Here is a 56,412-nt window from a genome sequence, read left to right as displayed (position 1 = left end):
TAGTCCTGATGATTGAAGGGGGGTTGACCCCCTCCAATCATCCCACAATTCCCCTCACCGCCAACCGGGGAGGTGTGGCGGGAGTACCCTTGTGGATGTCTAGATGGATGAGAGCAAAGTTAAGAAAATATATAGTAAAAATAGATTCTGGTACCGTAAATTAAATCAATTCAGTGTATGATTACACAAATAATTAATTGGGGATGAGATTAGACTCTTCCACTTATGCTTGACATCAGTAAGTAGTAATACCAAAAAAATTTTCATCAAGATTCAGCTTCATTGAAGATAATTAGGTATGTGGATAGTGAGTGAGGAAGCAAAAATCGATGCGGATAATGCGGAGAACTGTAATTCAGGCAGGTAAACTGTGGCATATACTGCCAATAAATGAACAGTTGAGGGCAAAATTCGATTTATTAAGAACTCTTGTACGCCGGGACTTGGAGGCGAGATATAAAGGTTCTATTCTAGGAAATTTGTGGCCTTTGCTCAATCAGCTATCACAGTTACTGATTTACACTTATGTGTTTTCGATTGTGCTAAGGGTAAAGCTAAATATTACAGGTTTGCCAGAAAATAATTTCGTTTTTGGTTTGTGGCTATTTGCAGGTTTGCTTCCTTGGATTGCTTTTTCTGGGGGACTTATGCAATCTGCTAGTTCAGTAGTAAATCAGCCGAATTTAGTTAAGAAAGTAGTCTTCCCCCTGGCTTTACTACCATTAATACCAATTTTATCAACGCTCATTGAAAGTTCCTTTGGTTTAATGGCGTTGATTTTTTTTGTAGCAATTACCTCTCATACTTTACATCCTACGTTAGCTCTATTACCCTTAATCTGGATCACACAGTTAATGTTAACGACGGGATTGGGTTATTTAACTGCTGGACTCACCGTATTTTTGCGCGATATACCACAAAGCTTAGTAGTTATTCTCAACCTTTGGTTATATTTAACACCAATTGTTTATCCAGCGACAGCTATTCCCGAAGAATGGCGAAATTGGGTATTTTGGTTAAATCCCATGACGGCGATCGCGGAAGTTTATCGTGATCTGATTTTAGTTGGGGAGGTAAGGCATTGGGGAGAGTGGGGCGTAGCATCGGCGATCGCTGCGATCGTACTATGTTTCGGATTTCTGGTTTATAAAAGATTGCGTCCAGCTTTTGCTGATGTATTATAAGTAACGTTTATTTAAAAGCTTTGGGGAGTGACATTAAAAACATGGGAGAAGATTGGGCAATTTCTCTCAAAAATGTATCGAAATGCTTTAAGCGATATCCTCGGCCGGTAGATCGCTTGAAAGAAACTTTTTTACCTGGAAAAAGCACAGTAGATACATTTTGGGCGCTTAAGAATATCAACTTGGAAATTCCTAAGGGACAAACAGTAGGAGTTGTGGGACAAAACGGTTCCGGGAAAAGTACATTACTCCAAATTATTGCTGGGACACTAACTCCAACACTGGGAGAACTTCAAGTCAATGGTAGAGTAGGCGCGTTACTAGAATTAGGTAGTGGATTTAACCCAGAGTTTACAGGAAGACAAAATGTATTTTTTTACGGTAGATTGTTAGGTTTAAGTCAACAAGAAATTGAACAGCGTTTTGACGACATTGCTGGATTCGCAGAAATTGGTGATTTTATTGAACAACCTGTTAAAACCTATTCAAGCGGAATGTTTGTTAGACTAGCTTTCTCTGTAGTCGCACAAGTAAATGCAGATATATTGATTATAGATGAAGCACTAAGTGTAGGAGATATGTACTTTCAAAAAAAGTGCATTGAAAAAATGAAATCTTTAAAAAAACAAACAAGTATTTTGTACGTTAGTCATTCAATTACCAGCGTGCGTAATTTTTGTGATAGGGCGATTTGGATTAAGGAAGGTGAAGTTGAAAAAGATGGCGAATGTTCATTTGTTTGTGAAGCTTATGAAGATAGTTTTATACAGCGTCAAGCACAAAATGATGCGATAAATAAACAAAATGAAACTAACAAAATAACCAAGAATATAGATAACCAAGAGCAAGAAGTAGTTATAAGAGAAGTTACAACTAATAAGTCTACTTATTTAAGCGGTGAAGATATTACAATCACCTTAAATTTGGATTTTATTAAACCAATTCAATATTACGGTGTTGGTATACTGATTCGCAATGAAGCAGGAGATTTAGTTACGCTTTTCAATACAGTTAGAGATGATGTAGTAATTGAAAAACCTCATGAAGTCATCAAATTATGTATTCCTAACAATAATTTTACGAGAGGTACATATTTTATTTTTGCTTCCATAGTAGATGACCATATTTTATATCCTTATGACAAACTAGATTTTTCAGCCAATTTTTTTGTTGATGTCAAGAAAAATAATATTGGTATTCCCGTAGCAGAAGGTTACTTTAGAGCAGATCATAATTGGATATTTTAAATAAATTAAGCAGATTATATATTTTATGAATATGCCTAAAATTTTACTAACAAACCATCACCTCATTAATTATGCAGGCTCAGAACTTGTAACCCTCGATTTAGCGACTGAGTTCCAACAAAAAGGATGGGATGTAGTTGTTGCTACTTTTAGACTTGGTGGTGCGATCAAAGAAGATTTTAAAGAACGTGATATTGAAGTTGTTAACGTTTTACACCAGTCTTTATCACAAACTGAATTTGATTTAGTCTGGAGTCATCATTACCCAGTTTTGATTAAGTGCTTAGTTGAAGATGGGATTAAAACAAAATCTTTAATAATTAGTAGTTTGTCACCATACGAACCTTTAGAGGCTATTCCTTTTTTGCACTCTCAGGCTGACTTGATATTATGTAATTCAGAAGAAACGAAAAAAGAAATTATTAAAGAAACAAGTTATATTAATTTTGATAAATCTAAACTATTTGTTTTCAAAAATTCCGTACCTTCAAATTGGTTTGATATCAATCTGAGTAAAAAGAATACGGGATTAAGTAAAATAGCAATTATTTCTAATCATCCACCACAAGAAATTTTAGATACAATAGATATTTTGAAATCTAGAGAAATAGAGGTTGATTTAATAGGAATATCAGCGAATGCTAAACTAGTTAATATAGATTTACTGAGTTTATATGATGCAGTTATAACCATTGGGCGCACAGTGCAACACAGCATGGCCCTGGGAATACCTGCATTCTGTTATGACCATTTTGGTGGTCCCGGTTGGTTAACACCGGAGAACTTCCAAATAGCTGAGTGGTTTAACTATTCCGGTAGATGTTGCTACCAAAAGTTGACTAGCGAACAAATAGTGGACAAATTAATTAATGAATTTGTTGAAAGTAAAAAAAATGTAAGCTTTTTCCAGAGCTATGCAATCAATAATTATTCATTAACAAAAAATATTGATACTGTTCTGACTTATGTAACTGGTAGGGGAGAAGAAGACTATATTTCCTTTAATTCTGAAACAGTGATTGGAAAAGTCGGAAAAGTTTATCGACATATACTAGGTGAACGAGAAAATTTACAGCACGAATTAGAGCGATCGCATTCTCAAATCCAGCAAACACAAGTAGAATTAGAGCGATCGCACTCTCAACTCCAGCAAACACAAACAGAATTAGAGCGATCGCACTCTCAACTACAACATCTGCAAAAAGAAGTAGATTTTCTCCAAATCGCCCTACGTATCCAGTTTTGGAATAATCCGTTCATAAAAATTATTACACAACCATTTAAATTCCACGAAATCTCTCCCACTGGATATTTACAAGGTTACTTAGAAGCCCCAATTCTGCAAGAAAGCAGTGTTAATACTTTATTAGTCTCAGGTTGGCTATTTAGCACAGGAGTCAAAATCCAATCTCTAGTTTTAGTAAAACACGACTTATCTGAAGAGGAAATTCAATACGAACTTTCTCGTCCTGATGTATCACAAGCGTATCCAGACATAGAAAATGCAGGTTCATCCGGTTTTACACATACTCTTATTTTAGATAACCAATATTCCTTATATACAGATATTCAAATTTGGGCAATATTGGAAACAGGAGAAAGAATCTGCTGTTTTGCTAGACGAGTTAATTTTTTACACCTCAAAATGAATTCTAGAATTAAATTTTTCAAAAATCTATTAGAAAAAAATATCGCTAAATTATCTAGCTTTAATGAAATATCTCCCAATGGATATCTGCAAGGTTATTTAGAAGCACCAAGCCCTCAAGAAAGTAGTATTAATGGTACTTTGTTCATATCGGGTTGGCTATTCAGCACAGAAGCCAAAATTCAATCTCTGGTTGTGCTAAAAGACAACTCGTCAGAAGAGCAAATTGAATACGGACTGTCCCGTTCAGATGTATCTTTAGCATATCCAGATGTAGAAAACGCAGTTTCATCGGGTTTTACACATAATTTAATTTTAAATAACCAAAATTCTCGCCATATCAATATTCAAATTTGGGCAATATTGGAAACAGGAGAAAGAATCTGTTGCTTCACCAGACGTGTTAAATTTAAACCTGAAAGTCGAGAAAGAAAACTTGATAGACAAAGAAATAAAGTAAATCTCTTTTTATTTGTGCGTGGTGTAGTAACTAAGGCCATTACTGCCTACAAACAAGGCAGATTACCCTTGGCTCCAACTTTATGGATTTATTATCTGCGGCGTTATTATAGGCAGAGTCAGTATCTTCAAAACTATCAGAATATAGGTATACAATACTCAGGCATAATTCACCCTTGGCAAATACAAGACCCTTATCAAAGATGGCTGCAAACTAATGCTTTATCATCCAATCTTTTAACCAGGATGAAAGAGGATGCAGAAAAATTAGCCCCACAAGGAGTAAAGATCAGCGTTGTTGTACCCGTTTATAATACTCCTGAGAATTTTCTCACAGAAATGATTGACTCGGTAAGAAGTCAAATATACACAAATTGGGAATTGTGTATAGCTGATGATGCCTCTACCAAAGCTCATGTCCGAGAGATTTTACAGCAAATCATGGCAGAGGATTCACGAATAAAAGTAGTTTTTCGTCCCAACAATGGACACATTGTAGAAGCTACTAATTCAGCTTTGGAAATAGCTACAGGTGATTTCATTGCATTGTTGGATCATGATGACACTTTATCTTGTGATGCACTATTACACGTCGCCGAATGCGTAAACCAGCACCCTGAAGTTGACTGGATTTATACAGACGAAGATAAAATTAACGAATCTGGATACCATTTTGACCCACAAATGAAGGGTGCGTGGAGTCCTGAAATGGCTATCACTCACAACTTTACCCACCATCTCACAGTTATCCGCAAAACTTTAATTGATCAAGTAGGCGGAATGCGAAAAGGATTTCAAGGGGCGCAGGATTTAGACTTATTTTTGCGTGTGAGTGAAAAGACAACTCCAGATAAAATTCATCACATCCCTCATGTATGTTATCACTGGCGAACCCATGCCGGCAGTACAGCCTCACATGGTACTCAAAAGCAATACGTATTTGATAGCGCCTACAATGCTATAGAAGCAGCAATTCAACGCAGAGGTTTAAAAGCCACAACATTTCTACCCCCAATAGCAAAACAATATGGCTTATGTTTGCATCAACTCAAATGGGATGATTCCCTAATAGCAGAAAATCCAGTTACAATTGTTATCCCGACAAAAGATAGAGTAGACCTATTAAAGAAATGCGTTTCTAGTCTAGAAAAAACTGTAAACAAACGTTTTGTCAAATTATTAATAATAGACGACGGCTCTACAGAACAAGCAACTCACAAATACTTTGATAAATTACAACAAAATGGAATACTAGAGTGTCGAGTTATTAACTCTGAACGAAAAATAGATGTCTTCAATTATGCCCGATTAATGAATTTGGCTTGTGAACATATCGATACACCTTATGTACTTCACCTCAATAACGATATACAAGCGTTAGAGCCTGGTTGGTTAGAAGACATGGTTGGTTGGATGTCCATAGACGGCGTAGGCGTTGTAGGAGCTAAACTTTTATATCCTGACCAAACTATTCAACACGCTGGAGTGGTAGTTGGTCCACACAATGGACTAGCTGATCATTTATTTCACCATTTGCATAAGGAAGAAGTCGGATATATCTGTTTACCTCATGCAGCACGCAACGTTTCAGCCGTCACAGGCGCTTGTCTGTTAACTTCAACTAATTTATATCGTGAACTTGGTGGCTTTGATGAAGAAAATTTTGCCGTCGAGTATAACGACGTTGATTATTGCTTACGAGTGTTGCAATCTGGAAAACGTGTTGTCTATTCACCTCAATCTATCCTGATACACGAGACTAGCGCATCTAGAGGTAAAAGTTATAACCCTCAAGAACATATTGATTTTCTTGAAAAGTATCAAAATTTTGTAGATCCATTCTTTAGTAGAAAATTAGATATAAATTCTATGGTCATGGCTATTAATCCTTATAGTTATAGTCATTTAGATAGAATATCAACAGCCAAAATCCTCTTTATTACTCACAATCTAAATCTAGAAGGAGCGCCATTAATTGTTTATAATTATGCTCGCTATTTTGCGAGTCAAGGCAGTTGTGAGATATGCGTGATATCTTCCAAAGATGGCATTCTGCGGCAAAAATATGAGGAATTAAATATTCCCGTAAAAATTATTCAAGAAACATTACCTTTACATAACGAAAGTTTAGAAAAATATCGTCAACGTCTCCGAGAATTTGGGGAAAATCTCAATTTGGCATCTTATGATCTAGTAGTATGTAATACTTTACTTAGCTTTTGGGGAATAGAAATGGCAAGATTTTTTAAATCCCCAACTATCTGGCATATTCATGAAAGTCAAAATATAGATATGAGCATTGATAGTTTCTTTAGTCACGCATCTAAAGAAATTATTCAGAAAATATTGCCAGATTGCTTCACGAATGCCACTAGAGTAGTTTTTCAGGCTGAAGCTACACGGAGAATTTTTCATCAATTCGATACTAAAGGCAATTTTCGGACTATTTCAGGCGGAATTGATTTAGAAAAAATTAAAGATTTTCGCAACACTCACAGCAAATATCAATTACGAGAAAAATATGGCATAAACCAAGAGCATCTGGTAATTTCCATAGTGGGTACTACTTGTCAACGCAAAGGTCAACATATCTTTATCGAAGCTATTAAAGAACTAGAAAAACTTTGTGGAGACAAATTTGCTAATATATCTTGCCTCATTGTTGGTGCTAGAAAAGATAGCTATCTAGATTTATTAAATCGTCAAATACAAACATTAGAGCTAAAAAACATTACTATTCAGTTTGAAACGCAAGATGTTTATGATTTTTACGCTTTGAGCGATATTTTTGTCTGTGCATCTTTTGAAGAATCTTTTCCCAGAGTATTGTTAGAAGCGATGGCATTTGAATTGAAAATTATCAGTACTGATGTATTTGGTATTCCAGAAATAATTGAGGATGGGGGTCAAGGTTATTTAGTACAACCAGGAAACCCCAAAGCCTTGGCTGTGGCAATTTATCAATCTATAGTTGAACCAACTGTATCAGAGCGTATGGCCAAAAATGGCTACGCCAGACTACATCGAATGTTTGATAACAAAAATCTTTTACAACAGCATTGGTTACTAGCAAAAGAAGTTATTTTGAGTCAGCCTTATACAAAGTAACAATTAGAAAAGATTATCCTACCTTTGAACAATGGAAGCGATTGAACTCAATTAGTAAGTCAACCTTAGAGTGTAGTTGGTATTTCCATCATCATAATAAGGTTTCACTAAAGTAAAGTAAGTACCTGCTCCCAGTGTTCTGTTAATAGTAGCAGCACTATAACTAAAGCCTGAACTGTAATAGTCTATATCTGGGCTATCAAAAACACCATTATTATTTGTGTCTTGAAACAGGTAGACATCAACACCCTCAGTTAATCCATTAATTGTGACATTTACATTGCTAGTATTACCCAAAGTGAAGCGATAGTAGTCGTGGGAGTCAGCAATACCAACAAAATCTGTGAAACTTTGACCAGAACTAATCCCAAGAGCAGTGGCTAGTGTATTACCAGGGTCTCTTGGTGTTGTCACACTGCTAGGAGTCGTTGTTAATCTTAGAGTGTAATTGGTATTGCCATCACTATAGTAAGGTTTCACTAAGAGTAAGTAACTACCTGCGCCGAGTGTTTTGTTGAGAGTAGCAGCACTATAACTAAAGCCTGAACTGTAGTAGTCCATATCTGGGCTATCAAAAACACCATTATTGTTTGTGTCTTGAAATAGATAGACATAGACACCTTCACTCAACCCATTAACTGTGACATTCACATTATTGGTACTACCAAGAGTGAAACGATAGTAGTCTTGGGAGTCAGCAATGCCAACAAAATCTGTGAAGCTTTGACCAGAACTAATCCCAAGAGCAGTGGCTAGTGTATTACCAGGGTCTCTTGGTGTTGTCACACTGCTAGGAGTCGTTGTCAATCTTAGAGTGTAATTGGTATTGCCATCACTATAGTAAGGTTTCACTAAGAGGAAGTAACTACCTGCGCCGAGTGTTTTGTTGAGAGTAGCCGCACTATAACTAAAGCCTGAACTGTAGTAGTCCATATCTGGGCTATCAAAAACACCATTATTGTTCGTGTCTCGAAATAGATAGACATAGACACCTTCACTTAACCCATTAACTGTGACGTTTACATTATTAGTACTACCAAGAGTGAAACGATAGTAGTCTTGGGAGTCAGCAATGCCAACAAAATCTGTGAAGCTTTGACCAGGGCTAATACCCAAAGCAGTGGCTAGTGTGTTACCAGGGTCTCTTGGTGTGGTTACCGTAGAGGGAGTTGTAGTTAGTCTCAGAGTGTAATTAGTATTGCCATCGTTATAATAAGGTTTCACTAAGAGGAAGTAACTACCTGCGCCAAGTGTTTTGTTGAGAGTAGCAGCACTATAACTAAAGCCTGAACTGTAATAGTCTATATCTGGGTTATCAAAAACACCATTATTGTTGGTGTCTTGAAATAGATATACATAGATACCCTGAGTCACTTCATTGACAGTAATATTTACTGTACTTGTGTAAGCTAATTGAAATTGATAGAAGTCATTAGTATCATTAATGCCGACAAAATTTCTATAGACATTACTGTGTACACTTCTAGGAAAACTTAGATTGAAAGCACTCGCAAGAGTATTACCAGGGTCACTATTTAAAGTGATGGGAGTATTACCTATGCGTCCTTCACGATATCCGTAAGTATTGAAGTGCTGGAATGCTTGTAGATGATTAAATCCTAACCTTACTAGGTCAGTATTAGCATTCAAATAATACTTAACGCTGAAAACTTGTGCTGATGTTCTTCCTTCGCTTAATCCATGTCTTTGGAAATGTTGAAATAGCTGTAAATTACTCAGCCTTGCAGCCATTAAATCAGAATTGGCACTGCGGTAATGATTAGTATCATAAGCAATAGAAAATTTAGTACCATCAGTAATACCATAACTTGCTAAATGTTGTAACGCACCGATTCTGTTAGTTTCAGAAACAGCCGTTATGTTTGAACTCATTCCTATATACAAATTCAGATCAACGAAGGGGGAAAATTTCCGACCCTCATTGATGCCATAGAGTCTCATGTGTTGCAATGATGAAACTCTATTACCACCGTAGAAATTCTTAATATCAGTATTATTGTCTAAGTAATAGTTGATATCGACAAAAGGAGAAAATTTTCGACCTTCAGAAACTCCGTGATTTCTAAGATGTTGTAAACTTTGTTCCCGATCACCTCGATAAGCTTGGTTGATATCAGGATTTATGGATAAGTAAAAATCTACATCCACAAAAGGAGAAAACTTGCGTCCTTCAGCAACTCCATAGTTTTGTAAGTGTTCAAGTAATTGCTGATTTCTGGTTAATCCTCCTGTTTCTAGGTCTATGTTGCTTGCACGATAGAAATTTAAATCTACAAAGACGGAAAAAGCTCTGCCTTCATTTAAACCAGATGCTTGAAAATGGGAAAGAAGTTGATTGTCAGTTGTCAAACCTACACTTGCCAAATCTGGATTAGCTTGGCGATAAAAGTTTACGTCAAAGAAATTTACTGCCATAATCACCCTGAATTTTCAAAAAATAATCGGACTATTGACAGTTTACTTTTGGCTTGATGTATTTTTTCTTAGTAAGAATACTGGTTTTATATAAATATTGTATTTATAAAGCAAACACAAAGTAACGTCATGATTTAAAATTACATAAGATTGCCATAAATAGATTTCAAAAATTATTCGGATTTCAGAAAAATATTCATTTGCTAAAGATAAGTCGGGAAATATTCAGGTTAATATCTACTTTTTATAAACTTGCTCATATTCAGGGATTTTTTTCAGGAGATGACAAAAGCCTCGATATTGGTATGATGACTTGTAGCTAGTGGCAAATCTTGAAAACATACTTTGCTGAGGCTAGTATTTGAAAAAACATACCGAATACTGAAATTTTTTCTGCCAATACCAATCAGTAAAATCAACACTCGTGAAACTTATATCCACTGAAATTTCTGATGTTTATCTTATTGAACCGCAAGTCTTTACTGACTCACGCGGCTTTTTCTTTGAATCGTACAATCAGCAAAAGTTTACAGACGAACTGGGTATTACTGCTGACTTTGTTCAAGACAACCATTCTGCGTCCCAAAAAAACGTTCTACGTGGACTGCACTATCAAATCATTCAACCCCAAGGTAAACTAGTCCGCGTTGTCGTCGGTACTATCTTTGACGTAGCTGTAGACATTAGAAAAAGTTCCCCGACCTTTGGACAATGGATAGGTTACGAACTTAGTGCCGAGAACAAACGCCAATTGTGGATACCAGCAGGCTTTGCTCATGGTTTTCTCGTAATTTCCCAAGTTGCCGAGGTTATTTACAAAACTACAGATTACTATGCGCCTGGAGGCGATCGCACTATTCTATGGAATGATCCAGATTTAGCTATAGATTGGCCGATAAAGGAGCCACCAATTTTATCAGCTAAAGATACTAACGGTCAGCCATTGAAAAGCGCACAAATATATGAATGAATCAATCTTACTGCTGGGTAGCAATGGTCAAGTAGGTCAAGAACTCCAACAAATCCTTGCGCCCAAGCACAAAATCATTGCACTTGCACGCCCTGAAATAGACTTGACTCAACCCGATAGTCTGCGTCAAATCATCAGAGAAATCCAACCACAGATAATCATTAACGCCGCCGCTTACACTGCTGTAGACAAAGCCGAAACCGAATCAGAACTAGCCACAATCGTTAATGCTACAGCACCCCAAATTATTGCTGAAGAAAGCCAAAAACTCGGCTCATTCTTAATTCACATTTCCACAGATTACGTTTTTGACGGTCAGCAAAGTCACCCATACCAAGAAAGTGATACCACTAACCCCTTAAGTATTTATGGTAAAACCAAACTAGCGGGAGAAATAGCAATTCAGCAAATCCATTCTCAGCACATCATCCTCCGCACAGCTTGGGTTTATGGAACCTATGGTAAAAATAACTTTGTCAAAACCATGCTGCGACTGGGTGCAGAACGCCTAGAAATGCGTGTAGTCGCAGACCAAATCGGTACTCCGACTTGGGCGCAAGACATTGCTGACGTAATAGCTCAGATGATACCCCAGTTAAGACCAGAGATTGCTGGCACTTACCATTACACCAACAGTGGTGTTACTAGTTGGTATGACTTTGCTGTTGCTATTTTTGAAGAGTCCCAACAGCTAGGCTTTCCCCTCACAGTTCAACACGTTATCCCCATTACCACCACACAATATCTCACCTTAGCCACCCGCCCAGCTTATACTGTTCTTGCTTGTGCGAAAATATCACAAGTTCTCGGAACTTATCCCCCCCATTGGCGACAAAGACTGAGGCTAATGCTCAAAGACTGGCTGTCTAATTCTTCCCTAAAATGAAAGCATTGATTCTTTCCGGTGGTAAAGGTACACGTCTACGTCCACTCACCTACACAGGTGCAAAACAACTTGTACCAGTGGCAAATAAACCTATTCTGTGGTATGGCATTGAAGAAATGGTCGCGGCTGGCGTGACTGATATTGGTATCATTATCAGCCCAGAAACAGGGGCAGAAGTACAAAGTAAAACCGGAGATGGCAAACTTTTTGGTGCTAACATCACCTATATTTTACAAGACCAGCCAGCCGGATTGGCTCATGCCGTCACCGTCGCCCGTCCCTTTTTACAAGATTCGCCTTTTGTTATGTATTTAGGTGATAACCTAATTCAACAAGGTGACTTAAGTAACTTTTTAGAAAAATTTATTCAACAACAACCAGATGCGTTAATTCTCTTACGTGAAGTTGTAAATCCTACCGCTTTTGGTGTGGCTAAAGTAGATGATATGGGGCGGGTATTACAATTGATTGAAAAACCCAAAGTCCCACCATCAAATCTAGCCTTGGTGGGTGTTTATTTCTTTTCTCCTGTTATCCATGATGCTATTTCTCGTATCCAGCCATCACAGCGAGGCGAGTTAGAAATTACCGATGCGATTCAATGTTTAATTGATGAGCAAAAACAAGTTTTAGCCTGCAATCTCTATGGTTGGTGGTTAGACACCGGGAAAAAAGATGATTTACTAGAAGCTAACCGTCTAATTCTTGATACCTATTTAAAAACATCTAATTTAGGCGAAATTGATGCTAAGAGTCAGATTATTGGAAGAGTGCAAATTGGTACTAATTCTCAGATTATCAATTGTACGATTCGTGGCCCAGTGATTATTGGCAACGATTGTTATCTAGAAAATTGCTTCATTGGCCCTTATAGTAGCATTGCTAATAATGCAACCCTCATTGATACTGATTTAGAACACAGTGTAATTTTAGAAGGTGCTAAAATTGCCGGAATTGATCAAAGAATCATTGATAGTGTAATTGGGCAACGCGCACAATTGACAATTGCCCCCCGTCGTCCAAAAGCTTTACGTTTTTTGATTGGTGATGATTGTCAAATTGAACTGATATAAATTGCCATCAAACTGATATTTAAAATTTGGCTTATCTTTGATAATTATGATTAATTAAAAAATGAAATATTAGTCATAAGATATAGTTTTTGATGTACAAAAAATATATTTTTATATTTAATAGGTTGACAATTTTAAAAAAAACGAAAGTTACCACTAATGATAACAAATAATCAGTCAACTATTTTAGTATCCATTATTTTAGTTAACTACAATGGCGCTGATGTTTTGCCAGATTGCTTATATTCAATAGAAAAATTTATTCCAAAAGATGATTGTGAAGTTATTTTAGTAGATAATAACTCTCAAGATAATAGTCTTGATTTTGTTAGCCAAAATTTTCCTGATATCACAATCATCAAATTGCAAAAAAACTGTGGTTTTGGAGCAGGAAATAATGCTGGTGCAAAAGTAGCTAGGGGTAAGTTTTTATTTTTATTAAATACTGATACAGTACTTACAAGTAATATTTTTCCACCTATTATTGATTTAATAGAAAATAGTTTAAATGTAGGAATTATTGGAACTAAATTGCTTTTTCCCGATAAAAGCTTTCAAATTTCTTTCGCATACAAAGTTGGCATTAAAGGTGAGTATAAGACGAGTAGACTATATAAATCAATTCAAGAGAAATCTCAATTAATTCGCTTAGAAACAAATTTTCAGGAAAATAAAGAAGTCGATTTTGTTACGGGAGCAGCTTTTTTTATCCGCACAGATTTATTTAAATCATTAGGTGGTTTCGACGAAAAATTTTTTATGTATTTTGAAGATTCAGACTTATGTCAACGGGTGCAGAATCAGGGCTACAAAATCTTATATACACCCAATGTATCTTTAATTCATATCAGAGGACATTCTATGAAAAAAAACACTAATGCAATGGCTGTGGAATATAGACGTAGTCAACTTTATTTTTATCAAAAACACCGTCCTTTGTGGGAAAGATTGGTTTTAAAATTTTATCTTTTCATTAAGTTTGTATATGAATTTGCAAAAACAAGAAATTCTTATAGTCTAGAAATTTTGAAATTATTGATTACATAGGCATAAAGATTCAAGTTTTATAATCATGAGTTTATTTTTGAAAATAGTGCTATGTTTTTTACCAGCTAAGTTAATTAATTTTATATTGTGTAATAAGTGAGTAGACACAATTAAATATAAAATAATGTTTTGTTTGTAGTGAGCAATTTATTGCTTTCTTACTAGATTTTAAAGGGCTATTCGCATAGCGTTCCCGTAGGGTAGCCCTTACTAAGAACTTTTATTTTATTAAGATTTTCTACTTATAATTTGATTAATTCTTGTCGATTTACTTATCTTTGTATCAACAGTTGTCGATACATGAAATAATTAATCGTAATTTTTATGGAAATAAAAAATAACTGAGCTATGTCTTTACTGGTAAACTTATCTTTTGCTCCTTCAAAGCCTACAGGCTGGTTGACTTATAGTTTGAATTTATTGCCACAGATTCAATCTTTAGATGTTAATGTTCTTAGCCCAAATAAAATTAACAACATAAAAGTTTATCAATCTCCAAGTAATATTACAACAGAATTTGGTATTAGAGGGCATTTTAACAGATTGATGTGGGTTCAATTTAAATTACCTAATTTATATCGACAGTTAAAATCACAGTTATTATTTTCCCCTATTCCTGAGATTCCTTTATTTTCTCAATGTCGTAGTATTCTTACTATCCATGATTTAATTCCTTTAAGATTTCCGCAAGAATTTTCTGCGGCACAAATTTTATATTGTCGTCATTATATACCTGCTGTTATTAAGCAATCAGAACACATTATTTGTGATTCGTTAAGTACTGCTAATGATATTAGGAATTTTCTAGGGATTTCCAAAGATAAAATAACTGTAATTCCCTTAGCTATTGACAAGAAAAATTTTCGTTTTTTAGATTTGCCGAGAAAGAATTATTTCTTGTATTATGGACGGCATAATTTTTATAAAAATTTAAATCGACTAATTACAGCTTTTGCTGCGTTACCAAATCAGGATTATGAACTATGGTTAGCAGGGCCGAGTGATGCACGTTATACACCAAGTTTGCAAGTACAAATTGCGGAGTTAGGGATAAGTAATCGAGTGAAGTTCCTAGACTATGTTCCTTATAGTGAATTACCTATCATTATTAATCAAGCGATCGCTCTTGTCTTCCCCAGTCTCTGGGAGGGTTTTGGTCTTCCTGTCTTAGAAGCAATGGCTTGCGGTACTCCTGTAATCAGCTCTAACCTATCATCCTTACCTGAAGTGGCTGGCGATGCAGCTATCCTCATCAATCCTTATAACACCGCAGAAATCACCGACGCCATGCAGATGGTAGCTACTGATGTAGAATTGCGATCGCAACTTTCCATCAAAGGTATCGCTAGAGCAAATCAGTTTAGTTGGGAAAAAACAGGACAAGCCACAGTGCAAGTCTTATCCCGTTATCTATAAATGTCAACGTACAGAAATCTGGAAAAATATTCAATTCGTAATTCATAATTATGAATTACGAATTACGAATTACGAATTATTAGGGAACACCAAAAAATAAATTATTCCAAATTGACGGTTAGTAGGGTGCGTCAGTATGAATAATTTCTTAGTACAGCTAAGTTTTCTCGCACTGACGCACCCTACCTACTTGGATATTTTTTTATCTGGAAGTCCCTTAAGGTGTTCCCACTGCCCCAGAGTAGATTAAACCCCGTTGCAAATCCATAGTCAGAATTGCCCCATCACGAATTACTTGAGTCGCTTTCTTTACACCCACAATCACCGGCACACCAAGGCGTAAACCAATGACGGCTGCATGACTAGTAAGACTTTCATCCTCAGTAATAATCCCACCGGCTTTGCGAATAGCATCTACATAATCAGCGCCGGTATGAGAAGCAACCAAAATATCGCCGGGATTAAAATTACTGGTATCCATACCTGTATGAGCTACCCTAGCACGACCACTAATTGAACCTTGTCCCAGTCCAATACCTTGGCCGAGTATAGCTGTTACCACTTCAACCTTAATTAAGTCTGTCGAACCGGAAACCCCTTGGAGTGTTCCAGCTGTCATCACCACCAAATCACCCTCAAACAGTAAACTATGTTCCTGAGCCACATTAATGGCGGCTTGGAAAGTTTGACCGGCGGAAGGTAACTCTAGGACTAGTAAAGGCTTAACTCCCCAAACCATCTGTAGTTGTCGCGCTACATTAACGTGGGGTGTCACTGCCAAAATTGGCGTGTGGGGACGAAATTTAGAGACGTTGCGAGCTGTCGCCCCTGTTTGGGTTAAGGTCATAATTGCTGCTGCTCCTAACTGTTCAGCAATTTGACCTACAGCTTGGCTAATGGCGTTGGGAATAGAACGGCGATTATCTCGCAGTTGCCGTAATTTGGCACTATTATCTTCTTCTTGTTCAATGCGTTCAGCAATGCGTGCCATTGTTGCCACTGCTTCTACTGGGTAGCTACCTACAGCAGTTTCATTGGAAAGCATCACCGCATCTGTACCATCTAAAATCGCATTAGCTACGTCTGACACTTCCGCGCGAGTGGGACGGGGGTTACTCACCATGCTGTCTAACATTTGGGTAGCAGTGATGATGGGAATTCCCAAGCGGTTGGCTGTAGCAATTAACCGTTTTTGCAGTACAGGAACATCTTCGGCTGGTAATTCTACCCCTAAGTCGCCTCTAGCAACCATTACACCATCACATAAGGCGAGAACAGCTTCCATTTGTTCAATCGCTTCATGCTTTTCAATCTTGGCAACTACTGGGACTTGCTTACCTGTGCTGGAAATCAGCTCTTTGATTTCGATAATGTCCTGTGGGTTACGGACAAAAGATAATGCTACCCAGTCTACACCCTGGTCTAGACCGAACATTAGATCCTCGCGGTCTTTGTCGGTCATGGCTTTAATTGAAAGGTAAACTCCAGGGAAGTTTACGCCTTTGTTGTTGGATAACTTACCTGCAACGGTGACACAACAATTTAAGTCACCTTTCTCGCGGTTGATATCCTCCACCACCATTTCTACACGGCCATCATCGAGGAGGATTTTTGCCCCAACAGGGACTTCATCTGCCAAATAATCGTAGGTAACGCAGCTAATTTCTTGGCAACCCACAACGGGGCGATTTGTCAAGGTGAAGCGATCGCCTTTAGCTAAAACTATAGACCCGTTTTCAAACTTTCCCAAGCGAATTTTTGGCCCTTGCAAGTCTTGGAGAATTGCCACTGGCTGATTTAGTTCAAAAGCGGTTTGCCGAATCAGGCGGATACTACGCTGATGGTCGGCATGAGAGCCGTGGGAGAAGTTGAGCCGCAGCGTTGTTGCACCCGCTTCAATAATTGCCTTTAGCATTTCTGGGCTGCTAGTGGCGGGGCCAATTGTGGCGACAATTTTTGTCCGGCGTACAGAATCTCTTAGTTGCATAGGGGCTGATTCTAGGGAGCTATTTAGTGAGTCATAGTAAGTTGAGGGGCGTTTGATTTGCAGTCACTGCTATATCAGTGACTCAAACGTCACCAGAGGTAGCAGAACTGTGGCACAGAGTAGATATCGTACACCAATCTGTGTTCCATCCTCCCTCAAACAGAGATTTTTACATCAAGATTATTCATTATGCGGATAGCACACCCTAATCAGCAAAGACTGGAGTCCTGACTGGAATCATAGCGTTATTCATCTACTAATCGGTAAGGAAGTAGATAAATCTTGCTATACAAAAGCTTATAAAACTTTATTATTCACTAATCTTTGTCGTATATTCGTAGTGATTTGATCAAAAAGGAGATAGTAATGCTCACATTGGAGGCACAGCAGACACTGAAAATCCCACCAAAGGAATTTTTAGCGCCTCCTGGTGATTTTAATCCCACGATGCTGTTATTCCTTTCATCTGTGGCGATGTTGGTGTTGTCAAACTTTGGTTACTGGCTTTGGCAATGGCCACATTGGCTGTGCTTTGCCATTAACACCTTGGCTTTGCATTGTGCTGGGACAGTAATTCATGATGCTTGTCATCAATCTGCCCACCGCAATCGCCTAATTAATGCCATGTTAGGTCATGGTAGCGCCTTGATATTGGCTTTTGCCTTTCCTGTGTTCACGCGGGTGCATTTGCAGCACCACGCCCATGTAAACCACCCCAAAGATGACCCAGATCATTACGTCTCTACAGGCGGGCCACTGTGGTTAATTGCGGTAAGGTTTTTGTATCACGAAGTATTTTTCTTTCAACGTAAGTTGTGGCGGAAGAATGAACTACTGGAATGGTTTATCAGTCGCTTAATTGTGGTGACAATTGTTTATATTTCTGTTCAGTACCATTTCTTGGGTTACATTCTCAATTTTTGGTTCATCCCGGCGTTTATTGTGGGTATAGCTTTAGGGTTATTTTTTGATTATCTACCTCATCGTCCTTTTGCGGAACGCGATCGCTGGAAAAATGCCCGCGTCTACCCAGGAAAATTGCTCAACATCTTGATTATGGGGCAGAATTACCACCTAATTCATCATTTATGGCCTTCTATTCCCTGGTATAACTATCAGCCTGCATATTATGTAATGAAGCCACTGTTAGATGAGAAAGGCTGTTATCAAACTTCAGGATTGTTGCAGAAAAAAGACTTTTTTGAGTTTGTTTATGACATCTTCTTAGGGATTAGATTTCATCGCTACGAAGAAGAAAAAGTTCCCAGCAAAAATATAGAGGCATAGCGATCGCTACATTTTATGCTCACCTCTGCCTATCTCCAACTCAGCCACGTTCTGCAAACATTGGCTGAGATTCCAGCAGATGAAATTCAAAAGTTAACCCGGACTTTTTACCCACTAACACTAATCGCTGGAAACTTTTTCATTCAGGCGGGTGATATTCCCTGTCAAATTGGATTTGTTGTTTCTGGTCTCTTACGTCTCTACTACGTAAATCCAACAGGTACAGACTTAACAAAATCATTTTGCCCAGAAAACCATTTTGTAGCTGCCTACAGTGCTTTGATTTTAAAAAGTACTGCCCAATTTTCTATTGAAGCTTTAGAAGACTCATTATTATTAGTCGCCGACTATAGCCAGTTCACCCAATTATGTGCAGAACATCCATGCTGGCAGACAATTAATCATAAATTTGTTGAGGCATTGTTTATCAAAAAAGAAAAACGCGAGGCAGAGTTACTTATAGATGATGCCACGACCAGATATCAAAAGTTTTTGGCGGAATATCCCAATTTAGATAAAAGAATAAAGCAATATCACATTGCTTCTTATCTAGGGATTTCACCTGTGTCTCTCAGCCGAATTCGGAAAAATTTTCAGCCTGATTAACATAGGTTAATGACTTCACCAGCGCTCCAGATTACATCTAAAGAAGATGTTCTGAAATGCGCGTACTGAACTGGCAATGGTGAAGACAACATTACATCCGGCTAATAGAAAGAAATCCACAATCTCAACCAAGGGCAACACAGTTTTAATTACTGGAGGTGCATCGGGAATCGGCTTGGCACTGGCGCAAAAATTTCTGCAAGCGCAAAATACAGTAATTATTACTGGACGCAATGCAGATAAATTAGCTGAAGTAAAGAGATTATGGCCTGAGATTATCACTGAAGTTGCTGATTTAAGAGATTTGAATGCTCTGCAACAGCTAGTCAATCGTTACCCAAATGTGAATATTCTAATTAACAATGCAGGCATTCAATACAACTATGAATTTGTGAATCCAGAGATAGCAATAGAGTTAATTGAGACAGAATTACATACCAATTTGATTGCGCCATTGCAATTGATTAAACTGATGTTGCCCCATCTCCAGAAAAAGCCTGCTGCGGCTATTATCAATGTTTCCTCCGGCTTGGGATTAGTTCCTAAAGAAACTGCGCCTGTCTACTGCGCCAGTAAAGCTGGTCTACATATTGCTACCAAAGCCTTGCGGTGGCAACTGGAAATTACATCTATTAAAGTGTTTGAAATTATTGCGCCTTTAGTTGATACACCCATGACTCAAGGTCGGGGTAAGGGAAAAATATCACCTAAAGCTCTAGTGGATGAATTTTGGCATGATTTTACACGCGATGGCTACGCCTGCCGCAGGCATCGCTACGAAATGCGAATCGGTAAAACTAAACTGCTGTTTTTCCTCCAGCGCTGGTTTCCCCAAATAGCTGAGAAAATTCTTCGACCTGGAATTTAGCTAAATCAGGCAGCAGCCCGTTTTTCCAATAACCGAGTTAAAATTTTGACTCTACTACTGACTGTGAAGCTTGTAGCGCCTGGGGAAAACTCCAGTCAGGACGTAATTTTTTAGCTTCGCGCAAATAAATGTGATGAACTGGAACGGAGGTAGGTAAATAGGCGTGAATTAAGAAGCGGATGCAGCGCTGTAAACTACCTTCAACGTGCATTTGCTGCACATCTAACATAGCTACATTATCCCAACCCGGTCGGGGTCTGGCGATCGCTGCTGGAAAAATCCGATCTAAATCCCGCGTCACCGAAAACGTCACACTAATCATGTCTTGTGGCTGGAGTTGATTTCGCCTTTCCAGTTCGTCTAGCAGTTCACTCACCGCTTCTCGAATTGCTTCCACGGTATTTTCTGAAACGGTTGTTGCTCCACGAATTGCACGCAATCGCCACTCCACGCCAAAGTCCTCCTTAATTAGTTCAGTTGTTAGTTGTCAGTTGTCAGTTGTCAGTTGTCACTTCTTACTTTTACCACTGACCAATGACTACTGACTATTGACAATTTAAGGTCTATATAACCACAGTGGTAAACCACTGGTTGACATTTCAAATTCTAGCCAGTCCATACTTGCACTCAGTCTTGAGTAACCCTTACGGTTTCCTGGTAAAACTCGACTTAATAAAGGCTTCCGTTCTTCTAGGGTATAGCAAGGTGTCTTCTCAGGATCAAGACCAACTAATTCTGCTGTCCAGCGACGGGCTTCTTCTTCTGTTCCTAATCGGTCTACAATTCCTAAGTCTAGAGCTTGCTGTCCAGTAAAAATCCGCCCATCAGCAAAACTTTTCACTTTTTCTACCGCTAAAGACCTTCCTTCTGCTACTGTTTGGACAAACTGCTGATAACTTGTGTCAATCAACTCCTGTAATATTTCTTGTTCTGGTTCGGTGAGTTCTCGGTCAAATGCCAAGATGTCTTTGTAAGGGCCGGACTTAATCACTTTGAAGGAAACGCCAACTTTATCTAACAAGCGTTCTAAGTTGTTCCCCCGCAGAATTACACCAATGCTACCTGTAATAGTTCCAGGATTAGCCATGATGTGTTCAGCGCCCATACCGATGTAGACACCGCCAGAAGCAGAGATATTCCCAAAACTCGCAACTATTTTGATTTTTTCTCGTAAACGCTTCAAGGCGCTGTAGATTTCTTGAGAATCACCGACTGTACCGCCAGGGCTGTCAATGCGTAGTAGTAATGCAGGAAACTTTCTTTCTTCAATAGTTTTTAAAGCTTCCAGAACCCGTTTGCGAGTTGCACCAGCGATCGCACCTGTAATCTCAATGCGAGCAATTTGTTTACGAAACCTTGACTTAAAAGGCCAAACCATGAGCAAATAAAAACCTCGTAATAATCTAAATATAAATTGTCTAGTGGTCAGATGTCTTAACTCTGCTCTATGAAAAAAAGAGTAACCATGAAAATATTCGGAATTTTCAGAAATTTTTTAGGTTTTATCTGACAAAAATTTCACTATCTGTAGTTTCGGTAGGCAATATCCACCAAAACCATAATAGGGTGAGCATTACCCACCCTACTTATATTTCAAGGATCAACTATGAATTCTCTATAAACTTAATGAATAGTAATCTAGTATTATAAATATTTATTCAATTTAAAATCTACAATATTTTTCAGACGTGAAAGTAATAGTGAAATTTACCTTCATCACCCTTTGAGACATAACCATTGCTTTTTGATGAATTAGGAATCCAACCTTAAAATTTGATATCGGTAGTAAACGTAAGTATCAAATAGCGCCCCAACAAAACTGCAAGTCAGACCAATCACTAAAACTCCCTGTAAAGCAGAACCGCTACCAAAAATTATCAGGAAGTTAAATATGCCATTAGCAATTACCTCAGTTAAGCCTTGCAAAAGGGGAACATAGCCACCTAAAGATAAAGACAACAGAACACCACCGATTAAGCATAGGGGAGCGACAAAGCTAAAAATAATCGTTAGCACTAGGGAACGGAGAAAATTGGTAAAAATATTCATTTCAGACAAGCTCCAAGACTAAAATGAACCATAGCCGAACAGCTATGTGTCCTCTTCCTACAATACGTGCGATCGCTCCCCAATAGACAAGTTGTCAAAAATCTTAAGTTTTCATTAAATTAAGGAGTTACTTGTTACACAAGTGGCTAAAACTCTAAAAAAGATAAAAATCTCGAAAAGCCTTGTCAAATAAAGCTCATATTTCAAAGTATCGCCGCATAACTACGTTTAACGTGTTTATGCAAAGCTATATTTCCTGAGAAAATCGTTAAGTAAAATTAATATTTCCAGAGAGACAAGGAGACAATAGAGCAGAAAGCGGAGGAAAATCACTAATGACTATTGTCAGAACACGAACAACCTCATAGAGCTGCTTCTCGTAAAAGTATAATCCCATCCATACTTAAGTAATGATCATTGACTATTGACCATTGACCATTGACTATTGACTAATGATTAATGACTAATGACTAATGACCATATCCAAATCCAGCTTAGGAACATGGAGTCAGCGATTGCTGGCGGCGATTTTTCTGGGTGGACAAGCCATAGTTCACCTACTGAAGGGTAAAATCCACTGGCGCAACACTACAGAACAAATGGCAGCAGTAGGGCCAGATTCTTTATTTATTGCCCTATTAACAGCAGTTTTTGTAGGTGCAGTATTTACTATTCAGGTAGCACGGGAGTTTATTAATTTTGGCGCGGGGAATCTCGTCGGCGGAGTATTAGCAGTAGCATTGACACGGGAACTATCACCAGTATTGACAGCCGTCATATTAGCGGGACGTGTCGGTTCTGCTTTTGCCGCAGAAATCGGCACAATGCGGGTAACAGAACAAATCGATGCCATGTTGATGTTAAAAACCGACCCAATTGACTATTTAGTTATTCCCCGTCTGCTGGCTTGTTTTCTGATGCTACCAATTTTAACCCTCTTATCTTTAGTTACAGGGATGTTAGGGGGATTAATCATTGCCACAAATATGTATGGAATCTCCGACACAGTATTTTTAGATTCTGCCCGTAACCTGCTGGGTATCTGGGATATTTTTAGCACCATGATTAAGGCCTGCTGCTTTGGAGTGCTAATTGCCATCATTGGTTGTAGTTGGGGTTTGACAACCACCGGCGGAGCTAAAGGAGTAGGACAATCAACCACAACTGCCGTTGTTACAGCCCTACTAATTATCTTTATTAGCAACTTTTTCTTGTCTTGGGTAATGTTTCAAGGAACTGGTGGTGCATTGCCGCAAGGAATATAGGACTAGGGAGCAGAGACGCAGGGGAGAATAACTTGTGACTATTGACTATTAACTAAGAGTTCAAACCCATAACTCCTAAAATAAGAGAAGTGTCTACTCAAGTAGGATGGGAAACTGTGACCAGTTCAATTGCGCCTAACTCCGCAGCAACTGTGGAACTTAAACCTAGTTACAATATCCCTGTAGTTTTAGTGATTGCGGCTATTCCACTACTGTTTTTACAACCTTGGGTGGGAATTGTGTTTGCATTTTTGGGATTATTTCTTTTATTTCAAACAGTCAGCTTACGTGTGCAATTTACCGCCACTGACTTTGACCTTTACAGAGGTGATAAACTTCTTCGCCGCTTTCCCTACCAAGAATGGCAAAACTGGCGAATTTTTTGGGATAGAGTTCCTATATTGTTCTACTTCAAAGAAATTAACAGCATTCATTTTTTGCCAATTTTATTTGACCCCAAAACCCTCAAAGCTTGCTTAGAAGAGCGCTGTCCGCGTATTTAAAGAGAAATGAGGAGCAGGGGAGAGGATTTTTTACTCAGCACTCAGCCCTTCTCAATTTCGAGTTAGACTGAGAACTTAGAAATTTTCGGACAGTTCAACTGTATATCTTTGAAAGCTATATTATTCGCATCTTAGGAATTGCACTATAGTTTATGAACCCTGACGAATCTCAAACTCCAGAACCGATTGATGAGTGGTTGGAGCAAATACAACCAGAAAACCCTCAGCTGGAAAATCCAGAAAATTTATCTGAAGAGTCAGTTCTGGAAAACGAAGGGCAAACTCCATCGCTTGAGTCACAATCAGACTACACCAATCTTGAGCAACCCTTCTCTAATGAAGAATTGACAGATTCTACAGACAATGTGACGCTAGAATCAACAGCTGATTTAGAAACAGACACTACAACTCTGGGTTCAGAAGTAGAATCAGAATCACCAAATAATTCAGTATACACACAAGCAGAACAACGCATTATAGAACTGCAACGCACCGAAGCAGCACTCAACGAAGAAATAGCTAACCTACAAGCTTCATACAAAACTCTTCAAGGACAACTCAGCGAAACTCAAACCGCACTGGGAAGAATTGTGCAAGAGTCGCTAGCACAACTAGAACAACGCAAACAAACACTGCAAATTTCCGTAGAACAGCTAGAACGCCGTCAAGAACGTATCCGCAATGAGATGCGGACTACTTTTGCGGGTACGTCTCAAGACTTGGCAATTCGGGTACAAGGCTTTAAAGACTATCTGGCAGGTAGTTTACAAGATTTGGCAGCCGCAGCCGAACAACTGCAATTAGTCCCAGCCGTCATCGAAAGAGAAAGACCACCAGCCAAAGAAGCTAAACCCGCCGAACCCCAAGCAGGTACACCCCAATTTGCTCAACAGCAGTTTCAAGACACAACCAAGCAAGTTCGCCGCCTAATTGACCAATATCGTAATAAACCAGATTATTACGGACCTGCTTGGCAATTGCGCCGCACCTTTGAACCAGTCCACGCCGAACGAGTTGCAAATTGGTTTTTTAACCAAGGGGGAAGGGGGGCTTTACGGACAATGGGTAGCCGTTTGCAGAATATTTTGATTGCTTCGGCGGCAATTTCGATATTACATAAATTATATGGCGATCGCGTCCGCACCCTAGTTTTAGCTAATACACCAGAACGTCTAGGTGAATGGCGGCGGGGTTTACAAGACTGTCTTGGCATAGGTCGCCCAGATTTTGGCCCAGATAGAGGCGTTGTCTTATTTGAAGCACCAGAAGCTCTAGCACAAAAAGCAGACCGTCTAGTAAAAGCAAATCAGCTACCTTTGATTCTCATTGATGATTCTGAAGAGCAAATTAGTCTGGCATTACTACAATTTCCTCTATGGTTAGCCTTTGCTCCTGACCCCAAAGCCATGAAAAATTTTGACGATGACTTTTAATTGAATCATCAGTCATGAGTCATTAGTGAGATCGCAGAACAATTGCGATCTCACAATAAGAATTAGTCGCGTCTAAACAAACCAAATATAGGGCTTAGTATGACGCCAAACACAAAACCGCCAATGTGCGCCCAATAGGCAACTCCCCCTGTTTGTACACTCATGTTGGCGGCTGCTTGTAGGCTGAGAAGACCAGATATCACATTTTGAACAAAGAAAATTCCAATAATCACTAGTGCCGGAACACTGATTGTGGTCACAAAGAACCCCAAGAAAACTAAAGTAGTCACCCTAGCTTGAGGAAAACGAATCAGGTACGCACCAAGAACTCCAGAAATTGCGCCACTAGCCCCTAAAGAAGGAATAGTGGAATACATTCCAATGAACCACTGACACAAAGCGGCTAAAGCACCACAAGTCAAATAAAAAATTAAATATTTGAAATGTCCCAGGCGTTCTTCAATATTGTTGCCAAAAACCCAAAGAAAAACCATATTCGATATCAAGTGCCACCAACCGCCGTGTAAAAATTGTGATGTAAATAAAGTTGGCCATTCACTAGCTAAGTTGGTGGTTAACTCTTGAGGTACTAAAGCATACTGGCCAAAAAACTGATTTAACTCTGCATTAGACAGACTCACTTCGTGAAGAAAAACTAAAACGTTCATCCCAATTATCCCGTAAGTGAAATACGGGGTGATTCGCGTCGGATTTTCGTCGTAGAGGGGAAACACTGGTGTTTTTCCTAATCATTGATAACTGCAATATAGCTTGAATGTTTAGCAGTTGTTTAGTTTAGGTAATTAGGCTTATACAACCAACAGGACTACAGGAAATCTAAAATAGAGAAACCATAGTAGAGATGACAGGATTTGATTCTGTCTTTTGCGGCTTTTGGTTTGAGATTAAATTATTTGTTGCACGTCTCATATTTTTAATCTGAGTTAATATGACTTCATCTCGTTGTTGCCAAACTGAAAATATTTTTTGTCTCTCATCATGAAATGTCTCTGGATCAATTAGATAAGTTTCATTAACTCTTTTCAACTTCAATCCCAACAAATTCAGTAGACGACTGAGAACCTTGATTGATGTAATTTTCTCTTGACATCTAATAAAATCAATACCCAGAACCCTTTTGATATGTTTACTATGTTGAAACACTATATCTTTTAACCAGATCAAATCAGGGTCATTTTCAGTAAATTCTCGTTCTAATACGATAAATTCCGTCATTCCTAAGGCTCTCATTGCCTCAACTTTTAAAGTATAAGTTTTTAAATCTGGCAAAAAAACTTTACCATTTCCCCAAGATAATTGTTGATGCCATTCTTGTTGATCTCTGATTTGAAAGTATTCGCTTTCATGGGTGAGGTAGTAATGGATTAACAATTGAGTGTAATATTCTTGATCATCCCGCAACTTCAGCAAGGGAGTTACTAAAATACCGTATCTTTGTCGAAGATTGTATTTTTGAATTTGATTACGTTCCTCATCAGTCAGAGAATGCTTAGACGAAAGATGCTCGTATTCTAAATAATCAATATCTCTAGCGGTTGCTACATTATTTGCTGCTGCTATTTGATTTTGCTGCTTAATTTTTTTTATTTGGCGCTTAATTTCTTTACCTTTTTGCCGCTTTTCTCCCCAATCTTTTTGAACTTTGACAATTTCTAGAACTAATCTTTGACGTTCTCTTAAATCACTGGGGTCAGTTGCTAAGAATGCCAATCTTAAATCTCGAACAATATTATTGTGGATGGCGTTACTCCGCACCCAAATTTGATGTCCATCAGCAGTTAAGCCATCTTCCATCGATTGGCGATAGAGACGAATGGAAGCATTGACTCTCGCAGACAATTTAGCCCAAGTCCGTAAATGAATAGGGTCATAAACTAAGGGTAAGTCTACATCTATTTTATGTAAAGGACTCAGTAAAGCTAAGTTTTCTTTTTGATTTTCCTGATACCAATCAGACAGTAAACGATAATTTGTACTACCACTACCAATTAAGCCAATTCCCCGTTTAGCACACCAGACAATTCTCGGTACATTATCCCTCACTCTAGCTAGTGCTTGTCTTGCTTCTGAGTCAGGAATTACTCCTTGAAAAATGCCATACACTCGGTCAAAATGTTGCACATCAATACTAATACCTGTACCTAAACTAGGAGTAACGAATACGGTACTATATTCGGTAATTTTTTGGTTAATATCTGCCACAAAATCGACTGCTGCATGACCGGGAGTATTAGTTGTATGACTATTAATTACTAGCGTTTTTGGAAACTGATATCGCAATTTTTCTAAGCGTTCTTTGAGGTAACGTTCAATTGTTTCGCAGCTATAACGTCCAGAACGGCTATCAGTAGTTACATAACATTTACGTCCTGCTAGTAAATCTAATTCTAATTGCTGAATTAAGGGAATCGGGTTAGGGGAATCATAAAAAGTTACTTCCCAACCTCGTTGTGGCTTCCATTGATTCACTACTATCCAAGGTGTTAATTTACAGCCTGATAAACTTTGTAAATATTCTAAGGAGACATCTGATAAGTCTGCATCTTGGGCAATTACTAAGCCACCTGTGGATAAAACTAAGGAGATTAATTGCTGAAATATTTTTAAGATTTTGACGCGCTTATGTTTGCAAGTATTACTATTTAGTAGATGCCATAAAGACTGCTCAACTTCATCTAAAATGATGATTGCTCCTCGCCAGTCTTCAGGACGTAGTTTCCAGATAGAATCAACACATAAACCTAAAGATTGGGTATTTATTGTTCTTATCCAATCGCTATTTTTAGTTAAGGGTTGTGCTTGATTAAATCCCCATTTAATTCCAATTTTTTCACATAAAAAACGCCCTAGCTGAATCCTGTGGGTAATTAATAATACAGGTCTATTTATACTTTTTGCTTGACGAACAACAGCTTGTAATGATGTAGTTTTACCTGTACCTTTTGCTGATTTGACACCAACTAATCCAGAGGTGGGAAAATCTATTTCTCCCAAATATGGACGATTAACTGTAAGAGTAGGTGAAATTGTTAATTGAGTATGAGGTTTGATTTGAGCTAAATAAATTTCTAAATCTACACTCTGGCGATAAATTTTTTCAAAAATAGTTGCGCCTTTTGCAACTATTAACTCATCTACGCCCTTTTCTAACCCTGGAAGTTCTATAACTTTTACAGGGCATTTTTTAGCTTGGAATAAACAACCAAGTTGGGCAATAGCATTACTAACAGCAGCTATTGTTTTTGCTTGAGTTTCATAATCAAAACATATATAAAAAATGCGCTTTGTCAATGCAAATACCGCCAAATCAGGAATTAGCTGGCGACTGATGACTTTGCCAAACTTATCTTTCACAACTCTGTAGCCACTGGTAATCCCAGGAATAGCGATCGCTGCATATCCTTGAGATAATAATGTTGCGGCTTTCTTGGCTCCTTCGCAAATGATGACGGGTATGTTGCGTTCCATCACCCATTGCCAAAAGCCTTTCACTTCACCTTGGGAATTAATGGTGATATCTTCGGGTATGGGGAAATTGTAACGCTGGGAGACTTGTTGCCATATCCCCAATGTCACCCGCAGGCAGAATATGCGCGTTGCTGTGCTGGGTGGATGTTCATATTTTATCGACTTGCCATTTTGATTTGTTCGCGGTTGGTTTGGCTTAAAGCATCCCCATTCCATAGCTTGCCAATTGCTCAGAGGATCTAACCCAGAACACCACCAACCACCAGCCGTAACATGGCTATAACGTTGTAACCATCCACTTTTTACCATACCAGTGTTGGTACGGGGTAGGTGTTCGGAAATTAATAGATGCTCATAGGCAGTGACGCCTTGGAGAGACCTAAAATTAAGTTGTGCTAAGTGTAATTCTATACCACTACCCTTGACTAGTTCTTCCAGGTGTTGTGGGTGTAAATCTAGCAGACGCATGGGAAAAACCGCGAACGGAATGAGGATGAATTTAAAACTTAGCACGCCTTGACTAGTTTGTTATGGAAGAAAATATTATAAATACGGAATATTTTTATTACATAGTCTTGTGAAATACATCGGTATAGGTGACAGCGACTGATTTTGTCAGATCCCATAGCTAAAGTAATAAGTTTGTATTGTGATATTTAATGCCATTGAGATTTATATTTCAGTAATTCTTGCAAGCTGATTAAATAGCATAGACTTGTAAGCTTTGTCAATTAAAAGTTTGTCAGCAATCTTAGATTTAGAATATTTTTCCAAAAATTATTTTATAATACAAAAAAATAAAGTCTTATACTGATGTGATCAAACAAAACTCTGCTTGGGTTACTTGAAAAAATTATTTATCCCTAAGTATGCGCTTTGATATTACGTAAGTTATTTTACGAGAATTAGATTGCAAGCTGTATAATATCCCAGTAATTTGATTGATAGCGCTACAGCATCCGCATAATGAAAAGCTTCAGAAAACGTAGGTTGTATAAGGGGCTAAAAACTACCGTAATTACCCTTGTCGTGCTGAGTATATTATTGGCGGGATTTTTATCTTATACTGTACGGCGTTCTTTTCCGCTAGAAAATGGAGCGATCGCTTTACCTTCAATTCAATCTGAAGTTACCATCAAACGCGACCAATGGGGTATTCCCCATATCTATGCAAGCAATTCCCATGATTTATTCATGGCTCAGGGTTATATTCATGCTCAAGACCGCTTTTGGCAAATGGACTTCTGGCGGCACATTGGTTCTGGACAACTGGCAGAAATGTTTGGTGCATCCCAGTTAGACACTGATAAATATCTGCGAACAATGGGCTGGGCTAGGGTAGCACAGCAAGAAATTCAGCAAATGGATGTAGAGATGAAGGCGAACTTACAAGCCTATGCTGATGGTGTCAACGCCTATCTGCAAGAGCATCAAGGCAGCGCTCTAAGTTTAGAATATGCCGTATTGCAATTACTCAATCCTGGTTACAAACCTGAACCTTGGCAAATATTGCATTCCCTGACTTGGGGTAAGGTGATGGCTTACGATTTGGGGAGAAATTTCCAAAATGAAATTGAACGGACAATTCTCCTGAAGACTCTTACCCCTGCTCAAGTAGAGGAACTTTTTCCACCCTATCCTCAAAATTTGCCCGTTATTTTGCCAGAAACGCCAGAGCAAGAAAAAACTTTGGCAAAGACACAAATCATCGCATCCGCAATTAAAGAAGTTAGTGAAATTACCCCGGTCTTACAATCCATTAACTCACCAATCAAGGCATTGGAAAAACTCATCGGTCAGACAGGAGCGGGAATTGGTTCAAATAACTGGGTAATATCTGGTCAGCGTACAGCCACAGGCAAGCCGATATTGGCAAATGACCCCCATCTAGCGGTACAAATGCCTTCTATTTGGTATGAGGTGGCGCTACATTGTATAAAAAAAACTGCTGAATGTCCATACAACGTGAACGGCTTTTCCTTTCCTGGGGTGCTGGGTGTGATTGTGGGACATAGCGATCGCATTGCTTGGGGTGTGACAAATACCCAAGGCGATGTAATGGATTTATACATCGAAAAAATTAACCCCAATAACCCCAACCAATATGAAGTCAATGGTAAATGGGTTGATATGCAGCTTGTACCAGAGACAATCAAAGTTGCGGGGAATCAGTCTATTGTGCAGACAGTACGTTATACCAGACACGGGCCAATTCTTTCGGATGTTGCACCAAATTTAAAACAGTTTCATCAAAAATCAACTGGAAATTTACCAAAAAACTATGCTGTGGCTTTGCGCTGGACAGCTTTAGAACCATCACAATTAGTTTACTCAATTACGCAAATAAATCGCGCCCAAAATTGGCAAGATTTCCGCACTGCTGCTAGTAAATTTGATATCGCTGCTCAAAACTTAGTCTACGCTGATGTTGAAGGGAATATCGGCTATCAAATGCCAGGAAAATATCCACTTAGAGCTAAGGGAAATGGACGTTATCCTGTTCCTGGTTGGACGGATGAATATGAATGGCAAAAGTATATTGATTTTGAAAAATTACCTCGAAGTTTTAATCCATCATCAGGTTACATTGTTACCGCTAATAATTTAGTGGCAAATCAATATCCTGACGTAATTACTACAGATTGGGTTTATGGCTATCGGGCAAAGCGGATTGTAGACATGATTTCCCAGCAAAATAAACCGATTTCCAGGGAATATGTACGACAAATACAAGGTGATAATTTAAATTTAAATGCACAAAATATCGTGCCTGTAATGCAAAAAATATCATTTAATAATTCTCGGTTGCAAGCAGCACAAAAAATATTACAAAATTGGAACTTACAGTTAGAGACACAATCACCTGCGGCTGCTTTATTTGAGGTATTTTGGAAGCATTTGTTAAAAGATACCTTTCATGATCAATTACCAAAAGAATACTTTCCTGATGGCGGCGATCGCTGGTATGCTGTCATCCAAAATATTATCCAACAACCTAACAGTAATTGGTGGGATAATCGTCAAACTAGTAAAGTAGAAAACCGCGACCAAATATTTCGTCAAGCTTTCACAGAAGCAGTAGAAGAACTAGAACTCCTCCAAGGCAAAAATCCCCAATCTTGGAATTGGGGAAAACTGCACACAATCACTTTTCGTAACGCCACCTTGGGTAAATCTGGATTTGCACCCATCGAAGCTTTATTTAACCGTGGTTCTTTCCCTACTTCTGGTAACGGAGAAACCGTAAACGCCAACCGTTGGCGAGCAAACCAATCCTTTGAAGTCACAGATATTCCTTCACTACGGATGATTGTAGATTTAGAAAATCTCGATAACTCAATAGCTATTCACGCGCCTGGACAGTCAGGTCATACTTTCCATCAACACTATGCTGACATGATTGACCCTTGGCGCAAACTCGAATATCATCTAATGCTTTGGGAACAGCAGGTGGTAACAGCTAACACGGCTGCAAAATTGCAGTTAATTCCTAAATGAGCAAATAGTGCCTAGAGTCCAGAAAAGAAATATTTTTCTCTTTTTATTGGTGTATATTGCATCAAATCTATCCATAGAGCAATGCAAAAAACGTATCAACTATTAAATAAACAGCCTATGTTAATATTTTCTTGAACTTAGCACCCCAAAACCAGTCTATAGGAGGACATACAACATAATTGTTCGTCAAGTGTATCCTCCCTTTGTAGCAATCTATGTATAATTATTTTCCATCGCTCTTGGAAATCTAAATCTAGTCAGTACGGTATTTATATGGCACGTACTCGTTCTAAATCTGACCTGCCCACAAAAATATGTCCGGTATGTCAACGTCCCTTTACATGGCGGAAAAAATGGGAAGATTGCTGGGACGAGGTGAAATATTGCTCAGAACGTTGTCGCCGTCGTCGTTCTGAGGCTAAAAGCTAAAGGCAGTAGTGAATAGGCTGTAGGGGAAGATGACGAAGTAAGGGACTTCTGAGCCTGACCTTTATTGCCTAGTAACCAGTCCCCAATATCTAAACTAAGACGCAAATAGCGCAGGGTATAAATGAAGTCACAGGTGCAACCAAAATTAATTATTCATGGGGGAGCAGGTAGTTCTCTCCACGGCAAAGGAGGATTAGAAGCAGTACGCAAAACACTCCACGCAGTAGTAGAGGAAGTCTACGCTCTATTGTTGTCAGGAGTGAATGCTTCTGTAGCAGTGGTGCGGGGTTGTCAATTGTTGGAAGATGAACCCCGTTTCAATGCTGGTACTGGTTCGGTGCTGCAATCTGATGGGCAAATCCGCATGAGTGCTTCTATTATGGATGGTGCATTAGGACGCTTTAGCGGTGTTATTAATATTTCACGAGTCAAAAATCCGATTGAGTTGGCACAGTTTTTACAAAATTCTCCAGACCGAGTACTGTCAGATTATGGCTCGGCTGAATTAGCCAGGGAAATGCAGATTCCTAGCTACAATGCTCTAACTGAGTTGCGATTACAAGAATGGATGCAGGAACGGCAAGATAATTTTAAAAGAACAATGGCCGGGGTGATAGCAGAACCAGAACTATTGGAAACCAGTAATGCTGGACGCGGCACAATTGGCGTAGTAGCCTTAGATACCTATGGTAAATTAGCAGTCGGTACTTCTACAGGCGGTAAAGGTTTTGAGCGTATTGGGCGCGTCAGTGATTCTGCTATGCCCGCAGGTAATTATGCTACTAATTATGCTGCCGTTAGCTGTACTGGCATTGGCGAAGATATTATTGATGAGTGCCTAGCCCCGAAGATTGTCATCCGTGTCACTGATGGATTATCTCTCAAAGAGTCCATGCAGCGCTCTTTTGCCGAAGCACACGAAAACAAAAGAGATTTCGGTGCGATCGCCTTAGATGCAACTGGAGCGATTTCTTGGGGTAAAACTTGCGATGTCATCCTCGCCGCTTTCCATGATGGCGAAAAGATTGGCGATACATTAGAACTGGCGGGTGGTACGCAGGTCGGCTGTATAAGTTAGTGTCGGGGTCTGGGGATTGGGTAAAATTTTTCGGGAGCAACGCTCTAACAGTGAGATGGGTAAGCAGGGGAGGCTTTCTTAGGCAAGGGAGGCAGGGGAAGAGAAAGAAATAAGTGTATAACTAATTTGTTTCGGTAGCAAAAAGTACTAATATATCTCTTTACTCCCCCTGCTCCCCCTGCCCCCCTGCTTATTTCACGAGGATCTCACTTTTTCGCGTTGCTCCCAATGTTTTCTCCCTTTCTCCCTGTTCCCTGCCCCCTCAAGCCTGCTCAGCATTCCGCGCTCTTCTTTCTCCATCCAGATTTTACCACCTGACGAGTCCGAGCAATTACCAAGGAATCATTAGGTACATCTTCGGTGATAGTTGAACCGGCTGCTACATAGACATCATCGCCCAAGGCGATTGGGGCAACTAATACACTATTGGAGCCAGTTTTAGTGCGATCGCCTATTTTTGTCCGATGTTTTTTCACGCCGTCGTAATTAGCCGTAATTGTCCCTGCGCCAATATTTACCTGAGTTCCCGCAGTAGCATCACCCAAATAGGATAAATGGGCTACATTTGTGCGATCGCCTAACTCTGTGTTTTTCAACTCTACGAAATTACCTATACGGCAATTAACACCGACTTGGGCATGACCGCGTAAATGAGCGTAGGGGCCAATTCTGGTTCCGTCTTGGATAATACTATCTGTCACCACAGAATACTTGACTGTCACATTTGCACCCAACTGGCTGTTTTCAATTAAACTTCCCGGCCCGATGCGGCTCCCTGTTTGAATTACCGTATTGCCTCGGAGGTGGGTTTGGGGTTCAATAATCACATCCGATTGTAATTCTACGGTGTCATCAATTGTGATGCTATTAGGGTCTATGAGCGTGACACCAGCCATCATCCATTGTTCTTTGACTCGCCTTTGCAAAATTTCGTAGGCTGTAGCTAATTGTAGGCGATCATTAATACCCAAAATTTCTTGATAATCTTCTACGTCTACCGCCATCACCTGACCAACCTGAGTAACAGCATCCGTTAGATAATATTCTTTTTGGGCGTTGTTTGCTTGCAAATGAGGCAGTACTTGGGCTAAATTCTCCCAACGGAAGCAATAAATTCCGGCGTTAATCCGATGATTTTGCCTTTGGGCGGGAGAACAATCTTTATCTTCAACAATTTGCTGGACAATATTGTTACCATTACAAAAAACCCGCCCATATCCTTTGGGATGAGGTAGGTGCGCTGTCAGGATGGTGGCAGCGTTTTGATTTGTTTGGTGTGTTTGTAATAGCTGTTCTAAGGTTTGAGTGCGTAACAAAGGCACATCACCATTAAGTACTAGCAAATCCCCTGTATAACCATCAAGGTAGGGGAGTAATTGTTGGATGGCGTGACCTGTTCCCAACTGTACAGATTGTTCCACAAACTCCAAAATGGGAGACTGAAGACCTGATTTAACTTGTTCAGCTTGATAACCGACAATGACAAGCCGCCGTGAAGGTGAAAGCGGTTCTACACTGGCAATAACTCTTTCGACTAGCGATCGCCCACCCAAAGAATGTAAAACTTTGGGTAAGTCCGATTTCATTCTTGTGCCGCGTCCTGCTGCTAGTATTGCTACAACTACCATAATTAGCTATTAGCTTTCAATAAATAGCGCTCTTGCGCTTGGTACTTTGAGATTTAGGCTCAAATCATACCAGCTAATGAGGGAGATGAGGGGGATGAGGGAAAATCATATTTCTTCGTTACTAAACTCGCATATCTTTCTTCCTCATCTCTTTACGCCTCACTCTCCACTCCCTTCTGGCGTGAAAGAATAAACTCTGCAAACTGCTGCATGAGTTTGGGATTACGCCATCCCGATTCTGTTTCATCAAGCATGATACATAATGCTTCTTCTGGGGTAAAAGCTCTTTTGTAGGGGCGTTCGCTAGTCAATGCGTCATATATATCAATGATTTGGAATACCTGTGCTAGGTAGGGAATTTCATCTTCCTTGAGTCCATCAGGATAACCTGAACCGTCCCAACGTTCATGGTGATGGCGAATGATGGGAATTACACCCTGCATACTCCGTAGAGGTTGACAGATTTTTTCCCCGATTAAAACGTGTTGCTTCATAATTACCCAATCTTCAGGGGTAAGTTTGCCTGTTTTCAGAAGCACTGCATCAGGAATCCCTACCTTACCAATATCGTGAAGATAACCACCCCACATCAAATCTCGAATTTGGTAACGTGAGAGATTCAGGTATTCACCAAAAGCTTGTCCTAAGCTAACTAAGCGTTCACAATGGTCTCCAGTATTAGGATCACGGCTTTCAATGGCACTAGCTATAGAAAATAGTACTTGTGCTGCATGGTCTAAATCTTCATTCAACCGCTTTTGTTGTACCAAAGATTTCACACGGGCTACTAATTCCACACGGTCAAATGGTTTGCTTAAGAAATCATCTGCTCCTACTTCAATACCACGGATGCGCGATCGCCTATCATTTAAAGCTGTAATAAAGATTACGGGAATCAATCGAGTCTGTTCATCTTGCTTGAGTAATTGGCAAACTTCAAACCCATCCATTCCCGGCATCATCACATCCAACAAAATTAGATCGGGTTGTTGTTGTCTTACCAATTTTATCGCCGCAGCACCACTATCTGCCTCAATCACTGCGTAGCCTTCCATACCTAAAAGGGCAACAGCAGTCATCCGACTAGCACTGTGGTCATCAACTACTAAAATTTTCGGCGATTCTGCATCAAAGCCGTTCACTTGGGAAATTTGGGCTTGTATTGTTCCAGAGATTAGAGAGTCGTAATCAGAATTAATACTAGGTATCAGCCAAGCGGTAGTTTGCTTGCTTTCCGCAATCATAAAATTGTCTTTAGATAATCCCAAGGAATTATCTTTGGTTTCATGTAATCCCAGGATGTGATTTGAATTAATACTATTTAATTTGTTTGAGGGGTCTGAAGCACTAACATTATGTTCAGTAGAGCCTGTACGATCACTACTCCTTTTAATCACAAAAATACCCCAATCATTTAAAAAATTTAATAATGTCTGACTTTACATCGAATTCAGTAGACGATTATATTCAACTGACTCTTTACAAGTTTTATACACTCTCTAAGACCGATTATTTAGTTAACACACCAGAATTTTTATGTGAGATGAAAAAGCAAGAATTATGGTGAAAATAATTCTTCTCTCAACTTCACTGCTTCTTGCTCCAGTATGATGAATTTTCACAAATGTTAAATCAGGTTTTTTACGGAGATTTCTTAACATAATAGCGCCAGAAAAAATCATGATTGTTCAATCCATATATAGGTTGGGAGGTTGGAGTTTTTCTCTTCTGATTTTGCTGACACAGAATAAGTATTTATTTTTTTTCTGAACTTAAGTCAATCATCATAGAGCTTTAATTGACAGTATTTTTAGTATATTACAACACATAAATTATACAAAGTTAACATTCACACTTCAAGTTGTTTAAGAAAATTTGGAAATTTTGTTAAAACTTTTACATCTATCTTTCAATAAAACTTTGCAAACTACACTTACCTAAGTATAATTACTGTTTTTACGTTCTCAGAAATCGATGCTACTACGTATAGTCTCTGGTAAGGTTTTACATAAGACTCAGTACTGATGAGGTAAATACCGTTTCCGCCAACGGGATGTAGGTTCTAGTGAACTCGCTTGTTGTTCTTGTTGTCGGCGCTGCACTATGACATGAGCTTGATCATTCAGTTGCGGATCGCGGTAAGGAATGGCTGCACGAGTCAATAAATGTTCCTTCTCAGCTTGAGAAAGAGGGGGAAGTGCTATGTGTGTGTTGAGTTCAGAGTTTTGCGGATGAGCCGCTACTGTACCAGGCGATCGCCTACCGACTGGTGGAGTTGAGCCTATGTGTAATCCTGCTGTCAAAAGTGCTGCACGTACCGCAGCCGCACAAGAATAAGTTGCAAGTAAGCCATCCTCGTGTAAACACAGTGCTACTTTTTGCATAAATTCAACAGTCCATAATTGGGGACACTGAGGCGGTGAAAAGGGGTCTAAAAAAATAGCATCCGCCAGAAAACCTAACTGATGTACTCTACCAATGGCTTTTCTAGCGTCACCAATTAAAAGTTTTGCCTTGAGGCGATCTGTTTGCACTTGTTCCTCAAAAGCTAATTTATTCAAAATAGCTGTATATTCGTATTTCCAATTGTCGAATAACTTATGCTCAATAGCTGCTTGCGGTACAGATAGATTCAGTTCTAAGCCCATTAATTCGACATAACAATTGGGATTCACAGCCCAAATTGTCTCTAAAGCGGCAGCTGTGTTGTATCCTAGACCATAACAAATATCTAATAAGCGCAAAACTGGTTTATGAGCAGCCATAGCCAGTTGAGTCGGACTAACAAACTTGAAAAAACTTTCCTGCTTGGCTCCAAAATGACTGTGAAAATCTTCATTAAATTCTTGGGAGAAAAAGGTAAAAGAACCATCTGCTGTTGCTTTTGGTACAAAGTTTTCAAATTTTGCCATGAGTTAGATGAGTATAAATACTTGTAGTTGAAATGAAGCAGGGAAACAAGGGAAGAAATTATTGAATGTTGATTTTTGAATTGTTATGGCTAATATTCAATTTGTTGTTTCACCAAGTTGGCTTTTGCAACACCTGCAAAATCCGCAAGTTGTCATTGTCGATTGTCGCTTTTCCCTAGCCAATCCACAGCTTGGAAAACAGCAGTACCAAACAAGTCATATAGAAGGAGCTTATTACTTAGATTTAAATTTGGATCTTTCTAGTCCAGTTGGTGAGCATGGTGGAAGACATCCTTTACCTAACCCTAATGACCTAGCTAAGAAGTTAGCAGCTATTGGGGTCGAGTTCCAAAAAACTCTGGTTGTTGCTTATGATGACTCTCGCTTTGCTTTTGCATCTCGTCTTTGGTGGTTACTACGCTATTTCGGACATGAAAAAGTTGCAGTGCTAAATGGCGGCTTTAGCCAATGGCAACAAGCAGGCTATCCTATTACTGATATCATTCCTCAACCCAGAACAGCTAACTTTGTTCCGCAAATACAAACACAAATGTTAGTAGATATTGAAGCTGTAAAAAATCGTAAAGATTTACCAAAAGTAGTTTTGGTAGATTCTAGAGAAAGCGATCGCTACCGGGGTGAACGAGAACCAATTGATAAAGTAGCAGGTCATATCCCTGGAGCGGTAAACTATCCTTGGATGGAATTAACAGATACTAATGGCAACTCAATTTCACCAAAAGAAAACCGCCAACGATGGGAAGGTCTAGACAAGGCTGAAGAAATTTTAGTTTATTGTGGTTCTGGTGTGACAGCCTGTGTCAATTTGCTCTCTTTAGAGTTAGCCGGTATTCATACAGGTAAACTTTATGCAGGTAGTTGGAGCGATTGGATTAGTTATTAGTCCTTGGTCATTAGTCCATAGTCCAGAATCTTTCTATTAAGCTTTCAACTATTGACTGTTGACTATTACCTAAATCTAAAACTCACCTAGTTTTAAACTATAGTTAATATTCAAAAACCAGCTTTCAAAATCAATGTTACTGGCTGTCGAATCGCCAAAACTAAAGCCAGTCTGAAGATTCATTGTACTAGAATTAGATAAACGGTAAATTACGCTTCCATATAAGCGATGATACTGGTCATTGCGATGGGTTACGCCCCACCCTGGGTGATCGCGTTCTGTAAAGTCTGACAAATTCAACTGGTAGTTTAAACCAACCTGTAGAGGTTTTTGTAGGTAGTAACTTAAAGATAACCAGAAAGAATTAATTATCCGACTGCGATTATCTGGGTCAGCTAATTTCCAACTCAACTGGTAAAAACTATCTAGCATTAGTTTGTCAGTGAGAGGATCTCTTCTCCCTAAAGATAAGTGTAAAGAGTTTTCATTGAGGAAGCGATCGCCTGCTTGGAAGACATCACTATTTTTAGCATAAAACAACTGTTGATTACTCCAACCAAGTTCACCATACATCCGCTTGGATAACTGTTGATAAATTCCTAGATTAAATACTAATTGGTTGTAATTGTATTTTGATTGATCCACATAACGAATCAAATTACCATCAATAGATCCATTTAAATAAGTCTGCCCTCCTAAAGGAAAATATGCTGAGACTAGCCTCAGTCCATAAAAAAATAAGCCATCCTCTATACGTGAAATATCAGATGAAAAAATGTTATCTGAGTGAAAATAGCCTACATAAGCTTGCAGAGAACCTATGGGTTTGAACTTAGCTTTAGGTTCCTCTACTGGTGGCTGTGGTGGTTGTTTAATTGGCGGTGGTAAAGCTCTTTCTCTTACCCGCAGCCCTAATTCTCGATAACTTTCTGCTTCTGAATTTGGCTGTTTTGTTTCTCGCAATCTCCGCCTGAGTCTCTCTAGCCTTTCGTTGTTATTTACTGGAGGTGAATCTAACAACTTCTCTATCGGTTTTTGATTGGGTGGAGGAAAACTGTTAGGTTGTCCTTCTAACGGTAGAGGCTCATTATTGTCTTGACTAACACTTTGGCTATCGATGGATGTGGAAGTATTTTCAGTAATAGGAATAGCTTGAACAGTTAGCGTTTTTGTTTCTATGTTATTTAATGGCATCTCTTGTATAGATACCATGTCAAACATATCCAACCGTGGCAATTGATAATTATCTGCTTCTATATTACTAGTTGAGGATATTACATGATTTTTCTTGGTAATATCAACATTAATTTCTTTTTTGCCTAACTTATTTGGAGAATATAATCTATCAGAGTATTTAACCGATACTGCATTTGCGCTAATACAATAGCTGCTTGCACTGCTAGAAACTACCAAAATCGTCAAGAAAAAACTTTTCCAGCCTTGAAAATACATCTTGATGGATGGATTTAAATATTAGTCTTCATATTATACTTAAATGTATCCAATCTTATATTCTGTTTAATAAAGGAAAATCCAGATAGATTTTTACTGTAAATAAACTAAAACTAAAGCATAAAATTGATAACAAAAGAATTATCAAACTGACAGTGCTTTACATCTGGACAAGATACATTACCTGAGCCTGTAGCTCCCAGCCTCTAGCTTCTCTATCCTATAAAAATGTAGTGCAAATAATCGAGAAAAGCTGTAAATTGCTTTTTCTGGCTTAATCTCAGTTAAATTTTGCTGAATTCACAACTATGCGTTTGAACCTGTTCCCATTATTCTCCATTGGATTGTGCGGGGTGATGGTATTAATCTCGCAGAATCAGGTAAATGCCAATACACCTTTGACTCGTGCTGAGATTCAGAGTGTTCGTAACTTTGTGCAATTGATTCAAAGAACCTCTAAGAATAAGCGTCCAGCACAACAAGCAGATGCCATTATTCCAGGAGATGGATTATCTACTGGTCGCGCTTCTTTGGCAGATTTGCGTTTTAACGATGGCTCTTTGGCACGGGTTGGTGAACAAGCTGTGTTCCAATTTATGCCAAGGACTCGGAATTTTAGATTATCTAATGGAACAGTATTACTGCTCATTCCACCAGGAAGGGGACAAACACGTATCCAAACACCAAGTGCAACAGCCGCCATTCGTGGCTCTGCATTATTCATTCGTTATGACCAAAAAACCGATACGACAATTATCGGTGCGTTGACAAATAGTGGCATAGCAGTTTCTAACAAGGATACATCTCAAACTCAACCACTACAAGCAGGACAACTTGTAGTCCTTGCCAAAGGTGAAATTAAGGGTTTATACGATTTTGATCTAAAAAATTTTTATGAAACAAGTGATTTGACTGAGGGTTTAAATTTAACCGGATCAGATGCTTCTGCAACAATAGATCCAGCTATACAAGCGGAAATAACCTCCGCTTTGGCAACACAACAGCGTGTTGTAGGTCAAGGGGTGATGGAAAACCCTGCTTTTTTAGACCTAAGTACTAGTTCCTCTGATGTCCTAGCTGAAGACATTGACAAAAATGATTCAATGGCAGATAGTTTGCTGGTCGATTCGTTAGTAGAAACAGGAGAGATTCTGTTCAACAATGCTCAACAATTTGGGAATGATGTTGATGAGAATATAAATACAGACCCGCCACCACCGAGAGACCCAGACCCACCACCACCCAGAGAACCAGACCCACCACCACCCAGAGAACCAGACCCACCACCACCACCCAGAGACCCAGACCCACCACCACCCAGAGACCCAGACCCACCACCACCCAGAGACCCAGACCCACCACCACCCAGAGACCCAGACCCACCACCACAGCCACCACCACCACCATAAAACCTTAAATTCTGAGTGCTGAGTACTCTCTATTATTTTCAGAAGGGTTTCAGCACTCATAACCTATTTGAATTTTTTAGCTTGCTTTACTACACAGGCGTAAGCCTACCCGTAGAGTATTTTGAATTTTGAATTGGTATCAGTAATTTAATCTCTAGCTGCTATTCTCCTGGTGTTCGCATATAAATTACTTGATCTTGAGCATTGTAGATAAACAAAGGCAAGTTGGCATTTTCGCTAATGACGGTTAAAGCGCCTTGTAAGCTTTGCCAATGATTAGCAACACCAACCGCAGAACTGGAATCTTGAGCATTGCTTTCAGAAATACTACTTTGCAATACTTGTTCGTATTCAGGAGTAATTTTGATGCTGATTCCTTTATCGTCTATGGTAAAGTCACAGATTTTAAGTTCACTAGAACAAGTTTTGTTTAAATCAGCACGGGTTTGTTGCCAACTGTTATTTAACAGTAGTTTCTCTTGTGCTTGCTGGAGAGAGGCTGAATATGGCGCGATTAAACTTTGAGCTTGATTGTAATACAAGCTATTGTTGGAAATTTGTTTAGCAGTCTGTAAAGCTTGCTGCCAATAGATAACTGCTGCTTGCCATTCTTGTTTTTGTTCGTAGGCTTTGGCTTGGCTGGCTATACCAAGAAGTTGTTGGTAGCTTCTGGCTGCTAATTGTTCTATGGTGACGCGATCGCGCGCTCTTGCTAGTTTTGGTTTATATTCTAGTAAAAGTTGTTGTGCTTCTGGAGATGCGGGACTCGACGGAGGGATGATATTCAAAGCATTGACTACTACTTGCCAAGTAGACTGCACCTTTTGCCAATCTTGCAAAGTTTTGGCTGTGGTTTCCCACTTATTAGCTACACTGGCTACACCTTTAGCATCCGCTAATTTTTTCACCCATTTTTCTTGAGTGATTAATTGCTGATTGATAGTCTGCAAATGAATACGATATTTGAGTAACTTAGGCTGTACTAGTCTATATAGTTCATTATTCGGGCTGATTGCTTCCAATGGCGTTATCGCTTGTCGCCAAAGTTGTTGTCTCTCTTGTAATTCTGCTTGACTACTAGCGGGCGTTTGCATCTTCTGCTCTGCGACTGAAGCCCCCTGCAAAGCTTTGATGACTTGGTTAATTTTTTCTGAATGTCCAGACAGACTGGTTTTGAGTTCTGCTGCTTGCTGGGAATAAGACGACCAACCAGGAATTACGGCTAAGGCTGTACTGGTTGTTTCTAGTTGGGTTTGTACTCCTGCTAATTCCTTTTCAGACTTAGCACGACTTACCAATTGTCTAAACTGAGTATTAAGTTGTTGAGCTGCTTGGAACTCTTGACACACAGACATTACACAAGGACGAGTTATTAGGTAAGCACCACCACTACCTAAGACAGCGATTCCCCCCAAAGTACCTAAAATAATTGGTTTCAGTGGGCGTTTATGAGGGGTTGTTAATAAATCTGGCGTACCCGCTAAGGGATCAAATACTTCTTCTTCATCTTCGACTGCATCAGTTGATGATGAATAACCCAGAGGAAATGCTAAGGATGAAAAAGATGCTGCTTCTTCATCTTCTACATCTTTGTGAATGACTGGGTTTTCCCACAGTCCATGTCCCTTCATAGTCAGGGAACGTTTAGCATAAGGGAGTTTTTCCCCCGATATTCTCAGAAAACATTGGACTTGCTGATCCCGATAAGGTGGTAAGGATTGTAGTGCTTCTTCAAGTACTGCAAAAATTTGTTCAGTATGAGCTTTGACACTAACTGGATGTTGAGCCAAAATCATTAACTCGTCTTTGTTTACCGCACACTTAATTTGGAAAAATTCACCAGAGGGAACTTCGGCAAGAAATTGTTCTTGCAAAGTTCTGCTTAATAGCTGTAAATCTTCCTGCTGGACTGCCACTTTCATAGAGCTTTCCTGCTGGTCTTCTATATTATTTCTTGTATCAGTGAGAGCAGAAAAAGAAGGCTGTTCGTTTGTTGAATACAGATGCACTGTGTAACCAACCATAACCGTAAAATCTGATAGACCAACTTTTTAACACAACTTCTGAGTTTTCACCAAAAGAAAAATAATCAAACATGATTAGTTGTATTAGTGTTTCAGAATGTTGATTATTAAATTTTATAATCTCACCTGTAGTAGAAATTACAATTTTAAAATGGGCATAATAGATTTTCTGAGTGTGGAGAAAAAAGGGTAGGGGTTGGAGGATAGAGCTTAGGGCTGAGAGATTAGAGGCTAAGATTATGTTTATATAGCACTTTTTATCAAAAGCTAATTATGGAAAAACATCACTATTTAACACGAAAGTCTCTCTTATTTACCCACTAGCCCCTAGTCCCTAAGTTCCGCACCTCTTTTTTCCAACAGTTGTTGTACAACTGTATATTTACTGATAGTATTGATAACTTCATCTGAATACAAACTCAGGAGTTAATCTCAAAAATTAATTTGCTTCATTTAGGGAATCCGATAAAATTGATACGTGAAAAATAAGTTTTAATAGTGGTAGAAAGCTTGATTATGCGATGAAGGTGCGATAACAAAATAGGAAATAGCACCATAGAAATTCTCTGGAAGTATAAATATTATAAGGTGCATAACAATGGATTTATTAGAGTATCAAGTTAAAGAATGGTTTGGGAAAATAGGCATTCCTGTATTGCCATCCCAAAGAATCGACCATCCTACAGATATAAAACGCCTGAAGATTCGCTATCCGATTGTGCTGAAATCGCAAGTCCATGCAGGGGAAAGGGAAAAGGTCGGTGGTGTGAGAATGGTAGAAACCACAATCGATGCGATCGCAGCTGCTCAAACTATATTTAATTTGTCCATCTGGGGGCAGTTACCAGAGGTTTTATTGGCAGAATCTAAATATGATGCTCACCAAGAATTTTATTTAGCTGTAGTTTTAGATACTGCTGTCTGTCGTCCAGTGCTTCTAGGTTCCACAGAAGCGGATATTGATTTGGAATTAGCTGACCAAAAAATGCAGTATGTGGTGGTCGAGCAAGAATTTTCACCTTTTTATGCTCGCAGACTGGCTTTAAAAATGGGTCTGCAAGGTACGCTGATGCAGTCGGTCAGCACAGTTTTAGAAAAAATGTATCAGTTATTTGTGCAGAAAGACCTGGACTTGGTAGAAATTAACCCTCTGGGTGTCAACCTTTCTGGTGAAGTGATGGCTCTCAATGGTAAAGTCAGAGTCAACGAACGGGCGATTGGCAGGCATCCAGAAATTGCTGCAATGGCAGCCAAAATAGTCCATCATCATTATGAAAGAAGTTCCAACAATGGGCGGTTGGGTGACTGGAATAGTGTAGAAAAGCATGGCAGAATCGGCATTTTAGGCAATGGTACTGGTTCCATCATGGCAACTTATGATTTAGTAGTTGATGGTGGCGGTAAACCAGGAATTTGTTTGAATCTGCGACACGCGACAGTTACTGATTCGTTACCAACTACATTTTGCGATCGCCTAGCAAAAGGCCTCAACACCTTGGCGGCGGATAAAAATACTCAGGTGATCCTGATTAACCTACTAGGAAGTATTCCTCAACCTGAAGAAACGGCACAAGCGATCGTCAAATTTGTACAGAACAATAAAGGTGAATCCCCGGCTTTGGTCACAACTGCCAATGGTAGCAAGAACCGTCGTCAGCCCCAGTCACCGCAATTAGTTATCCGTCTAGCCGGTTCTGAGTTAAATGCAGCCAAAGATATTTTAGCTACCTTACAAACTCATGACGATGGACTGATATTAGTAGAAGATTTAGACTCAGCAGTAGCAACAGCAGTCCGGTTGACTAAAGCACCCGCTTATAAAAAAGTTTCTTGAAATTTGAGATTGTTCAATTCAAAATCTAAAATTCTTCAGTTCCCGACTTTATGAACTTAACGCCAGATAGTAAAGTTATTATTCAAGGCTTCGGTGAATTCATTTCAGCGAGTCATATTGCCCAGATGAAAGCTTATGGTACAAATTTGGTTGCTGGTGTTCAGCCTGGAAGTGGTGGACAGCAACTTGATCATCTGCCAGTTTTTGATTTGGTAGAAGAGGTGGTAGGGCAATTTGGCAGCATTGACACGACAATTATTTGTGTACACCCCTATCAAGTGCTAGATGCGGCCTTAGAAGCGATCGCTTCCCACATCCGTCAGATTATCATTATTTCTGCTGGTGTGCCGCCTTTGGATATGGTGGAATTACTCCGCAAAGCTGAAGCCGATGAAACTTTAGTTGTCGGGCCGAATAGTCCGGGGATTATTGTCCCAGGGAAAATCCTCTTAGGCACTCAGCCCAGTGAATTTTATACACCTGGAGTAGTAGGTATTGTCAGCCGTAGCAGCACCCTCACTTATGAAGTGGCGCGAGAATTAACAAAAGCCGGTTTGGGGCAATCAATTAGTGTCAGTATTGGGAGTGATGCGATCGTTGGTTCGTCGTTTCTGCAATGGTTGCAAATTCTCGATGAAGATGACAGTACTGAGGCGATCGTATTAGTAGGACAACCAGGAGGGGGTAGCGAAGAAGCAGCCGCACGGTACATTGCTGAAGCCATTGATAAACCAGTAATTGCCTATATCGCCGGAAGACAAGCACCACCGGGAAAAACTTGGCGACAAACTGGGACTTTAGCAACCGTTGTTGGTCGTCCGCCTAATTTCGGCACAGCCCAAAGTAAAATTGCAGCATTTGAAGCAGCAGAAGTTCCAGTGGCTGAACGTCCTTCTCTGATTCCTGAATTATTGAAAAAAGCAATACCCTAAGCTGGGGAAATTGAAAGGAGTTGCTTTGCGGTGAACAGCATGGCAATTCCTTTTTCGTAGTAAGCAGCCTCGTTAATAAAAATCGGGTAAACGGTTGATGTGCCTTCGTAGGCGATCGCTCTACCATCTAATGTTAAGAATAGAGGATCACCAGGATTTAGCGGCTCATAATCTTGATATTGAATATCAGGGTGAATCATTGCTTGAATTTCACCATTTTCATTTCTTGGGTAATCTACAAAACTCATAAATTTATACAGAGTTAGGGGATTATTGATTTCTGGAATATCGCCGTGATTATATCTTTCTAAATAATCCAAAATTGTATAAATCAGTTGCTCAGTTTTTTGGAATAAATCTGCATTTAATACACCTTGAGCTACAGGCCCTACCTCAATCACAAAACCTAATTCACTAAGAGAACGTAGAAAATTACTGCCTTCTTCTGGGATAGTATGGCAAACCTTTACTAAAGGATTAATTGCACTTAGATAAGCCGATAATTTTAATAAGAATGGATGTTGATTACCTAAAATAATACTCAAACCCATGTTGGCAGTTGTACTATGTAAATCAACAATTACATCTACTGCGGCTTGATTGTTGTCTCCTAAAATTTCAGCTATTTCTTTCGCTCGCATATCTTCATAGCTTGCAAGAGTAGTGTTTTGTAAATTTTCACTTAGAAAGCGCCGATTTAAATCTTTGTCAATATAACGTCTACCTGCTTTAAAAGCTTTGGGGTTACCTAAAATAGTCAAAATTTCAAAGTTGAATTTTTTAATTAAATCAGGAAAATATTCAAACTTTTTAACCAGGAATGCACCTGTAAATTCATTTCCATGAGTACCACCAACAATAGCAACACGATTGATTTTTTGCATGGATGACTCCTCTAATGTAGAAAGGTTTACTAGTAAATTATTATTTTTATAATCGATTATTTATGCTATTAAATTGTTATCGTATTAGCACCATAGCTAATATTGATACTATGTGCAATAGCGATTTGGTTACTAGAATTATATGTAAAAAATATAGTTATGCCAGTAATGATTGAAATTCGACATTTGCGGTACTTTATTGCTGTGGCGGAAGAACTAAATTTTAGTCGTGCGGCGGAACGCTTAAGTATTGCCCAGCCACCTCTAAGCCAGCAAATTCAAGCACTAGAAGCGGAATTAAGATTGCAACTGTTTGAGCGTAATAAGCGACCATTGCGCTTAACTGTGGCGGGAACAGTATTTTTAGAAGAAGCACGTTTAGTTTTGACAACTTTGGAGCAAGCAATTATCTCTGCACGTCAAGCTAGTTTGGGAGAAATTGGGCGCTTGGTAGTGGCGGTGAATAGTTCCATCGCTAATAGTGTTTTACCAAATATTCTGCGAATATTCCGCGATCGCTATCCACGTGTACAATTAGTATTATGTGAGGTGATGTCTTCACAACAAGCACAACAATTGCGCGATCGGCAAATTGATCTTGGTTTTGATTGCTGACTCAATGGTAACGATGCTGGATTGAGTTTTATGCCGATTTTGCAAGAGTCAATCGTCATTGCTTTACCAGAAAATCATCCTCTAGCAAATCAAACAAAAATTCCTCTCAAAGCATTAGTAGATGAACCATTTGTACTACCTTCACCAGATGTAGTACTTTCCTATAGTCAAATTATTGAGCTTTATCAACAAGAAGTCGGTTTTCCACCAAAAGTAGTCCAAGAAGCAACTTGGATGATTACAGTACTTAGTTTAGTTGCTGGGGGCGTAGGTTTAGCATTACTTCCAGCCAACGCTCAGAACTTACAACGAGCCGGAGTTGTATATAGGTCAATACAAGGAAAAAGCCTAACTAGACCAATAGCTGCTGTTTGGCGTAGTGATGATTCATCCTTCATTTTGCAGAATTTTTTGCAAGCTACAAAGGATGTGGTGGAAATGGAGAATTGCTAATTTTATAAAAATTTTCTGCTCCTTGGATTTAAGGAGCAGAGAAGAAATTGCTTTTCCGGTAAATCAACCACCCGCAACAGCAGGGACGATACTTACTTCATCACCGTCTTTCAGAGGTGTAGCTGTCCCATCTAAAAAGCGGATGTCTTCGCTATTAACATACAAATTCAAAAAGCGTCGTGGCTGTCCGTTGTCATCGCACAATCGTGATTTAATACCAGGAAAGCTCTTTTCTAAAGAATCTAAGAGTTCCGCAATACTGCTACCACTAGATTCTAAAGCAGCTTGATTATTTGTGAAATTTTGTAGAGCAGTAGGGACTAAAACTTTTACAGCCATAGTTAATTAATAGTGGTCAGTTGTGAGTTGTCATTTTTCAGTTGCTAATGAATAATGACTAAACAAGAACTTGTTGCCATTCTAAGCGATCGAGGGTACGAGAACGCTCTAAGGCACGTTCAAAACTATCGAGTTTAGCATCAATTGTCAAAGGTTCGCCAACGTAGCCTTGTACTGCTTCTTGGGTTTTCAAACCATTGCCAGTAATGTAAACCACGGTAGTTTCATCTGGATCAATTTTGCCAGCTTCCACCAATTTTTTCAGCACAGCAACGGTTGTACCACCAGCTGTTTCTGTGAAGATGCCTTCAGTTTCTGCTAGTAGCTTGATGCCTTCGATAATTTCTGCATCATTTACTGATTCAATATTACCGCCTGTTTTCTTGGCAATCTCAACAGCATAAACACCATCTGCTGGGTTGCCGATCGCAATTGATTTAGCAATTGTATTCGGTTTAACTGGTTTAATAAAGTCTCTATCTTCTCTAAATGCTTGGGCGATGGGTGAACAACCTTCAGCCTGTGCGCCACTGAAGCGGACTTTCTTCCCTTCCACCAAGCCAACTTCGACGAACTCTTGGAAGCCTTTATAAATCTTGGTGAACAGTGAACCAGAAGCCAAAGGTGCAACTATATGATCTGGTAGTTCCCAACCTAGTTGTTCTGCAACTTCAAAGCCCAATGTCTTGGAACCTTCAGAATAGTAGGGGCGTAAATTGATGTTGACAAAACCCCAGCCATGTGTATTAGCAACTTCCGAACAAAGACGATTTACTTGGTCGTAGTTGCCTTTCACAGCCATGAGGGTAGGACTATAGATTAAGCTGCCCAGGATTTTACCGGCTTCTAAATCTGAGGGGATGAACACGCAACAATCTAAACCGGCATGAGCTGCGATCGCGGCTGTAGAATTGGCTAAGTTACCTGTGCTAGCGCAAGAAACTGTAGTGAAGCCCAACTCCCTAGCACGAGAAAGGGCGACGGACACCACCCGATCCTTAAAGCTGAGGGTGGGCATATTCACCGCATCATTTTTAATGTAAAGCTTGTTTAGACCCAGGCGACGGGCGAGACGATGGGAACGAACCAGGGGAGTCATACCTGTTCCCACATCTATTACATTGTCAGTTGTGACGGGCAGAAAAGGACGGTAGCGCCAAATTGAATTTGGCCCGGCTTGGATTTTTTCGCGGGTGACAGAGAGACGCAAGGCATTGTAGTCATATTTCACTTCCAAAGGCCCAAAGCAAAGCTCACAGACATGAGTAGCTTTCAGTTCATATTCTGCGCCACATTCCTTACACTTCAAGGCTGAGAGGATGGCGTTGGTTGTTTGGATAGGTGTGGATGTTGCCTGCGTCATAAAACTAGCGTTCCCTGTTTGTCCGTCAACTGCGATTGATAGTAACACGGGCAAAAATACTAGTCAAACATACCCGACTATTTTTGTCGGGATTACTTTAATCTTTACATAGACTACTTCTGGGGTTTTTGACTGGTAAAAACACAGAAATTACTTAGATAAAATATAAAGTTTATTTTTTGTCATAAGTAACGTAGCCGTATTTTTAAGTTAAATTACTGATTTTTTTAGGGAATAAAGATTCTAATAACCGTGTTTAGACCGTTTTTAGATCCGATGTCTGTGAATTAAGGTTCTATTGTTGAGCGATCGCTCTGTGACAATTAATTACTTTAGTGTCAGTACATAAAACTGAATCAAACAAGCATTAGTTACAGATAGCTTATTACAGAAAATCACCGCTAAGGTAAAGCCTTATTTCCAGCAACTCAGGTTGCATTGGAGTTAGTTCCTAATACCAAGGCGAAACTCGTACCACATTTACCAAGCTATTACACCAAGCGAATGAATAATCTTAATGGTAAGACTAAGAAGTATGGATTCTATCGGGCTTTGGTCGCTACAGCATTCTTGGCTAACGGCATTTTCCCATTATTGACTACGCCTGTACTGGCTGAGGGAACTACAGCTGGTACAACTATCACCAACGAAGCCACAGCTACCTACGAAGACCCCAACAATCCAAACACACCAATTAATACAACTTCCAATACCGTAACTGTAACTGTCGCGGAAGTAGCAGGTATTACGGTTCAATATACGGGTTTAGTAGATGATAACGGTGGTAATGTCGGAGTTGGTGATTTATTAATCTTTAACTATACCGTAACCAACGTAGGTAACGACCCCACCCAATTCCGCATACCCAACCTAGCCAGAACAACTGGGCCAGCCACGGTTTCCGGCACATTACCCAACGGCGGTACACCCAACAATCTGCAATATAGTATAGATAATGGTGCAAACTGGATTACCATTACTGGCTCGGAGGCCATAGTACCAAACATTGTGGTTGGAGGTCAGGTATTAGTCAGAGTTCCAGTTACCGTACAGCCAGGCGCTCAAAATGGTGACACTATTACCGTTAGCTTAGGTAATACCCCTGGTAATGCTCAAAACGTCTTGCGTAGTCCTGACGGTGGTGACGTTTACACTGTAGATAATCCTGATGGTAGTGTTACTGGTGAAGTTGCTGGCGAACCTGTCAATGGAACCAGAGAAGCGAGTGATACTTCTATCAATGTTCAAGTTGGTGGTCTGGTTAAGACATACTCTTTAGCTACCATTCTTAAGACTCGGACTGGTTACAACAATGCAGGAACGACTAACTCAATTACAGACGATACACTTACATACGGCTTAAGCCTGCGAGTTGAAGGGAGCGACCCTACAGGACAAGGTATCACTCCAGCCGCCTTGGAAGGTAGAGGTATTAACCTTGACGGTACGCCTAATGTGCAGCGTATCTTGATTTCCGATGCTATCCCTACAGGCACAGATTTAGCATCAGTAACAGCCCCCAGTGGATGGATACCAGTCTATACAATATCTTCAATTGCCACAAATGCTGATACTGCTGCGTGGACAACAACAGCACCAGCCAACCTAGCTACAGTCACCCGTGTTGGTTTCATCAATGACTCTAATGTCATTACATCTGTTGCACCTAATCAAACAGTAACTGGTTTTTCCATTCAATTAGCGGTGGAATCTAGTGCAACCTCACCATTAAATGTTGCCAACATTGCCCAAGTCTTTGGTCAAACTCCAGGCAATAACTTCCCTGTTTATGATGAGTCTGGTGACCAAAACCCCAGTAACTTCAATGGTCAATTTGGGAATATGACACCAAATCTACCTGGTCTTACAGATATCAATGGTGATGGTGTCCCTGATAGTTTACCCCCCAATGCTGTTGATGATGGTTTTATTAATGATCCAGCTATTCCAGAGACAGGTGTTGATGGCAATAACGATAACACTGGTGTAGGCGACGGTGGTGAAGCCAACATCTTCACGATAGAAACCCCTGTAGCCTCAGCAGTAATTAATGGCCCGGTGAATGCACCCAACGCCATTGGCCCATCTGGTGGGACAAACGATGACTTTACGAACAAATCTTCTTTAGTCCCAGCAGGTACAGCACCACTTTCTACACTCAACCCACAACCAGTAGGCTTCACCAACACCATTAGGAATACTGGTAGTGATCCTAGTAACTACTCTTTAGTACCTATTCCACCTGCAAGTAATTCACCCGCAGGAAACAATGCTGATTTACCAGTGGGTACTTTAGTAACCATTACTTATGGTTCTGAATCTAGATCATACTATTGGACTGGATCTGAGTTCCTATTTGACCTTGATCGCAACCCTGACACCACAAATGATCAATCGGCGATCGATGCCACAACTAAATACATCACTATTCCTAACGTACCAGCCGGCACAAATGTTAACTACGGTGTAGAAATTGACCTACCAAATGGTACACCGTTATCTACAGATATTGACCGGGGTTTCCCAGTTCCCATTACTGCCTTTGTCGATGATGCTACTCCTGGCTTAGGTGCAGAAACAGTTCGTAATACAACTATTGACCGTGTATATACTGGTTTCTTGAAACTGCGGAAACTGTCGAGAATCTTAGACCAGAATGGGCAACCTGTAGCCGGTGCGGATGGTCAACTCAGTGATACTGATAAGCGTCCTGTGCCTGGAAACATTATTGAATACCAGATTCAGTACAGCAACATTTCCGAGCCACAATCTGGTAACGGTAACATCATCTTGAATGCCAGCAATGTAATCATCAATGAAAATGGTGTGACTAGTCCTAATAACTGGGCATTGGACAATGATAATAATGGTCAGATTGATACCAGCAACATTATCGGTTCAGCTACTGACCCCAATGGCACTATCCAATTCTTCAATGGTAATCCTGCTAATACCTCCGGTAGTGACCAGACTGGAACTACTGTAAATACTGATGTGACCAGATATGTCAACAGTGTCACAGGTCAGGTAGCACCAGGTCAACAAAGAACGTTTACCTTCCGACGCAGAGTTAATTAAGTTTTGGCAAAACTGGTAGTTAGGACTTGAGGACTAAAGTCCTGACTACAAACATGGGAATCATATCTAAATAAACTTTTGAGGTTAGTTATCATGAAAGGCGTTTTTATCGCGGGTATAGGTGCATTTGCGTTGATTGCTACTGTACCTTTTATCAATTATGTTCCAGCAAGTGTGGTTGCTCAGAGTGTTCAAAATCAATCACAGTTGCAATTGCGTTTAGAAGCGGAAAAGCAAGTTATCACCAAGGATCAGCAGGGTAAACAAAAGGTTGTATGGCAAGCATTACAAGGTAAAGCTGTAGTGCAACCTGGTGATGTATTACGTTATACATTGAATGGCGAAAATAGAAGCGATCGCCCAATCAAAAATTTGACTCTCAATCAACCAATTCCCAAAGGAATGGTATACGTGCTGAAATCTGTGGACATTACCAACAAAGAAACCAAAGTTACCTACAGCATTGATGGCGGGCGTAGTTTTGTTGAGAATCCGACAGTAAAAATCACCCTCCCCAACGGCAAAGTTGAAATCAAACCAGCACCAGCTACTGCTTATACAAACATCCGTTTGCAACTTCCATCTGTAGCGGCAAAAACTACAGTCAAAGCCACTTATTTAACACAAGTACGTTAATAATTCGTAATTCATAATTGAGAAAATTAAAATATTTCAACATGGAAATTCCATCTGAAGTTTCATTTTCTGAATTTTGAATTTTCATTACAACCTTTACTCAACAGTTAGCCATTGTTCATTGCGATGAAGATGGCTCATATTTATATAAATAAATGGCTTTATTCATAAATAACAGGGCGCTTCAAAGGAGATGAATTCAGTGATTCGTCCTCATAAAAAAAAGTTCATTAACTTTAGCAGTAACTGGTATCAGAAGTTGACTGCAACTCTTCTTCTTGGAAGCTTATTGCATACTACCGTACCTACACCTGTGACGGCTCAAGATACTCGTATTGTCAATCTTACAAACCAAGCTAATTATACTTATCAAGATACTGCTAGCAATAATCAATATCAAGGATTAACTATTAAAACTAATATCAATCCTGGCCCTTTAGTTGACCCATTAGGAAGAATTTTGGGTTGTGCAGGTACATTATTACCTGACTATACAGGTTTTTCTGTTGGTGTATATGAACCTAATCCAAGTGATCCAACTGGTACAGAATTAGGACAATTAGTTTCTTTAACTCGAACAGAATTGCCTGATCTTCCTAGTAATAATATTCCAGGGGGTAAAAGTCCAAATATTGAAAATAGTAACCCATACTTTATTACTAATAATCCGGCTGGTGTCTATAACTTTCTTCTCGACCCTAATAGGGGTCAAACTGATCCTGGTAGAAATTACATTTTTGTAGTCAATCCTCCACCTAATTCTATTTATCAACAACGACGAATCAAAATTGAAATTCTTAATCGCACAGGCGCAGTAAATAACGGTGTTGTCAGCTATCTAGCTACTTCTTTAGATGGTCAACCAATCAGTTTGACAGGGGAAACAAGGGTAGAAGGTACAGTGATTTTAGTTCCCAATGCCGAAGTAGTAGGACTGGACTTATTAGCCTTTGAATTTACTACCAATCTATGTCAAGCGAATCAGGTGCAGATCATCAAAACAGGCGATCGCGCTGCGGCTGAACCAGGTGATACTGTGATTTATCGCTTATCAGTCAAAAATTTATCAGATGTCCCGCTAAATAATGTAGTAATTACGGATAGTTTACCTTTAGGCTTTAACTTTATTCTTAAATCTGTACGGGGTGAAATAGACGGTACATCAGTGACAGTTACCCCTATTAATAATGGCAGTACAGTTACCCTCCGCACAGATGCCAATATTCCCGTTGGGAAAGTAATTAATATTGCTTACGCTGCCCAACTCACAGCCGATTCCCTACGTGGTACAGGTCGTAATAGTGCGATCGTTAATGCCCAACGCGCTGACAACAGATTTAGTATCAAAGATGGCCCCGCAACACATCAACTGAGGATTCGCCCAGGAATAGTGGCTGATTGCGGTACTATCATCGGTCGAGTATTTGAGGATAAAAACTTTGATGGCGAACAGCAACCAGGGGAAGCAGGAATTCCTAACGCCGTAATTTTCCTCCAAGACGGTAACCGCATCACTACAGACCCCAATGGTTTGTTCTCCTTAGCCAATGTCTTACCCGGAAGCCACGCCGGAGTTTTAGACCTAAGTAGCATTCCTGGTTACAAACTAGCACCCAACGAAAAATTCCGTGAACGCAATAGCCAATCCCGTCTGGTGCGTCTAGAACCTGGTGGCTTAGTCAGGATGAACTTTGCAGTTACTCCCATCTCAGAGGAGGTAGTTAAGCCATGAAACCTGTAAATATGCTCAATTTGAGGTTAACGGGAGCAATGGCTGGGGCTTTAAGCTTGGTCTTGTATCCGGCAATAGTTCATGCTGAAATGCAGGATAACCCGGAATTTTCACAGGATTTGGAAAATCCTTCCTCTATAAAGAGCTACGGTGTACACACAAGTCCAAGTAAAGTAATAACAGAAGGAGTTGTGGGGAGTAAAAGGTGGTGGAAAATCCAATCAGAATACACGCGCAAGCAGTAGGGGGAA

40 protein-coding genes and 1 pseudogene are annotated in these 56,412 nt (G+C 39.5%); 26 read left to right on the top strand and 15 right to left on the bottom strand.

Going from position 1 to position 56,412, the window contains the following annotated elements; all coding sequences use genetic code 11:
- The first annotated feature begins 338 nt into the window (after window positions 1-338).
- Genes H6G18_RS18385 through H6G18_RS18375 form a run of 3 tightly spaced genes read left to right on the top strand, consistent with a single transcriptional unit; the run spans window position 339 to window position 7,646 of the window.
- The gene (locus H6G18_RS18385; protein ID WP_190408546.1) at window positions 339-1,184 is read left to right on the top strand and encodes an ABC transporter permease; all 846 of its coding nucleotides are present in this window, start codon (window positions 339-341) and stop codon (window positions 1,182-1,184) included.
- A gap of 41 nt (window positions 1,185-1,225) precedes the next feature.
- Window positions 1,226-2,431, top strand: coding sequence for an ABC transporter ATP-binding protein (locus H6G18_RS18380; RefSeq protein ID WP_190408545.1), 1,206 nt, complete (start codon window positions 1,226-1,228; stop codon window positions 2,429-2,431).
- Between the two features lie 25 nt (window positions 2,432-2,456).
- Window positions 2,457-7,646: a glycosyltransferase gene (locus tag H6G18_RS18375; protein WP_190408544.1), complete on the top strand. Its 5,190-nt coding sequence runs from the start codon at window positions 2,457-2,459 to the stop codon at window positions 7,644-7,646.
- 51 nt (window positions 7,647-7,697) lie between these two features.
- Here the strand turns inward: H6G18_RS18375 and H6G18_RS18370 are convergent, their stop codons facing one another.
- Complete coding sequence (locus H6G18_RS18370) at window positions 7,698-10,082, bottom strand: hypothetical protein (RefSeq protein WP_190408543.1); 2,385 nt, start codon at window positions 10,080-10,082, stop codon at window positions 7,698-7,700.
- A 424-nt stretch (window positions 10,083-10,506) separates the two neighbouring features.
- Here H6G18_RS18370 and rfbC point away from each other — a divergent pair, with 424 nt between their 5' ends.
- The 5 genes from rfbC to H6G18_RS18345 all read left to right on the top strand — a co-directional run bounded on the left by rfbC (window position 10,507) and on the right by H6G18_RS18345 (window position 15,474).
- Window positions 10,507-11,052 (top strand): dTDP-4-dehydrorhamnose 3,5-epimerase, encoded by a 546-nt coding sequence (gene rfbC / locus H6G18_RS18365; RefSeq protein WP_190408542.1) that lies wholly within the window; start codon window positions 10,507-10,509, stop codon window positions 11,050-11,052.
- Window positions 11,045-11,938: a dTDP-4-dehydrorhamnose reductase gene (gene rfbD / locus H6G18_RS18360; protein ID WP_190408541.1), complete on the top strand. Its 894-nt coding sequence runs from the start codon at window positions 11,045-11,047 to the stop codon at window positions 11,936-11,938. The genes rfbC and rfbD overlap by 8 nt, the downstream gene beginning before the upstream one ends.
- On the top strand, window positions 11,935-13,011 hold the full coding sequence (locus H6G18_RS18355) for a glucose-1-phosphate thymidylyltransferase (protein WP_190408540.1): 1,077 nt from the start codon (window positions 11,935-11,937) through the stop codon (window positions 13,009-13,011). Before rfbD ends, H6G18_RS18355 begins: the two co-directional genes overlap by 4 nt.
- 159 nt (window positions 13,012-13,170) lie before the next feature.
- Complete coding sequence (locus H6G18_RS18350) at window positions 13,171-14,058, top strand: glycosyltransferase family 2 protein (RefSeq protein ID WP_190408539.1); 888 nt, start codon at window positions 13,171-13,173, stop codon at window positions 14,056-14,058.
- Window positions 14,059-14,406: 348 nt separating this feature from the next.
- Window positions 14,407-15,474 (top strand): glycosyltransferase family 4 protein, encoded by a 1,068-nt coding sequence (locus tag H6G18_RS18345; protein WP_190408538.1) that lies wholly within the window; start codon window positions 14,407-14,409, stop codon window positions 15,472-15,474.
- Between the two features lie 217 nt (window positions 15,475-15,691).
- Here the strand turns inward: H6G18_RS18345 and pyk are convergent, their stop codons facing one another.
- Window positions 15,692-17,461 (bottom strand): pyruvate kinase, encoded by a 1,770-nt coding sequence (gene pyk, locus H6G18_RS18340; protein ID WP_190408537.1) that lies wholly within the window; start codon window positions 17,459-17,461, stop codon window positions 15,692-15,694.
- A gap of 366 nt (window positions 17,462-17,827) precedes the next feature.
- On the opposite strand from pyk, the gene crtR reads away from it, so the two are divergent.
- From crtR to H6G18_RS18325, 3 genes are all read left to right on the top strand, one after another.
- Window positions 17,828-18,748: a beta-carotene hydroxylase gene (gene crtR, locus H6G18_RS18335; protein ID WP_190408536.1), complete on the top strand. Its 921-nt coding sequence runs from the start codon at window positions 17,828-17,830 to the stop codon at window positions 18,746-18,748.
- Between the two features lie 15 nt (window positions 18,749-18,763).
- Window positions 18,764-19,354: a Crp/Fnr family transcriptional regulator gene (locus tag H6G18_RS18330; RefSeq protein WP_190408535.1), complete on the top strand. Its 591-nt coding sequence runs from the start codon at window positions 18,764-18,766 to the stop codon at window positions 19,352-19,354.
- A gap of 76 nt (window positions 19,355-19,430) precedes the next feature.
- A complete protein-coding gene (locus H6G18_RS18325; protein ID WP_190408534.1) occupies window positions 19,431-20,222 on the top strand; it encodes an SDR family oxidoreductase in 792 nt (263 codons plus the stop codon).
- 37 nt (window positions 20,223-20,259) lie between these two features.
- Here the strand turns inward: H6G18_RS18325 and aroH are convergent, their stop codons facing one another.
- From aroH to H6G18_RS18310, 3 genes are all read right to left on the bottom strand, one after another.
- On the bottom strand, window positions 20,260-20,673 hold the full coding sequence (gene aroH / locus H6G18_RS18320; protein WP_190408533.1) for a chorismate mutase: 414 nt from the start codon (window positions 20,671-20,673) through the stop codon (window positions 20,260-20,262).
- A gap of 105 nt (window positions 20,674-20,778) precedes the next feature.
- The gene (gene sppA / locus H6G18_RS18315; protein ID WP_190408532.1) at window positions 20,779-21,600 is read right to left on the bottom strand and encodes a signal peptide peptidase SppA; all 822 of its coding nucleotides are present in this window, start codon (window positions 21,598-21,600) and stop codon (window positions 20,779-20,781) included.
- Between the two features lie 374 nt (window positions 21,601-21,974).
- Entirely contained in the window at window positions 21,975-22,271 is a 297-nt protein-coding gene (locus H6G18_RS18310) for a hypothetical protein (protein ID WP_190408531.1), read from the bottom strand.
- 473 nt (window positions 22,272-22,744) lie between these two features.
- On the opposite strand from H6G18_RS18310, the gene H6G18_RS18305 reads away from it, so the two are divergent.
- The 3 genes from H6G18_RS18305 (at window position 22,745) to H6G18_RS18295 (ending at window position 25,472) form a co-directional block, all read left to right on the top strand.
- Window positions 22,745-23,536 carry an MlaE family lipid ABC transporter permease subunit gene (locus H6G18_RS18305; RefSeq protein WP_190408530.1) on the top strand — a complete coding sequence of 264 codons (792 nt, stop codon included), beginning with the start codon at window positions 22,745-22,747 and terminating at the stop codon, window positions 23,534-23,536.
- 116 nt (window positions 23,537-23,652) lie between these two features.
- Window positions 23,653-24,039 carry a DUF3119 family protein gene (locus H6G18_RS18300; protein WP_390825339.1) on the top strand — a complete coding sequence of 129 codons (387 nt, stop codon included), beginning with the start codon at window positions 23,653-23,655 and terminating at the stop codon, window positions 24,037-24,039.
- Between the two features lie 152 nt (window positions 24,040-24,191).
- Window positions 24,192-25,472 (top strand): DUF3086 domain-containing protein, encoded by a 1,281-nt coding sequence (locus H6G18_RS18295; RefSeq protein WP_190408528.1) that lies wholly within the window; start codon window positions 24,192-24,194, stop codon window positions 25,470-25,472.
- Window positions 25,473-25,534: 62 nt separating this feature from the next.
- Here H6G18_RS18295 and H6G18_RS18290 read toward each other — a convergent pair whose 3' ends face one another.
- Together H6G18_RS18290 and H6G18_RS18285 are read right to left on the bottom strand one after the other, a co-directional pair.
- Window positions 25,535-26,206 carry a rhomboid family intramembrane serine protease gene (locus H6G18_RS18290; RefSeq protein WP_190408527.1) on the bottom strand — a complete coding sequence of 224 codons (672 nt, stop codon included), beginning with the start codon at window positions 26,204-26,206 and terminating at the stop codon, window positions 25,535-25,537.
- A gap of 103 nt (window positions 26,207-26,309) precedes the next feature.
- On the bottom strand, window positions 26,310-29,429 hold the full coding sequence (locus H6G18_RS18285) for a plasmid replication protein, CyRepA1 family (protein WP_190408526.1): 3,120 nt from the start codon (window positions 29,427-29,429) through the stop codon (window positions 26,310-26,312).
- A gap of 498 nt (window positions 29,430-29,927) precedes the next feature.
- Between H6G18_RS18285 and H6G18_RS18280 the strand changes: the two genes are divergently transcribed.
- From H6G18_RS18280 to H6G18_RS18270, 3 genes are all read left to right on the top strand, one after another.
- Window positions 29,928-32,459: a penicillin acylase family protein gene (locus H6G18_RS18280; protein ID WP_190408525.1), complete on the top strand. Its 2,532-nt coding sequence runs from the start codon at window positions 29,928-29,930 to the stop codon at window positions 32,457-32,459.
- Between the two features lie 273 nt (window positions 32,460-32,732).
- Window positions 32,733-32,888 (top strand): DUF2256 domain-containing protein, encoded by a 156-nt coding sequence (locus H6G18_RS18275; RefSeq protein WP_190408524.1) that lies wholly within the window; start codon window positions 32,733-32,735, stop codon window positions 32,886-32,888.
- A 121-nt stretch (window positions 32,889-33,009) separates the two neighbouring features.
- Window positions 33,010-33,966 carry an isoaspartyl peptidase/L-asparaginase gene (locus tag H6G18_RS18270; RefSeq protein ID WP_190408523.1) on the top strand — a complete coding sequence of 319 codons (957 nt, stop codon included), beginning with the start codon at window positions 33,010-33,012 and terminating at the stop codon, window positions 33,964-33,966.
- 272 nt (window positions 33,967-34,238) lie between these two features.
- Here the strand turns inward: H6G18_RS18270 and glmU are convergent, their stop codons facing one another.
- The 3 genes from glmU to H6G18_RS18255 all read right to left on the bottom strand — a co-directional run bounded on the left by glmU (window position 34,239) and on the right by H6G18_RS18255 (window position 38,506).
- A complete protein-coding gene (gene glmU, locus H6G18_RS18265; protein WP_190408522.1) occupies window positions 34,239-35,594 on the bottom strand; it encodes a bifunctional UDP-N-acetylglucosamine diphosphorylase/glucosamine-1-phosphate N-acetyltransferase GlmU in 1,356 nt (451 codons plus the stop codon).
- Between the two features lie 152 nt (window positions 35,595-35,746).
- Window positions 35,747-36,991, bottom strand: coding sequence for an HD domain-containing phosphohydrolase (locus H6G18_RS18260; RefSeq protein WP_190408521.1), 1,245 nt, complete (start codon window positions 36,989-36,991; stop codon window positions 35,747-35,749).
- A gap of 618 nt (window positions 36,992-37,609) precedes the next feature.
- Entirely contained in the window at window positions 37,610-38,506 is an 897-nt protein-coding gene (locus H6G18_RS18255; protein ID WP_190408520.1) for a tRNA (5-methylaminomethyl-2-thiouridine)(34)-methyltransferase MnmD, read from the bottom strand.
- An 85-nt stretch (window positions 38,507-38,591) separates the two neighbouring features.
- On the opposite strand from H6G18_RS18255, the gene H6G18_RS18250 reads away from it, so the two are divergent.
- Window positions 38,592-39,410, top strand: coding sequence for a sulfurtransferase (locus H6G18_RS18250; RefSeq protein WP_190408519.1), 819 nt, complete (start codon window positions 38,592-38,594; stop codon window positions 39,408-39,410).
- 75 nt (window positions 39,411-39,485) lie between these two features.
- Here the strand turns inward: H6G18_RS18250 and H6G18_RS18245 are convergent, their stop codons facing one another.
- Complete coding sequence (locus tag H6G18_RS18245; RefSeq protein WP_190408518.1) at window positions 39,486-40,862, bottom strand: hypothetical protein; 1,377 nt, start codon at window positions 40,860-40,862, stop codon at window positions 39,486-39,488.
- 356 nt (window positions 40,863-41,218) lie between these two features.
- On the opposite strand from H6G18_RS18245, the gene H6G18_RS18240 reads away from it, so the two are divergent.
- Window positions 41,219-42,271 carry a FecR family protein gene (locus tag H6G18_RS18240; protein WP_242040403.1) on the top strand — a complete coding sequence of 351 codons (1,053 nt, stop codon included), beginning with the start codon at window positions 41,219-41,221 and terminating at the stop codon, window positions 42,269-42,271.
- Between the two features lie 161 nt (window positions 42,272-42,432).
- Here the strand turns inward: H6G18_RS18240 and H6G18_RS18235 are convergent, their stop codons facing one another.
- On the bottom strand, window positions 42,433-44,193 hold the full coding sequence (locus tag H6G18_RS18235) for a hypothetical protein (RefSeq protein ID WP_242040401.1): 1,761 nt from the start codon (window positions 44,191-44,193) through the stop codon (window positions 42,433-42,435).
- A gap of 700 nt (window positions 44,194-44,893) precedes the next feature.
- Between H6G18_RS18235 and H6G18_RS18230 the strand changes: the two genes are divergently transcribed.
- Complete coding sequence (locus H6G18_RS18230; protein WP_190408515.1) at window positions 44,894-46,129, top strand: succinate--CoA ligase subunit beta; 1,236 nt, start codon at window positions 44,894-44,896, stop codon at window positions 46,127-46,129.
- A gap of 50 nt (window positions 46,130-46,179) precedes the next feature.
- Entirely contained in the window at window positions 46,180-47,061 is an 882-nt protein-coding gene (locus H6G18_RS18225) for a succinate--CoA ligase subunit alpha (protein WP_190408514.1), read from the top strand.
- Here the strand turns inward: H6G18_RS18225 and H6G18_RS18220 are convergent.
- Window positions 47,058-47,945, bottom strand: a complete 888-nt coding sequence (locus H6G18_RS18220) for an aspartoacylase (RefSeq protein ID WP_190408513.1) — start codon at window positions 47,943-47,945, stop codon at window positions 47,058-47,060. The genes H6G18_RS18225 and H6G18_RS18220 overlap by 4 nt on opposite strands.
- Window positions 47,946-48,104: 159 nt before the next feature.
- On the opposite strand from H6G18_RS18220, the pseudogene H6G18_RS18215 reads away from it, so the two are divergent.
- A pseudogene (locus H6G18_RS18215) lies at window positions 48,105-49,013 on the top strand (LysR substrate-binding domain-containing protein).
- Between the two features lie 63 nt (window positions 49,014-49,076).
- On the opposite strand, the gene H6G18_RS18210 reads toward H6G18_RS18215, so the two are convergent.
- Together H6G18_RS18210 and thrC are read right to left on the bottom strand one after the other, a co-directional pair.
- Window positions 49,077-49,352: a MoaD/ThiS family protein gene (locus H6G18_RS18210; protein WP_190408512.1), complete on the bottom strand. Its 276-nt coding sequence runs from the start codon at window positions 49,350-49,352 to the stop codon at window positions 49,077-49,079.
- A gap of 58 nt (window positions 49,353-49,410) precedes the next feature.
- Entirely contained in the window at window positions 49,411-50,715 is a 1,305-nt protein-coding gene (gene thrC, locus H6G18_RS18205; protein WP_190408511.1) for a threonine synthase, read from the bottom strand.
- Between the two features lie 504 nt (window positions 50,716-51,219).
- Between thrC and H6G18_RS18200 the strand changes: the two genes are divergently transcribed.
- The 4 genes from H6G18_RS18200 to H6G18_RS18185 all read left to right on the top strand — a co-directional run bounded on the left by H6G18_RS18200 (window position 51,220) and on the right by H6G18_RS18185 (window position 56,406).
- Window positions 51,220-53,793, top strand: coding sequence for a beta strand repeat-containing protein (locus H6G18_RS18200; protein ID WP_190408510.1), 2,574 nt, complete (start codon window positions 51,220-51,222; stop codon window positions 53,791-53,793).
- 93 nt (window positions 53,794-53,886) lie between these two features.
- The gene (locus H6G18_RS18195; RefSeq protein WP_190408509.1) at window positions 53,887-54,429 is read left to right on the top strand and encodes a DUF11 domain-containing protein; all 543 of its coding nucleotides are present in this window, start codon (window positions 53,887-53,889) and stop codon (window positions 54,427-54,429) included.
- Between the two features lie 193 nt (window positions 54,430-54,622).
- Window positions 54,623-56,161, top strand: coding sequence for a DUF11 domain-containing protein (locus H6G18_RS18190; RefSeq protein WP_190408508.1), 1,539 nt, complete (start codon window positions 54,623-54,625; stop codon window positions 56,159-56,161).
- Entirely contained in the window at window positions 56,158-56,406 is a 249-nt protein-coding gene (locus tag H6G18_RS18185) for a hypothetical protein (protein WP_190408507.1), read from the top strand. The genes H6G18_RS18190 and H6G18_RS18185 overlap by 4 nt, the downstream gene beginning before the upstream one ends.
- The last annotated feature ends 6 nt before the right edge of the window (window positions 56,407-56,412 follow it).

This window comes from Anabaena subtropica FACHB-260, assembly GCF_014697105.1.
Classification (GTDB): domain Bacteria; phylum Cyanobacteriota; class Cyanobacteriia; order Cyanobacteriales; family Nostocaceae; genus Trichormus; species Trichormus subtropicus.
This window is presented reverse-complemented; position numbering and strand designations above follow the sequence as displayed.

Coding starts and splice junctions, on each gene's coding strand:
- H6G18_RS18385 (WP_190408546.1), top strand. CDS start 339: ATGCGGAGAACTGTAATTCAGGCAGGTAAACTGTGGCATATACTGCCA.
- H6G18_RS18380 (WP_190408545.1), top strand. CDS start 1,226: ATGGGAGAAGATTGGGCAATTTCTCTCAAAAATGTATCGAAATGCTTT.
- H6G18_RS18375 (WP_190408544.1), top strand. CDS start 2,457: ATGAATATGCCTAAAATTTTACTAACAAACCATCACCTCATTAATTAT.
- H6G18_RS18370 (WP_190408543.1), bottom strand. CDS start 10,082: ATGGCAGTAAATTTCTTTGACGTAAACTTTTATCGCCAAGCTAATCCA.
- rfbD (WP_190408541.1), top strand. CDS start 11,045: ATGAATGAATCAATCTTACTGCTGGGTAGCAATGGTCAAGTAGGTCAA.
- H6G18_RS18355 (WP_190408540.1), top strand. CDS start 11,935: ATGAAAGCATTGATTCTTTCCGGTGGTAAAGGTACACGTCTACGTCCA.
- H6G18_RS18350 (WP_190408539.1), top strand. CDS start 13,171: ATGATAACAAATAATCAGTCAACTATTTTAGTATCCATTATTTTAGTT.
- H6G18_RS18345 (WP_190408538.1), top strand. CDS start 14,407: ATGTCTTTACTGGTAAACTTATCTTTTGCTCCTTCAAAGCCTACAGGC.
- pyk (WP_190408537.1), bottom strand. CDS start 17,461: ATGCAACTAAGAGATTCTGTACGCCGGACAAAAATTGTCGCCACAATT.
- crtR (WP_190408536.1), top strand. CDS start 17,828: ATGCTCACATTGGAGGCACAGCAGACACTGAAAATCCCACCAAAGGAA.
- H6G18_RS18330 (WP_190408535.1), top strand. CDS start 18,764: ATGCTCACCTCTGCCTATCTCCAACTCAGCCACGTTCTGCAAACATTG.
- H6G18_RS18325 (WP_190408534.1), top strand. CDS start 19,431: ATGGTGAAGACAACATTACATCCGGCTAATAGAAAGAAATCCACAATC.
- sppA (WP_190408532.1), bottom strand. CDS start 21,600: ATGGTTTGGCCTTTTAAGTCAAGGTTTCGTAAACAAATTGCTCGCATT.
- H6G18_RS18310 (WP_190408531.1), bottom strand. CDS start 22,271: ATGAATATTTTTACCAATTTTCTCCGTTCCCTAGTGCTAACGATTATT.
- H6G18_RS18305 (WP_190408530.1), top strand. CDS start 22,745: ATGACCATATCCAAATCCAGCTTAGGAACATGGAGTCAGCGATTGCTG.
- H6G18_RS18295 (WP_190408528.1), top strand. CDS start 24,192: ATGAACCCTGACGAATCTCAAACTCCAGAACCGATTGATGAGTGGTTG.
- H6G18_RS18285 (WP_190408526.1), bottom strand. CDS start 29,429: ATGCGTCTGCTAGATTTACACCCACAACACCTGGAAGAACTAGTCAAG.
- H6G18_RS18280 (WP_190408525.1), top strand. CDS start 29,928: ATGAAAAGCTTCAGAAAACGTAGGTTGTATAAGGGGCTAAAAACTACC.
- H6G18_RS18275 (WP_190408524.1), top strand. CDS start 32,733: ATGGCACGTACTCGTTCTAAATCTGACCTGCCCACAAAAATATGTCCG.
- H6G18_RS18270 (WP_190408523.1), top strand. CDS start 33,010: ATGAAGTCACAGGTGCAACCAAAATTAATTATTCATGGGGGAGCAGGT.
- glmU (WP_190408522.1), bottom strand. CDS start 35,594: ATGGTAGTTGTAGCAATACTAGCAGCAGGACGCGGCACAAGAATGAAA.
- H6G18_RS18255 (WP_190408520.1), bottom strand. CDS start 38,506: ATGGCAAAATTTGAAAACTTTGTACCAAAAGCAACAGCAGATGGTTCT.
- H6G18_RS18250 (WP_190408519.1), top strand. CDS start 38,592: ATGGCTAATATTCAATTTGTTGTTTCACCAAGTTGGCTTTTGCAACAC.
- H6G18_RS18245 (WP_190408518.1), bottom strand. CDS start 40,862: ATGTATTTTCAAGGCTGGAAAAGTTTTTTCTTGACGATTTTGGTAGTT.
- H6G18_RS18240 (WP_242040403.1), top strand. CDS start 41,219: ATGGTATTAATCTCGCAGAATCAGGTAAATGCCAATACACCTTTGACT.
- H6G18_RS18235 (WP_242040401.1), bottom strand. CDS start 44,193: ATGAAAGTGGCAGTCCAGCAGGAAGATTTACAGCTATTAAGCAGAACT.
- H6G18_RS18230 (WP_190408515.1), top strand. CDS start 44,894: ATGGATTTATTAGAGTATCAAGTTAAAGAATGGTTTGGGAAAATAGGC.
- H6G18_RS18225 (WP_190408514.1), top strand. CDS start 46,180: ATGAACTTAACGCCAGATAGTAAAGTTATTATTCAAGGCTTCGGTGAA.
- H6G18_RS18220 (WP_190408513.1), bottom strand. CDS start 47,945: ATGCAAAAAATCAATCGTGTTGCTATTGTTGGTGGTACTCATGGAAAT.
- H6G18_RS18210 (WP_190408512.1), bottom strand. CDS start 49,352: ATGGCTGTAAAAGTTTTAGTCCCTACTGCTCTACAAAATTTCACAAAT.
- thrC (WP_190408511.1), bottom strand. CDS start 50,715: ATGACGCAGGCAACATCCACACCTATCCAAACAACCAACGCCATCCTC.
- H6G18_RS18200 (WP_190408510.1), top strand. CDS start 51,220: ATGAATAATCTTAATGGTAAGACTAAGAAGTATGGATTCTATCGGGCT.
- H6G18_RS18195 (WP_190408509.1), top strand. CDS start 53,887: ATGAAAGGCGTTTTTATCGCGGGTATAGGTGCATTTGCGTTGATTGCT.
- H6G18_RS18190 (WP_190408508.1), top strand. CDS start 54,623: ATGAATTCAGTGATTCGTCCTCATAAAAAAAAGTTCATTAACTTTAGC.
- H6G18_RS18185 (WP_190408507.1), top strand. CDS start 56,158: ATGAAACCTGTAAATATGCTCAATTTGAGGTTAACGGGAGCAATGGCT.